This window comes from Pseudomonas sp. NY15364 (assembly GCF_048068235.1).
Lineage (GTDB): Bacteria > Pseudomonadota > Gammaproteobacteria > Pseudomonadales > Pseudomonadaceae > Aquipseudomonas > Aquipseudomonas mendocina_D.
Map to the genome: position 1 here is coordinate 1 of NZ_JBLUPX010000016.1, position 52309 is coordinate 52309.

The following is a 52309-nucleotide window of genomic DNA, read 5'->3' on the forward strand; positions in this document are numbered from 1 at the left end:
TGGGTAGCTGCCCGACAGCACGCCGCCGGCGCCGCCAGTCGGGGTGCGGGAGTCACTGAGCCGCGAGTCACCGTCGCGCACCACGTCTGCAATGTCGGCAGGCTGTACGGCAGAGTCGGCCAGGGCGCCCTGTACTGCCGTTGCGGCACCGATATCGCCCGGCAAAGCAGGGATAAACGGCTTGCCCGAAAGGTCGCCATACGCCCCAGAGGTGGCCACAGTTGCCAGGCTTGCGGCATCCGCCGGCGTATACGCAAGCGCAGTGGTTACATCGGAGCCGGTCAACGATACGACGCCAGTGCGCCCGTTGAAGCTGCTAACGCCACCGGTACCTGGCGCGCCACGCAGGCCTGCCATGATCACCGCGCGAGGCTGCCCCTGGCGAATGGCGATAACCCGGCTCATGCAGTCACCTCGTCGGTCACTTCCACGTCACTGATTGCTGTCAGGGCGTAGACTTCACCGCCAGGCGCGATCGCCTCCACGTCGTACTTGCCACGCTTCCATTCCAGCGCCGCAGCAGTGGCTGCATCCATCTTGAGCACGAAGGTGCTGCGCGCCAGGTCGACCTCGATCTCTCCATCCGGATCCTCGGCCGGGTCGCTGTGCCAGGTGAACAGCACCTCACCGCCGACGCGATCGCGCACCTGGGCGCGGCAGTGCCAGCCCGTCAGATCCATTGGCTTGTTCAGCACCAGCAGGCCGGAACCGCTGAACGCCTTCCAGCAGTGCGCGTTCAGAGCGTTGAGCTCGATGGTGTCGACGTCCACCAGCTTGGCGATCTGACTTTCGTCGTCAGGCGTATTGAGCTCGGCCGGCGACTTCACGCAAGTGACCTGCACCGGCCAGCCGTCCGGCACGCCGTGCCCCTCTACCGTCAACCGCACAGGCGCCTTGCTCGGCATGCCGGTGATTGGCAGATACAGCAGCTCGTCCTCGGCGTACAGAAAGCCGAACTCGAACGTCTTGCCGCGCTGGATGGTGATGGGGATTTCAGGCGCCGACATGCCAGTCTCCTTACTCGCCGCTCAGGCGTTCCTTGAGGGCGTAGCCCATCAGCGGCCACAGTTTGTCGATTGCGTTCTGGCGTGCAATCTTGCGGCCGATCTCAGCGTCGAAGTTCTCCGGGCTGGCACAGGCCGACTCACCGGTTACGGTGAAACCGTTGCGCAGCACCAGTACGCAGAAGGTCAGCAGGCCAAGTGCCTGGCTTTCATCGGCGCCAGGCGTGACTCCATGCGGATGCACGTCGCCGCCATTGCGGTAGGCGCCAAGCACGCCGTCCGCGGCAGTGAAATAGCGCTCACTGGCAATGTTCGCGTCGATATCGGCCGGCGTGACGCGCGGTGCGGCCAGACCCTTGGCTTGGATTTCCTGCTCGATGGCATCGCAGCCGACTTTGACCAGTTGATCGAACGCCTGAGTAGCAAGGCCAAGCGCACTCTCGGCTAGCTCAGTCTTAGCCGCCTGCCCCTTCTGATACGGCATCCATTGCGCGTAGAAACTGCCGACAATCACGTCGCAGCCTTCCTGCGCCAGGGGCACACTGCACACGCTGAACTGGTCACCGTTCTGGTCCCAGACGGTGAGGTTGACCATGGTGTCGCTGTGGACGTAGGCGATAACCGCCGCCAGCGGCTGCGCCGGATTACCAAAAGCCATTTTGCGGCTGGCCATATAGTCGGCGGTGGGAACGAAGTGCAGCACGCGGCCGACGGTGGGAGTGATACGGGTCATTGTGGTGCTCCGATGATCTTGCACTGCCTGTGCAGGGATACGAGCTGCTCCTGCAGCTTCAGGATTTGGTCGCGCTGGACTTCGAGGCCGGCAACGAGGGCTGGATAAGCTCGTCGAGCAGCGGCTGTAAGTTCTGGGGTTCCTGCATCAGGCTCGCCGGCAGCGGCGGTGGCTCCGTCCACTCGCACTGCGGGGCAGGTGGCAGCGACTCGCAGCCCGCAAGTACCGTCAGCGAGGCAGCGATGCAGAGAATCGGCACGGTCTTCAGCACGTTGTTTCCCCTTCAAGAAGGCGTCTTCGCGCGCGGTCTGGTCGTTGGCCAGTTCGCGCTGCAGGCGGTTGGTGTTGCGTAGCGACTGGACCGACGCAGCGTGTTGCTTGGCCAGAGTCACGGCGTTGTCACGCTCGAGCGCCACGGTGTCGAGACGCAGATATAGCAGCGCCAGGGCAATAGCCAGACCGGCGCAGGCGACAACCAGGGCGCGGATCACTGGACGCTCCAGCACTTGGCGTGACGCTCAAGCTGGCGAGTCCATACGCCCCAACAGCGCTGGTTGGGCTTGCCGTTCACCAGTGTCGAGCAGTCGTAACCAGCAGCCCGGCGCCACTTCAACAGCGCGTCACAGGCCTTCGGGTATTCGCCGGCCAGCAGATGGCGGCGCATCGAGGACGATCGCCAGTTTCCTATGCCGTACTGCCCGATGAAGTCGAGGTAGAGGTCGTATTCCTCCTGAAACAGCTTCACGCCAGGCAGCGAGGCCTGGAATCGGCGCTCTTCCTCGCTATGCAGCGCCCTGGCCAACTGCTCGGCGCGCTCGCGGGTGATGGGAGGATCTGCGAGGGTGACGCGCGTACCGTCCTCGTAGCGTGTCGAGCCGTGGCCGATGGTCGGCACGTCGCCTTTGGTGGGGATGTGCGGCGCAAGCAGCTCGACGCCGTTCTGCTGCACCACCGGGCTATCGCCTTCGCTGGCAATCCAGCCGGCGAACCCTGCAGCGCTCAGCACCAGGGAGGTGACCAGAACGCGAACCCGGCTCATTGCGAACGACCTTCGATGCTGCAGCGCTCGCGAAGCGCCTCGATCTTGGCCTGGCTCTCGGCCTGCTCGCGCTTATCGCGCCTGTGCTGGAAGTAGAAATTAACGGCCAGGCCGAGCAGCGCAATCAGCACACCAGACAGCCCGATCCAGTTGATCTGAGCCAGCCAGCCAAAGGCACCTGCAATGGCGCCACCGAGCATGCTCTTGTTTGTTACCGAAACAGCCACCGTGTCCACGGTGCTTTCGCTGATTTGAAGTGCCATGCTAGCTCCCGTGCTGGCTGGTCTGCGTTAACGGGATGCTATGAAGCGGAACGGACAGTGGCGAACCCTACAGGGGGTCAGACCCAGGCTTTGTTGTGGTGCTCAACATCCTGGCGGGTGATGCGGCGCAGGTCGCTGTCGGGGCGCTCGCCGAAATAGGCGGTGAATGCAGCCAGAGCGGCATCGGCGCGGCCGAGGTCCAGCGTCTCGCTGTCGGGCACACTGAAGGCGCGATGCAGCGCCCAGTGCACGAGATGCCGGTGATGGGCCGGGTTGATCTCTGGCTTCGACGACTTGTCGGCGGTGAGGCCGCGGACTGGGAGGCGGTAGCCCTCCAGTTTCAGCGTGGCACCGAGCCGCGGCGTCGGTACCAGGCGAATGCTGGTGTCGCTCTGGATGGCAAAGCGCGGAGTATCGGTACGGTCGCGCCAGCCTGGCAGGTTGTCATCCAGCCATTCGCGCGAAACGAGTTTCACCGGGCATCGATCGGTTGAACCTGCCTCAAGCAGACCCAGGTGATCGATCTCGTACAGCGCCTGGCTCAGCGGGTAAACGGATTCACCAGCAGCGATATCGATCTCGAAGCTCGCATCATGCAGCAGGCGCCCGCGAATGCAGGCCTCCTGCTCTGCCTCAATGAGCCAACGCGCAACGTCAGACTGATCGAACAGGAACGGCTGTACCGTGTCCTGTGCGGTGACTCTGAAATCCTTGCTCAGCTCGTCGAGAGTCATGGATCACACCACCCCGAACTGGTCGATCATACCGGTGACCACCTGGCGCAGTTCGGCGACAGACTTGCGCTTGTCGAGGCTCTGCTTGTAGTTGGTCATGGCGTACTCGGCCAGCGAGTCCTTGGTCATGATGTTGATCTGCTGCTTCAGGTCGAGAATGCGGTTTTCTTTGTCGCGAGCCTCGTCCTCGAGCTTCTTGGCTTCAGCCAACTGGCGAGTAGTGTCGTCGTCTTCATCCTTGTCCTCGACCTTGTCCGGCTGTGCAGGCGCATCGGCGACGGCCTTGGCGCTGCCTTCCTCGAACATGTCGGGGTGACGCAGGAACTTGCGGGCGATATCGGCCGGCATGGCGCGTTCCTGGCCTTGGGTGAAGCTCAGGCCGGTGCCATACAGGTGATCGCTGTAGGTCGGCTTGCGGCCGATGTAGACAACCACGATCTTGCCCGGGCCAGCCGGAGCGCTCGGTGCTGCCTGACCTGCGGGGACCTTGGCCAGCGCAGCAGCAACGGCAACGGCAGCCGCTTCATCAGCGTCCGGCAGATCCTTCAGCGCATGCACGGCGGCATGCAGGATGGTGGCTTTCACACGATGCTCTACAGGCAACTCAGCAAACGGCAACAGCAACGGGTGGGTTTTCGGCGTCGTATCGATCGCCTCACCATGCACCCAACCGTCAGCCTGCTTGGCTTCGACCCACTTCTGGTGCTCCAGCTCAGGAGTCAGGTCTGGATTCTCGAAGTACGCAGTGACGCCAGCAATGACCCCCTGCTGATAGCCCTCGCCGGCATCTTCCCAGGCGACAGCGGTATCGCCAAACACCTGGCTGATCGACGCAAGAAGCGCGTGAGCAGCACCAGCAATTACGATGACTTTCATGTTCGTGTCCTACCTTGCGGAAAAAGAAAGGGGCCGAAGCCCCTCCCAAGCTGCGTATCAGCGGGCGCCTTGCAGCTCGCCGATCACCAGCACCTCGATCTTGCTGGCCTTGGCGTTGTCAGCGACAGCCGTGGTCAGGATCAGGCGTGCCGGCTTGGCCAGCGTCTTCAGGGCTTTACCCGCGTTGGCACGCAGGCGCGCAGCAGTTGCCAGGGCGAAGCCGGTACCGAAGTACGCGGCATCCTGCGGCACGGCAGCGTCATCCACACCATCCTCGTAGGCGAAGCCCAGCGAGCCGGTGATGGTGGCGGTCATGCCGGTGCTGATCAGGATCGATGCATCGTCCAGGCGCATGCCTTCCGGCAGCGGGCCCAGGTCGACCACATCGCCAGTGGCGATCGCTGCAGTCGAATCAGCGTTCAGGGCGGCACCGTTGGCACCGGTTTCCAGGGCGAACTTCAGGGTGGTGGTGTTGCCGTAGGCACCGGCCGCACCGCCGAACTGGCGGTTGCCGTACTGCTTCAGGGTTACTTTGGCCATGATGGGCTCTCCTTCAATGGGGTTCAGTAAAGGCGGGCCGGTGTTACCCGGCCCAGCCCATCACTTGCGAGCGCCGATAATCGGCACGGCGGTGTCGATCGCGGTGGCACCGTAGTCAGTGAACTCGACGCCGTTGCCCGTCTCGATCGCAAAGCGGATCTTGCTAACGCCACGAATGGCACCCAGCAGCAGTTCCACCTTGTCGCCATGGTCGAGATCCTTCTCGCTCCAGAAGAACGGGATCTTCGACTTCTCGCTGGCAGCCATCGCCTCGGCAACGGCCTGGCCACCCAGCAGAATGGCGCGGTCGATGGCGAAGTTAGTGCCGAAGCTCGAAGGCACGATGCAGGCGCTTTCGGTTTCGCTGTTGCTGGCCGCGCAGTAGCGGATGGTGTCTCCGGCGTAGAAACGGATCGGCTTCGGCATCTTCACGATCAGCACGCCATTCCACAGACCGACCTCGCCCAGGAACAGCGGGTGGCCTTTGGCTTGCTGGGCACGCGCCATTGCACTGGCCTGCAACTGGCGGAAGTTGGGATCGGCTGCGAACAGGTTATACTGAGCAGCGGACACCAGCATCACGCGCAGCGGCGAGTCGTTGGCAGCGGCGTCACCCTCGAAGATCACCGGGGGCGGCGGCAGTGCCACCTGATCGAGATAGGTACGCACACCGTCCACGGTGTCCATCTTGAACAGGTCGGTGGTAGTCAGGTCGACCTCACCAGCGTTCACAGTGAACGGCTTAATGCCGTTGCCGCCGTCGGCGATGAAGTGGCGGTTCTTGGTCGGCGCTTTCACGCGGTTGACCATGATGTCGGCGAACTTCGGATGCTGCTCGGTAGGCACAGCCCACTCGATGTTGTCATGGAAGCCACGGGCACCAGCCATGTGCACCAGCAGGCTCTGGTCGACATAGGCATCCATCTTCGCCTGCGCGACAGGGCGACCCAAGCGACGGAAGTCGGCCGGGCTGCGGATAGTGGTCATGGTGTCGCCGAGGTCGATCGGGAAGCGCGCCTGGTTTACGCGCAGCTTGTCCTCGGACAGCTTCATGCCCACACCGCGACCTTCGGCGTACTCGCTACCCATGATCGGGTAGCCGCCTACTGGGTTCAGCAGGTGGAAGGTAACTTCATCGCCGCGGCTCTTACCCAGATCCTGGCAGCGCACGATCGGCATGTGTTGGGTGGTCTGCTTGCGCAGGGTAGCCTCGGCACCAGCGGTACCTTTCGGCATCTTGCCGGTGAGGCGGTTCATGGTGGTATTGCGCTGGGTGTGGGTAGCGAACAGGCCGACGGCCTGCTCGACCATCGCCTGCGGGTCGCCGTAGCGCATATGAGTCTTGTCGGTCACGGTGAATCTCCTTGATCACGGGACACGGAGCGTCAGACGCTCCGGTTCAGAAATGCCTCGATCTGTTCCGGGCTCTTGTCCATCAAGGACTCGGCCAGATCTACAGCGCCTAAGTTCGCCAGGGCTTCGTGGCCAGTGGCCGGGCCTGCTCGACCGCCCGGAATGTCCGAGAGGCTTACAGGTACCGCCGGCTTTGCCGCTTCCACGGCTTGCTTGGCTGCTGCCTGAACGCCTGCACTTGCGGGCGCCGCGGCTGCTGCCTGAGTTTTCCCAGTGGCTTCCTTGTACGTGTCGATGAACTCGATAACTTCGGCCGCAGTGCCCTTCTCCATCACCGAGCGATAAGCGCTGCGGGCGAAACCGGGCTGCGACTCGATCCACGCATCCAGCTCCGCGCTCTCGATAATCGAATCGAGGTCAGGGTGCTTGGCGTAGATCGCCTGCGCGTGAGCTTCCTGCTCAGTCATCTGCTGCTTCTGCTGCAGGGGGGCCACTTGCTGCTTCACCAGATCTGCCAGCAGTGCCGGGGCACTCTTGGCGATCAAGGCCTGCACGCCATTGGCCAGCGCTTCCGGGGAGAAATCCCCGAAAATATCCGGGTCGATACCGGCATCCATGGCTGCCTCAGCGGCTGCCAGGTTCTTGTCGGCGTCGGTCGGCGCAATCCCTGCATCCGCCCGTTGTTGCGCTTGATTCCTGAGCGCTTCCAGCTCCTGCTGGGCGCCCTGCAACTTCTGCAATAGCTCCTGCTCGCGGGCTTCCGCTGCCTGCCGTCCTTCTCGCGCTTCCTGCAGGCGCTGATACGGAATGGTGTGGACGTTGTCCTTCGCCATGATCACGGACTTGGCCGGATCTTCCGCCTCAACGCTTGCCGCGTTGTCATCGGTGTTCGATACGTCGTCAGTTGCCTGTGCGCCGTCAGTGGCTTGCTCGGCTTCCGCAGCAGCAGCGGCGGGCGTATCGCTGCCAGTTTCCGGGGTCGGTTCCCCGGTATCGCCCATATCCGCCAGCTCAAGAAGCTGGGCGGCCTGCTCTGCCGTCATCTCACCGTTCGGTGCGTGTTGCTGGATAAACTCGTTCGGATTCATGCCTGTCCCGCCACATATCGCCGTGGCCGCAATGGGTTCAGCAGTTACGAGGCGTCGCCGCCTCGCGCATCGCCAGGTCGCACCTGGCTTGCGAACGAGTGTCGCGAGGGGATCGGAAAAGAAAAAACCCTACAGGGGGTCAGCTCTGTAGGGCTTTCAGGTCAGGCGAGGTTGTCGGTGGTGCTGGCAGTCTCGATTCCCTGCATTCCGGTACCGGGCTCAGCGGGTACCGGCGGGAAGGCCGGGCTGGTGTTCTCGCGCACCGTAGGCATAGCATCAGGCCCGCCAGGCTGCACATACGGCGTCTTGATGTTCATCGCCGCAGTAGCATCGGCCTGCGGGAAGTTTGGATCGTCGCCCTGCTGCTGTTCGTAGCCGGCGCCCTTCATGATCTCGTCTGCCACCGGGGCGATCATCGGCATCTGCGCGACCTGGGCAGCCGCTTGCATAGCCGAGTACGCGGCCTGCACGCCGATCTGCACCGACTCGCGACGGATCTTCTCGATCTCGGCGTCTGTCTTGCCCTCCTTCATCGCCAGTTCGCGCATCTTCAGTTCTACGCCTGACTTGGCCAGGGCCTCGTCCACCGCCTGCTTGATGCGCTGCTCGACCTGCTCCGGCGATTCCTGCTCGCCAGCGGCGCGAATTGCCTCGACCACATCGCGCTTGAACGGCACATCCATGAGGCTGACCAAGAACGGGAGCACAGCGGCCTGGTACTGCGGCGGCAGGCTTTTGACGGCCTCGGAAAGCGCGGCCAACTGCTGCGCGCGATAGCTGTTGGTGCTCGGCACATCCTCCAGAGCTACTTTCAGGCGAGTCCGCTGCAAGTCGTTCGACAGATAGGTGTAGCCGGCCGGGTCCTGCTCCGGCTTGTTGATCACCACGGTACGATCCTCTCGCACCGCATCGCCCTCGATGATGATCGTCTGCTGCTTCGCGCCGAGATCCTTGATGATCATCGACAGGAGCATTTCGCCAACCAGCGTCCGGCCGGCGCGGAAGTTGTCCATCATCACGCCCAGCGCCTGGTTGCTCTGCTCGATCTGCATCGCCTCCTGCCGGCCACTGGTGGCAGTACCTTCCTTGCCCATGAAGCCAGTAGTCACCGCCGAGACGCGCTGAATCGCTGAGCGGTTGTCCTGCAGCATCTGGAATTGCTGCTGGTTAAGCTGGAAGTCACGGTGCACTTGAAACCTGGCACCCGGCTGATTCATGTGCTTTGGATCAAGAATTATATCGGCATCGACACGCGCCACCTGCTGGCGAAACTGGGCATCGCTCATATCCACGGCGCCCTTGGTGCGCTCGGTGCGTACGGAGGCCATACCCCAGCGCAGTTTGCTGATACCGCTGTTCAGGCTGTCCTGCGGGTAGATCATGTCGCGCACGTAACCGAATGGCACTCTGGTACCGTCCTCACGGAAGCCCCAGAACGGAGCATAGGGGTAATGCCGGTGGGTGTACGGGGTCGGTCCATCGTGCAAGCGGTGCGGGCCAAGCCAATAGCTACGACGCACGCGAGCCACTACGGCACGACTGTAGGTCGACATGCCGCTGGCAAGAGCCACCTGATGCGCCATGTTGCTCTCGTCGTACTCGACCACACGACCATCGGGCGCGGTGATGACGCCAACCTCAACCCAGCGCCGGTACCAGACTTCGGCCAGGCAGATCTCCTTCGAGGTCGGGTTGTACCAGCGTTCCTCTTGCACGGTCCATGCGCGCGCCTCGGCCCAGGCATTGTGCAAACCAGTCGAATCGCCGCCGTCATTTGCAGCGCTTGGCGTGTCCATCCACCACTTGGCACCATGCTTGCCGATCGCCAGGATCAGTTCCTTGTGCTCGGGGAACACGCGAGCGATACGGTCAGGCAGCAGCCAGCGCTGACGACGCAACCAGCGCGCATCGCTCAAGTCCTTCTCGATCGCGGCAAAATCCCAGTGGATTTCGTTACGGTGCACCACGCTGCAACGGTAGGGGTACTTGAAAGGGTCGCTCTCGCGCTTCACCTCAACCCATCCAAGGCCGACCGCAATCTGCGGCTGGAATGCATCGCTGCAGGCGTCGTCGGCCTTCGCATGCCGCTCAGCCTGGTTGAGCTTGTAGTTCAGCGCATCGGCCACGTCCTGGCCGCCCACTTCGCCATCCGGCGTCACGCGCCAATCAGTACGAGTTGCGCTCTCATAGCCACGGATCGACAGCAGTGCCGGGCCGATCAGGTTCTCGACTGCCGGCGGAATACCCAGCGCCCGCTGCCTGGCCAGCAGCTCGCCATCGAGTTGGTTGCCGTCCGCGTAGTCCATTTCCTTGTCGGCGGTGCCGCGCCACTTCGGCTGTTCCTCAATCTCATGCATGATCTCGGTGTACTCGTCGAGCGTCAGCGCGAGTTCGTCTTTCGCCTCTTCGGCCTGCTCGGGGTGCTTGAGTGCGGTAGCGTCCATCTGGTGGTTCCTCACGTGCGCCAGTCAGGTGCTGGGGCTTCTGTGTACGACTGCTGGCCCTGGTGACCGAGCATGTCCAGTTCTTTGGCCTGCGCCCACTGACGGAAGGCGTCTGCGCCCTCGCTGCAGCCGTTGGCCTTGTTCGGAGCGTTGTCGAGAAAGCGGTTTTCGGAGCGGCTGAACTTCTTGCGGTAGTTGTCCAGGCGATTGATGCCGTCGGCACACGCCACTTCGTCGATGAAGCAGCCCTTCATGTGCTTGCGGGTCTGCTGGATGCCGGTGATCAACTCGGTGATGCGCGGCACGATGACGAAGGTGTGTCCGGGCAGCAGATCCTCGAGCATTTCCAGCACGCTGCGGTTGTAATCGCCCAGGCGCTTGTGCGCGGCGTCATGCGGCAGGTAGTGGGTGCCGTACAGATATCCGCGGTCCTTCAGCTCCTGCGCGTAGTGGCGCAGATCCTTGCCGTGCTCTTCGTAGTAGTCGACGAATCGATCCTCGCCACGCAGTTCCTGCTGGAACCACACAGCGCAGCCGTCGCTGTTGCCGATATCCCAGAAGGTGTTCACCGGCACGTCGAGCACTGGCACGCGAGTGATGCCGCCGCGCTTGCGCATGGCCTGCATGTCCTCGGCGTAGTAGTTGCCTTCGGTACTGATCTGGAAGGCTTCATCGGGCGTGCCAGGATATTCCTGCCACATCCGCTCTTCCTTGCCGGCGAAGTCGGCCTGCTTCGTGGCCACGTACCAGGCGCGCTGGTCCGGGTCGATCTTGCAGTCCATCAGCGCTTCGATCTTGTCGAAGTAGGCGTGCTGGCCGCGGTCGACCGGTACCGTCTGCATCGGCAGGCGATAGTTGGGTTCCTGCCACCAGGCGTAGAAGTGGAAGCGGTAATCTTTCGGCGTGAGCGGCTTCTTGTCCCGGTAGTTCTTCTGGGCGATCTGCACCATGTTGAAGAACTCGCCTTCGCGCCCTTCTGCCGTGCTCTCGATCACCAGCACGCCATTGGTTGGCACGGCCGGTATCGAACCGGTGACCACTTCCTGCGCCTTGTCCGGGTACTTGGCGCAGATCTTCCCGAACTCGGATACGTGCAGGCGATGGATCGTGCCGGAGCGCATCGAGGTCGCCACACGCACAGAACTGTTGTTGTGCGCGAAAAGCAGCTCGACCGCGCTATCCCTGGCCAGCGGAAAGCGCTCACGGATCTCGTCAGGCAGGTTCTCGTAGGCGAACTTCACCTTATCGCGGAATATCGTCTCGGCCGCCTCGCGATCCTGGGCGATGATGCCGCAGCGCTGGTTGGCGTTGAACAGCGCGTGATCCAGCCACAGGATGGCGATCAGCGTCGTGAAGCCGAGCTGGCGAGCCTTCAGGATCAGGTTGCGGTGCCACAGCCGCTTCAGGAACCGCTTCTGCGCCCGGTTCGGCTTGAACGGCATCACGAACGACTCGCCTTCCTCGACGATGTTGCCCAGCTCGTCGACCTTGTCGTCGCCCTTGATCATGATTTTGTAGAGCGCGCCGCTGAACAGTCGCCACTCAGGGTCAGCCAGGCAGCGTGCCAGTTCCTCTGCATTGGTCGGCAGAGGCTGCAGCGGCGTGTCGTGCGTCACGCGCATGGCCATGGATCAGTCCTCGCCATGCTCTGGGTCGTGCGCCACCGGCTTGAACCCGTTCGAATTGCCGCTGGCGATCGAGTGCAACAGGCTGGCCAGCGGGTCGACGCGCTGCTGGTTGTCCTTCTCGTACAAGCCCAGGTGCTTGAACAGCTTCTCCATGGCCGCATCTTTCGAGTGCGTCATGATCTCGATGCCGAACTTCGTCTGCTTCACGCCGGCATACAGCGATGCAGCACCAGGCGACAGCTTGCGGGTGTCCTTCAGCACCACGCGCGGGTAGCCGTGACCACCGCATTCCGGGCAGCCAGGGAACGGCTCGCGGTTCGGATCGAAGCCAACGCCGCCGTCTTCTGGGAAATCCTCGGGATCCTCGCCCTCGTCCACCCACAGTTTGTACGCATAGTCGCGTTCGATCTGGGTGCGCTGGCGCATGTGCCCTTCGCCGTAGCAATGCCGGCAGCACACAACCACCAACTCGGTCAGCTCGCGAGCATCGGCAGTGACCTGATTCCACGCCTCGCGCAGCACACGATCAGCAGTGATCTCGGTGCGCTGCTGCTGTTTCAGCCGCGCTTCAGCAATTGCCGCCTGGATATTAGGTTTCGTTAGGTTCTCGCATCCAACGACTGCAGCCGTCTTCTCGCTGTATCCAGCACGTATCGCAGCCTGCTTGGCGTTCAGGTCGACCAGATACTCTTCAACGAATCGAACCTGCAGCGCAGTCAACGCTACCTCGGCGTTATGCACCTTCACGGTATTGCGCACACGCGCAGTCGAGCCGGCAGCCTTCTTCTTGGCTACCGGCTTCTTCACTGGCTTCTTGGGTGCGGGCTTGGCGCCCTTCTCTTTCGTGGTCATGCCCGGAGTCTTTCCGGGCGGGGGATAGGGTGTCGAACCCTACAGGGGGTGCTGTCTACGGCCTATCCAGCGTTTTTTGGCCAGGCGTTGCGCCTGTACTGCCATCTAGATATCACTGAGCTACCATGCCGAGCTTCTAGGGAAACCAGATACAAGGTTCATCATGGAATACATCACATCGGCACTAAACACGGTCTCGTCATTCTTCGGATCGCTCGACTACTCAATCCTTACGGGACTGATGGACCTGAACGATGCCAGAAACATCATGGCCATCATTGGCGGTGTATTCGTCATCAAGACAGCTATCAGCAAATGGGGGCATGCAGCAGTCTGTAGGGCGAAAATCTCGCACCGGCTCAATCGCGCCACAGGTGTAACCGACATTTCAATCGCAAACCTCAAAGACAAGCCGCTGATCGTTTACCAGATCATCGCAAGATTCGCTAAGTCGAAATCCTTCATCACGCTCAAAGAGTTCAGCCCGCCGCTAGTGGTGGATGGGCTAAAGGCCACCTCGGTAGTCATCGACGATTTTTCTTCCCTCAACTCGTCTCTTAATCCTTTTTCCGACCTATCGGACAGGATGGATATCCTGCTTTTGACGAATGACGCCATCTTCAAAGCAAAACGCGCAAAGGCTCCCGAGCAATTCATTGCCAAAGCAACGCGAGGCCACACAGAAATAACGAAATCGACCAAGATGCTGAACGGCAAAGTGTATACGGATGATGCGGCATACGCTCTCAGCTATGAACATGAAGGAAAGCTTTGTATCAGTTTCCTGCTCAAGCACGGGTTTATCGTGGATGACTGGCCTTTTCACATCAACGCAATTCCACGAGAGTCCATGCAGAGCAAGGAATCGCTCGAAGAAGCTTTGTCAGCGCTTTCCGAAGAGATCCGCACCCCCATACATGCCCACAAGCTTGGTAGCTGAATCACTAATCATCCAAAGACAAGAAAGCCCGCACTCGGCGGGCTTTCTCTGCATCGGTGGGTCAGGCGCTCGATCGTGCCCAGTGCAGCACCTGGTCATTCGTGCGATTGAACACCATGCCGGCACTGGCGATGCGCATGTCACTGCGTAATGCGGGGCTTCGCTTGCTCTCCAGGCTGCGAGGCTGCATCACCTCGGCCAGATTGCGCTTGGCCTCGGCCGCAATGTGCTGGTCAGCGTAGGCCTTGAAGGCCAGGTGGTCGGCCGGTACCGGTGCAGCGAACACCAGGCCGCTGGACAGATACAGGATCGCGATAACGCACAGCAGGACTTTCTTCATCTTCGGACGCCTCGACAGGTTGAGGTAGTTGGCAGTCCGAGTGTTTCGCTGGCATCCCTGCCAGTTCAAACCTTACAGGGGGTCGTTCGGCGTGAAGGTCACATCGAACTCGCCCATCAGCGGCACCGCCTGACCGGCAGCCTGCCCATTGCCATACTGCAAATGCCGGCGCTCGGTGCGCTCTTCCGCGCGATCATCACCAGGGAAGTGCTTGGCGTTCATGTGCATGTGGTTGCAGATGATGCCGGCCATCGAGCCAAGGGCAGCAGGATCTGCATCGGGTACCAGGCAGGCAGTGCTCAGACTGCCGCCATCGATCTCGACTGAGAACAAGGCGACCGGATCATCACCCTGCTCGGATGACTGCAGCGCGTAGTGGACGACCATGGGGGTCATCTTCGCCTGCTGCTGGGTGTCAATTTCTTGGATTGGATTGCTCACAGTGATTGCCTCCAGGGCATGTTCGTGAAATCTGAGCGGGCGATTTGCGCCCCTTCCCACCTAAAACCGACCGTCACACAAGCGTCACAGCCAAAGCGTCACATGTGACGCCTAAGTGACGCCTTTCTGCGCCGCCTCCAGTTTGCGCTCTCGCCAACGTGCAGTCCGCTTAGCGCCTGGGCTGCGCTGCTTTCCTTGAGCCGCTACAGGCATGCCTTGCAGTTGCTCATGCGTCACACCAGGCGTCACATGTGTGACGCCTCCAAGCGTCACAACTCCATCCAATGTGACGCCCTGTAATTCCCCTCCAGCCGCCTTTCCGATAGTCCTTTCGACCCGATTAAGGCGCCCCTGTATCTCCCCGTTGAGCAACGCGGCTTGATGCCCGACTTCGATAGTGGCGGCCTGCATCATTACCCCTGCCTGGATCTTGGCGAGCATGCGATCCTCGGCCGGCGTGAGGATCAGCACCTGATCGCCGATCTCCAGATTCACCGTTCCATCCGGCAGCAGCGTCTTGCTCATGGGGCGAGCAGGTGGATGCTGTTCTGCTGGAACGAACACTCCCCTGCCGACCCTGACAATCAACATTTCTTCAATGAGCGCCTTCAGCCGGTCGTCGATGATCGACAGCTTCAGGCCGGTCAACTCATGCAGCGTTTCACGGGTAACGATCTGCTCCTGCTGGTGCAGGTCGCGCAGTGCGTCGAGTACGACCTGTGTCGATGATTTCTTCGCTGTCATCGCTCGCTCTCCCCTGTGTCGCGGATAAGCCCCTGCTCACGCAGGATTCGCCATTGCTCGGCCAGCCAGGCCTGGAATACTGGGTCTTTCACTTGTCGCCGCCCTTCCACTCCAGCGCCCTGGCGTTATCCAGCGCTGACTTCACGCTGCAGGCTGCATCGTGCTGGTCGACATTGACGCAGTTGTCCTCGTCCTCGATCTCGTCGCGCATGTAGCCCTGCAGGTACACGCCAGTGGCGTCACGCAGAGTGCGAAGGGCTTCGAGTTCGGCGTATAGGCCGGCAGGGATGCGGCTCACCTGGGCGGCCAGCCTGGCGCAGGGATACGGATCGTCCCTGCTGTTGCGCTCAACACGAACAAACAGGTGCGCATTCCACGACACCGATATCTGCTGCCAACGTCGAAGCGCAGCAGGCCGAGCGCCGGCGCCGGAGAACATTTCGTTCGGGCGATCAGCGTCGTCGAATACGATGATGTGCGGGGTTTCCTCTGGTACCGCCTCCTGCCGCACTTCCGGCGCCGTGGTGGCGGCCAGCGCCTCGTCGACGATCAAGCAGACCTCTGCAGCAGATGAAGCCTTGGCGCACGAATGCAGCGCGGCACGCAGGCGCTCGATCTCTGCCAGAGCCGGAATGCCGTGCAACTGACTGTGGAACTTGTCCAGTTGCCGCTGAACTATCCCCATTTCCTCACGGTACTGACCGCAGGCTTGCGCCTGACTACGCAGGCAGTCGATGCTTTCTCGGATCTTGAGCAGTAGGCCATCGCCGAAAGTCTGTATGCCCAGTTGGCGTGCGATATCGCGGATGGGATCGCGCTCTTTGTTTGCTTCGGTCACTTCCAATTCTCCACTGGGGTGCGCTCTGCGCTGTTTGCCCACTCGCTGCCGAAGACTTCCATCGACTCGAAGCACGGCGGTTCGGATTTGCTCTTGAAGCCGGCCAGCCAGTAGTAACCACTGTGCTGGGTGGCGCCGCAGTGGTCGCACTGCATCCAGGCGCCGTAACCTGGGGCGCTCTGGCGCCGGTATAGGTGCTGCCTAGTATTCATGGTCGTATTCGCTCCAGCATGGCGAGCACAGCGGGCGCTGCTGGTGCTTGATGGCGTCGAAACTGTCCTTCTTCACCCAGCGCGACTTCTTCACGAACACACCGCAATCCCGGCAGCGCGTGTGGTAGTCGGCAGCCTTACGCGATGCAAAACCGGCTTCAAAACGTGCTTCTTCAGCCAGCCAGGCCGCTTGCCTTTCGGCATCGGTTCGACCGTCCGGCCCACGTTCCTCGGTCAGCGTCATAGATGGGCCTCCTGTTGCTTCTTCAGGTCGCGCAGCAGCGCCTTGTAATGGGCGGTGATCTGCTTGAGTTCGTCGATGGTGTATTTGCGTGGTCGGTGATCAGCTTCCAGCTCTTCAACTGCCTCCAGGCCGATGCGTTCGATCAAGCCCAGGCGAAAACCCTCGGCGACCGTATGCCCCTTGCGGGCGTGCATGTAGGAGCCCGAATTGCAGCTCTTGCACTGCAGCCAGATGTTCTGCTCGAGCAGACGCAGCTCCGGGCGCGCGCCCTTGCCGAGGAAATGCCCAGCGTCGAAAGCGCCGCCCGTTTTCCAGCCCTGGTCCGCAATGATTTCCTCCTGAGACTTTCCGCAACTCATGCAGCCGCTGCCGATGCTTATCTCGAAGGTTCGGCGGTAATCTCGAACCGATTTTTCAGCTTCTTGCACGTAGCTGCCGTAGCTGCGCAGGCTTTCCTTGCGCACCTTGATCTCGCGCCGCTCCCGCTGCTCGATGGCCATGCGCGCCTTCTTCTGGTTGGCAGGCTGATCAGCGATCGCAAGGCCGCACTGCCAGCAGCAGACCTTCTGGCCAATCTTGGGCGTGAATTTCACGTCACAGGCTGGGTTGGCGCACTTGCGCTGGCGTGGTGCGCGCTCGGCAATGCCGCTGGCCTTGGCCTTCAGTGGCGTCTTGCGCTTCAGCTCTGTTCGCCGCAGGGTCATTGGTACACGCTCCCCGGCTGGCCTGGCGCATTGCTTCCGGTGCACTTCAGAGCGTGATCGCTTGCATGCGGGCAGCGCTTATTGCCGCAGATCGGGCAGAGGATCATCTTGGTGCTCGAAAGTGGCATCCAGCCGAAAGCACTCCGGCTACCCAGCTTCTTTTCACGAATGCAGCGGTGGCACTCGCAGTTCCAGAGCTCGGTCATGCTGGTACCTCGCTGGACTTCTCGCGCTCAGGGGCGAAGTCGCCGCGCAGCGGGATCAGGTAGCGCTCGGCGACTATGGCGCGCATGTCGCCCCGCTCTACCGCCCACATGGGGGCGAGAAGACGATAGGTGACGCCGTACAAGGTGAACTCTTCGCCCCGATCACCACGGGCAATCAGTTCAACCTGGCCGCCAGCGTCAATGAATGGATCGCTGCCGATAAGCGTCGGGGTACGGCGAGTGACAATGGCGATATCGCCCGGGTTGAACTGGCTCATTGCTCACGCTCCCCAGGCATCAGGTCGGTCATGCGCTCTATGCCCTCTTCCGTCATGTCCGGCCAATAGACGGCAATCAGGTGCTGGCAGATGCCGCGCCAAAATTCCTTGAAGCGCTCTTCGGTCATGTAGTCGAAGGCGATCGACTCGGGGACCAGGCGCGTCACCCGGCCCAGGTCGGGAATGTCGAACGCCTCATAGGTGCAGCACACGCCGGCATCGAGCTGCAGTTTCTTGATGGTGGTGTGGGCGTCGAGGCCCTGGAACTTGTCGATCTGCTCAGCGACCACCCGACCGAGGCCGTGAACTAGCTTGTGAAACTTGTAATTACGCGGCTGTTTGATCTCGCAGCGCACCTGATCGTTGATGCGATACTCGCGCTCTTTGCACAGGTATCGGTCGATGCTGCCGTAGGCCACCAGGGCCTTTAGCACCTCACCGGTTTCCTGATCGACTACAGCACGCCAGCGCATATAGATCGGACGCTGGGCACGCGCCTGGCGCTTCTTCTTGGCCTCTGGTGTATCGGCCTTGGGTGTTGTGGCTGTCGCTGCCTTACCCATGGCGCACCCCCTGCTGATCTGTGTTCAGAGCAGGCTGGTCCCACCCATAGGCGCGGTTGAAGCACAGGGCGCACATGCGCAGGTACTGGGCGCCAACGGCGCTCACCGGCTCGACTTCACCGCGGATATCGAAGAAGCGATCGCCGATCTTGGTGATGACGTGATCGCTGTCGTACCAGGGTTCGGCATCGGGGAATGCCTGCTTCAGCAGCAGATAGACCCTGAAACAGCCTCCATTCAGGCCGTACCGGGCCATATCCGGGTGCACGTCGCGCAGGGCGGCAAGGAATGCGAGGACGTCAGCCATTGGCCACCTCCAGCGAGGCAGCTATGGCGGCATCTATATTGGCGTCCAGACCATCTGCCGTTAGCGGCGACAGCATCGGCAAATACCAAACAAGGCTGTGTTTTCGGTTGCGCACAAAGCTGGAACGCATCCACAGATACCGCTCAGAGTTCGCACGCAACCGGCCGTTCTCTTCCAGCAGCGAAAGGATCTCCTGCGGCTCGGTCAGGCGCCGGTACTCTTCGATCTGCGCCGGCAGCAAGGCGGCCTGTTCGTCGGTGAAGTCTTCGCCGTGCGCGTCACGGAGCATGATCAGGGCAAGTTCGTGCAGGCGCTTTTGCTGTTCTGCGTTCACTGCACCACCTCCTGCTGCACCAGGGCAATGATGCTTTCCACGCCCTTGGCGAAGCTGGCAGGCTTGCTCTGCATGCACTGACGTAAACGGTCGGCAAGTTGCGAGCGGCCATCCTGCAGTTCGAGCAGCAGCCGGCCATCGCGGACGATATCGAGCGCGTGCTTTCGGCCTTCGAGGTAGCCAATGCGGTCGAAGTGGCCTTTCTGGGGGATTGGCAGATGGGTGAGCATGTTCACTTGGCACCAGCCTTGCCGATCTCAGCAGCAGCTCGGACGCTTGCCATGCGACGAGCCTTATCCCGATCGCCGCTGTGCTTGCTGAATGCCTCAAAACACGCGATACCATCGACGCGCTCGCTAAGCACACCAAACTCGGTAACGTCGATGCTGAGCCTGCACGCCACTTCAAGTCGCGCGCATTGCCCGTCGTCAGTCAGCGGAGTCCACGCGGATGCACCGTCAATGCTCGGCACATACCCCAACCCGCCATTAAGCCAACGCAGCCGGTATCCAGCACCGCGCGCGGCCTGTTCCGTCAGTTCAGTCACATTCATCACCGCACACCTCCCCGGCCGATCACGGCCAAAATCACGAAATCAGCCATTGATCACACAGCCCCCTTTGACGAGAAGGACACGGCGGCCAAGCTCAAGGCGCAGCGGTTCGCGTCCGGTTATGCTCCAGCCCTCGGCCAGCAGTTCTTCGATGCGCACGCGGCAGGCGTGCCAGCGGCGGCGTTCAAGGTTGTTCATGGTTGTCACCTCGACGGATACGGAGCTTGGCCAGCAACTGCTGACGGGCCTGTTCTCCGGTGAGTTTGTCCAAGCCCTGCACGCGCATGACGCGCTGGGCGAACTGTTCGCTATGGCGTTCAGCCTGAGCTGGAGTCAGCTCGCGGCCTTCGCTCTGGTCTTCGATGCCTTGGCGCGGCTGCTCCAGCGGCAGGCCTAGCGAGGCACGGCGGCGAAGCTGGTAGTACGCATGATCGAAGCGCTTGCGCAGCGTCTCTTCGGGAATGCTGCTGCAGCGCAGGTTGAACCAGCCGACGGCATCGCCAGCCAGGCGCACCGCCTCATGGCTCCAGTTGTGCCGGCCAGGGTTCGCGCAGTGACGCACCACCTCACGCCAGGCCGAGTCATCAGCGGGAAAGCCCAGTTCCTCGGCGCTCGGCGTGCACAGCTTCACGAACTTACCGACGCTGGGCGCGAAGTCGGTTTCGAGCGTGCGGCAGGCCTCGATGCCGTAGCGCAGCTGCTCGATGGTGAAGATTCCGGACTTCATGAAGCCCTTCACCCAGGTGCGCTTCGCACGCTTCTCGGCAGCATCGTTCGGCCAGGCCTGGCGCCATGCGGGAAAGATCGACTTCAGCTCGTCGAACAGCGTGTTCACGATCATCGCCGTCTCCGCGCTCGGCGTCCGCGCGCGGTTGTCCTGCACCTGCTCTGCAGGCAGGTTCGGCAGCGTCTTCAGCACATCGGTCGCGGTCTTCATAGCCCGTCGTCCTCGTCGATCCAGCGTGTATCGTTCGGGTCACTCTTCGCCGCGCCGCCTTGGCCGCGCCGCTCCAAATCGTCTTGCGCTCGGCGCATCCAGTTGCGCCAGGTCGACGGCCAGTCAGCCATCGCCTTACCGGTACCGGTCCAGTAGTCGCAGAACCGTTCCGTCTCGCGATCGAGGTTCACCGCCGGGGCTTTGTCCTTCGCCCAATCCAACATGTCTGCCGTCATCAGGAACGGCATCGCCAGCGGCTTCTTCGGCTTGGCCCGAGAGCCTTCCGGCTTCGCCTTCGCCGCCGGCTTCTTCGCCGGCTGTCCCTGTGACGGGTCACCAGGGGGGCTAAAGGGGGTATTACTCTTGTCTTCTCTAGTCTTATCTGGTGTGACTTCGGCGTGACTCTCGTCGCGCGTCACGTCGCTACCGTCGCGCGTCACGCTCTCGTCACGCTCATTTTGTGACGACTGTTGCGCTGCTTTTTTGCGAGCCCGATACGCTGCACTCCGCGCAGCACTAGAGCTCTGGCGCCTTCCAGCCGAGTCGCGAAGTAGCGGCTGCCGCTCGTCCCAACTGGCCAACCTGCCGCCAACGATCAACCCGCGATCAGTCAGCGCAGCGACAACAGCAGCAGTCTTTCCGTCGCCAAAACCGAGCAAAACATCGTGATCGTCACAGTCGAAACTGGTCACGTCACCGCGCGACACTCGAACCGTTTTCGTCACGCCTTCGTCACGCCCGTCACGCACAGTCACGCTCGCGTCACACTCTGGAACCGCACTCGCGCACTCAAGCAGGCATGCCCACACCGCCAGCACTTCGCCAACGGAAGCACCTGACATGCGCGCAACGCGCTGAAACTTCGGGTCAGTAACTGTCCCGTGCCACCACCGGAGCCAATCCATCGTTAACGCGACGCCTCGGCAGCTAGGAACTCGGTAACGATCTGCGTCACCGCCTGTTCGGTTGTGATGCCCTTGCTGCGCGCGTAGTGCTCAAGCCGAGTGCGCTGGGTAGCGGACATTTCGGCGAGGTAGCGCGCGCTTTCTTCAGCAATCTGCTGTGGTTGCGGCTGCCCAAACTCTTGGCTGCTCATGCTCACGCAACCTGAAAAATGTCTGGGCGTAGATCAAAGGCTGAGACTGCGCCGCCGCACGCATCGACAACCGCGCGAACCCTGTGAGCAGGAACGCCACGTGTTTTCCACTGGGTAATTGCCATGGGTGTCACGCCAACCTTTTCGGCCAGCGCCTTGGCTGACCCAACCGCCTCGATAGCGGTTTCAAGAGGTGTCTTTTTCATAAACGGATCGCCAGCTCTCTCATAAACACAAATCAACGATACGTTTATTTATGTCTTTGCACAAGCGGCGTAAACTCTTTGTTTATGGAAAAAGAACATTCAGGCATACGCCTACGCTCCCTACTCGAAGAGAGGGGGATCACGTTTGTAGACTTTGCGAGCACCCTCGGCCTGCCCGCCCCGCAGAACATCCACAACTGGTGGACTCGCGGCGTGCCGAAAGGGAAGGTGCGACAGGTCTGCGCACTCTTAAACGTCAGCCAGGAATGGCTGGAGGATGGCGTGCTGCCAGTTGAAAGCAGCTCTCCAGTTCGCCAGATAACCGCAGAAGCGGTCATGAATGGCCCGATAGAGGCCTGGGACGACGATACCCCACTGCCGGATGACGAAGTCCTAGTGCCGTTTCTCAAGGAAGTAGAACTTGCCGCAGGGAGCGGGCGCATGTCCGTTGAAGTCAACACGAAGAGAAGGCTGCGCTTTGGAAAGTACAGCCTGAAAAACCAAGGCGTCGATCCAGCAAATGCGCGCTGCGTCACCATCACCGGCAACAGCATGGAGCCTGTGCTACGCAACGGGGCGACCGTCGGCGTGGACGTTGGCAATACCCGCATCATCGATGGCGACCTATACGCCATCAACCACGGCGGTCAACTACGCGTTAAACAGGCCTACCGGCTCCCCGGTGGCGGCCTGCGCCTTCGTAGTTTCAATCGTGACGAACACCCGGACGAGGAGTACTCCCTCGCCGACATAGAGCGACATGAAATTACCGTGATCGGGCGCGTTTTCTGGGGGGCGATGTTCTTCTAGCAACCTAATGCACCATGGAAATTAGGCATATTCAGAGGTAGGCCAATGGCAGGGAATAAGATGCTGGAAGAGCGTATGCGCCTGGTAACACCGCATACGTACAACGCGCTGACGCAATTGGTTATGGCCCTTGCCGGAGCAGCAAAAAATCTTGGCAAGAAAACATGGTTTGGCCGTGACAAAGGCGTAATTGCCTACGAAAAGCTAATTGATAAGCTCCGCCACACTGTAACCGCCATGACACTAGATGGAGTGGTCAAGCCTGCGACACCTGCACCAGAACTGGTAGACAAGATCGTCGAAGGCTTGGAATTTTTCAGCCAGGCACACCCCAACTGGCAAGACGCCTACCAGTTCGCCAGCTACTTCTTCATAGAAGAACGTGACAACGCAATTGCCATCCTTGATCGCATGAGATAAGCGAGATCACCACAAGCCATGAAATGGCTTCGGTTCTTCGATGCACTCGCCAGGGGCGACAAAGGGGCGATCAGGTGGCTGCTACTGTGGATCGCTATCGTGGTCACTCTTGCCCTGGTGCTGAACCTTGGGCTTTAGCATCCAGATTGATCGGCAGGTGAAAAATGTTGCTACCCCACTGCGCCACAGGGGGTAGCAACCAAGTTGGATCGCAAGCAGGAGGCCGCCTCCGATAAGGCACACGCGTGAGCGTGTCTGCTTGTAACCAACCGTCGCGTGGCCACGCGGCGGATGGTCGGGCAATTGTTTGGGTTAACGGCAGCCCAGCGATACGGGCACCCTCTCAACTGCACCGATCCGAACCCCATCCGACCTGTCGGTTGGTGGAGCGCTCTGCCAGCGACACCATGAGGCAACAACTCATGATTACGCTGACACTGAAGGTAAGCGTGAAGCTGACGCATCAGCAGCTCATTGCCCTTGGGCGCTGGGCTGTCATCGTCACCTGCATGCTCACCTAGCAGCAAAAGCCGGGGCCGATACATGGCCCCGGCACTTTCCTGCATTCCCTCACAACTTCCCTCCCCCAAAGCCCGGCTGGGCTTTTTCGTTTCTGCCGATCAGATCGGCCGGCCTTGATCATGCCACAAATAAACAAAATAAACATTCGGTGTTGACGCACAAATAAACACGATGTTTAATTGCCTCCAAGCAAAGCCGAAAGGCCACCACACGGAGGCGACTCATGTACCTGCATCCAGAACTGATCAACAGCGCCAACCCGCTGCCGTATCCGGGCCTTCCGGAGCGTGAGGAAACCCGCAAGCGTTCGATGACTGCCATGCAGTGCCTGGTGCTCAACGAACTGCAGCAGGGTGAACCGAAGCTATGCAACGCCTTCGCCCAGTTCTGCGCTGATCGCTTCGACGAAGACACCCGCTATGCCCTGTGCGTCTCCCGCATCGTTGGCGAGAAGGCCGAGCAAAAGCAGGCCGACAAGCTGATCACCGAGCACGTCGAGAAGTGCCGCCCGCTGTTCGTGGTCGAGGAAGTCGAGCGCCGCATCATCGGCGCGAAGTACGAAGCACTGGGGCTGCCGCAATGATCCGCGCCAACAACTGGCGCCGGAACCTCGACCCGCGCGATCCCGACTACCTCGACCCGCTCACCGATGAAGAGTTGGCCGAGCAAGAGGATGACGAAACCTGGCTGGCCGAGTGCCGCGAGCAGGATGCAGAGGTGGCTTATGTCTGATTGGCAGAAGACCAAGGCTCAGCTCCTGATCTCCCAGGCCATCGGCAAGCTGGTGTTGGCCGCCGATCAACCGATCCTGATTCAGGCCATGGCCAAAGAGCACGCCGACGGCATGAACCAGTTGGCCTATGCCACTGGCCTGATCACTGATGCCGAGTTCGACGACTACCAGGCTCACATCGTCGCCATCGGCAAGCGTAACGGCCTGCTGCCGACCACGCCGAGCGATTCGGGCAACGCCCAGGCGGTGCCAAGTGTTTAAGACATTCACAGGCCGCTGTTTTGGCGAAGCCATGCGTCACGCCATTGCGGATGGCCTCACCCATCCCGACCAGATCAAACGATCCATACGCCAAGAAGGCCTCTGGTTCATTACTCGCAAGGTGCCGTCATGAGCCGTTTCACGAAAGACACCCTGCGCGCCGCCGCTGTGTGGCTCGCCATCTGGGGCGCCTGCATGGCAGCAGCCCTGATCAAGTACGGAGTACCGCCCGCATGACAACAACAGCCACAGCACAGGACAGCCTGATCCGCCTGCCCGAAGTGCTGAAGAGAACCGGCCTCTCGCGCAGCTCGGTGTACCGACTGCTCGACGCCGGCGACTTCCCGGCCAAGCGGAAGCTGATGGGCACCGGCCGCAGCTCTCCCGTCTGCTTCTCGGCAAACGAGGTGCAGGCCTGGATCGATCAACGCAAGAACCCCGCCAACGACGGCGAAGAACAGTAGGACGGCAACCATGGAACAAACCAACAAGATGGCGATGCTGTACGCCGCCCTCGCAAGCGCTCAGGCCGAGTACTCGCCGCTGGCCAAGAACCGCACCGTCAAGATTCGCACCCGCACCAACGGCGAGTATGAGTTTCGCTACGCCGATCTTGAAGCGGTGTTCAGCAGCACCAGGCCTGCGCTTACCAAGCACGGCATCAGCTTCATCCAGACCATTCAGCCTGCAAACGGCCGCAGTTCGCTGATCACCATGCTCGCCCACAAAGACGGCGGCGTCCTGACCTCTGAGATTGAGTTCAGCATGCCCCAAAGCGGCGATATCAAGGATTTCGGCGCGCACCTCACCTACCTGCGCCGCTACGCAGCGACTGCCCTTCTCGGCGTTGCAGCTGATGACGACCTTGATCAGAACGGCGAAGGCGCCGGCGAAGGCGATCGGAAGCCAGCAACCCAGCAACCGCAGAACGAGCCTGCGCCGGAGCAAACCCCAACCGGCAAGCCCGCCTATTCCGACAAAAAGCTGCAGGAAATGCTGCCGAAATGGCGCGACCTGATCGCTTCCGGACAGAAGACCGCTGCCCGAATCATTTCCACCGTCAGCAGCGGCAACACCCTCTCTGAAGACCAGATCGCACAGATCCGTGCGCTCGAAACCGAGGAAGCACAAGCATGAAAATCCATGACGTAACCCAAGGCTCGCTCGAGTGGCACGTACTGCGCAGCAGCCATTTCACCGCCAGTGAGGCGCCGGCCATGATGGGCGCCTCTAAGTACATGACCCGCGCCGAACTGCTGCGCCAGAAGAAAACCGGCCTGGCCCCTGACGTGAGCGCCGCCAAGCAGGAACTGTTCGACCGTGGCCACGCAGCCGAAGAAGCGGCACGCGAGATCCTGGCAGCCCGCATCGGCGAAGACCTCTACCCGGTCACCTGCTCCCGTGACAACCTGCTGGCCAGCCTCGACGGCATAGACATGGCAGAGAAAGTGCTCTTCGAGCACAAGCTGTGGAACGAGAAGCTGGCCGCCAAGGTGCGCGCCGAGCAGCTCGAAGCGCACTACTACTGGCAATTGGAACAGCAACTGCTGGTCACCGGCGCCGAGAAAGTCATTTTCGTCTGCTCCGACGGTACCGAAAACCACTTCGTGTCCATGGAGTACTACCCGGTACCAGGGCGCGTCGAGGCTCTGGCCGCTGGGTGGAAACAGTTCGCCGCTGACCTCGAAGAGCAGGATGCCCCTGTCGCCAAGCCGGTCGAGAAGATCGGTCGTGCACCGGAAATGCTGCCAGCGATCCACGTCGAAGTCACCGGCATGGTCAAGCACTCCAACCTTGACCAGTTCCGCGCCATGGCCATGGAAGCGATCAGCAACATCAACACCGACCTGCAGGACGATCAGGACTTCGCCGACGCCGAGAAGACCGTGAAGTGGTGCACCGACGTTGAAACTCGCCTGTCTGCCACTAAGAGCCACATCATGGGCCAGGCTCAGGATATCGACGCGGTGATCCGCACCCTGGACGAGGTGAACGAGGAAGCGCGCCAGGTTCGCCTGCGCCTCGAAAAGCTGGTCAAGAACCGCAAGCAAGAGATCCGCGACAAGATCGTGCTGGATGCCAACGATGCATTCCGCAAACACATCGCCGACCTCGAAGCCAGCTTCGGCGGCAAGATCCGCATGCCTGCCGTAGGCATTGACGTGGCCGGCGCCATCAAGGGCAAGAAGACCATCACCAGCCTGCGCGACTCGGCCGATGCCGAACTGGCACGCGCCAAGGTCGACGCCAGCACCATTGCCACCGGCATCAACCAGAACCTGGCCACCCTGCGCGATCAGGCCGCGGGCTTCGAGTTCCTGTTCCACGACGCTCAGCAGTTGGTGCTCAAGGCCAGCGAAGACCTGCAGGCGGTGATCAGCAATCGCATCAACGAACACAAGCAGGCGGAGCAGCTTCGCCAGGATCAGGAGCGCGAGCGCATCCGCCAGGAAGAGCTGAAGAAGATCGAGGACGCGAAACTGGCCGAGCAGCACGCAGCGGCCCAGCCCGCCGAGCCAGCGCCGATCGCTGCAGTCGCAGAGCCAGCAGCAGTTCAGCCAGTGAAGCAACAGGCCCCTGCAGACGACGGCCAGCGCATCAAGCTTGGCGATATCAACAGCACCCTCGGTTTCACCGTAACTGCCGAGTTCCTGCGCTCGCTCGGGTTCGATGCCGTTGATCGCAAAGGCAGTGCGGTGCTGTACCGCTCCAGCGACTGGCCGCGCATCTGTGCCGCCCTGGTGCAACACATCAACAGCGTAGCGACCCAGAAAGCCGCCGCCTAACTCAATCCCTGAATAACCGACCGCGCCGGCCCATCCGGCGTGGGTTGGGGTTCCTACACCCTGGAGTCACTGAAATGTCCAATTTGATCAACGTGTTCGATTTCGAGACCACTGGAATTCCGGACTGGAAACAGCCTAGCGAAGCCGGCCACCAACCTCACATCGTCGAGGTTGCCGCCCTGCTGTGCGACGCCGAAGGCAAGATCCTCGAACGCTACCAGGCCATCGTCCGCCCCAACGGCTGGGAAATCTCGCCGGACATGACCGCCATCCATGGCATCAGCCAGGAGCAGGCCATGGACGAAGGCATTCCGGAAACCGAAGCCCTCGAAGGCTTCCTGGCCATCCACGCCCGCGCCAGCATCCGCGCCGCCCACAACGCCACCTTCGACGACCGTATCGCGCGCATCGCCATAGCCCGCTACCACGGCAAAGACCTGGCCGATTCCTTCAAGGAATCCACCACCAAGTTCTGCACGTGCTACGAGTCGCGCCCAGTGCTGAACCTGCCAGGCAAGAAGCTGCCCAGCCTGGCCGAGGCCTACCGGCACTTCACTGGCGAAGACCTGGTGGAAGCCCACCGCGCCATGCCCGACGCCCTTGCCTGCGCACAAATTTACTTCGCCTTGAAAGGCATCCGCATGCCGGATGCCGCGTAACGGCCCGGATGGGCAGGGCGCGGCAAGGCTAGGCACGGCCGGGCGCGGCAAGGGCTACTCGATAGCGGTCTGGCGATTCACTGAGTCGCCTTTCCGGTGCCGAGAGGCATCAAGCAAGCCAAGGCAAGGCGCGGAGAGGCCAGGCCAGGCGCGGCAGGCTCCGGCAATGGCTGTAACCAGCGGTCTACCGATTCTTCGAGTCGGTTTTCCGGTGGCGATAGCCACCCATTGAGGCGGGCAACGGCACGTCCGGGCAGGGCAAGGCCCGGCTTGGCTAGGCAAGGGCGCATAGCGCACACATTCATTGGAGAAGTCAGATGCAAACGATCAAGGTAAAAATCATCGGCACCCGTCCTCTGCTCATGCACAGCGACATTTTCGCCGATCCGCTGAACCCGCTGACCAAGGCGCACAAGGCGCTGACCAGCAAGCGGAAGAAAACCGACGAAGACCATGAAGCGATCGCCCAGTCCGAATGGCGCGGCGGCATGTACTTCGATGAAGAGCTCGGCCCGTATGTCCCTGGCGTGAACATCGAATCAGCGATGGTCGCCGGCGGCAAGCTCTCCAAGATGGGCACCCAACTGAAGCGCTCCGTCGAGGTAATGGATGAGCGCTGCAAGCTTGAATACACCGGCCCGCGCACCGTTTCCGGCTTGTGGGAACAGCGTTTCTACGACGCTCGCAGCGTGAAGGTACAGACCGCACGCCTCACCCGCTACCGCCCGCTTTTCCGCAACTGGTCACTGACCTGCGAGATCGCTTTCGACTCCGAAACCATCAACCGCGAGCAGGTCATCAAGTGCCTTGAAGATGCTGGCCAATACTGCGGCATCGGCGACTACCGCCCGAAGTTCGGCCGTTTCTCGGTGGAGGTGCTGGCATGACCTCTTCCACTTGGAGCCTGGCCGGCGCCGTCGAGAAGTTCATTGCTGAAAACTTCAACGATGGCGACCTGATCAGCCATGACTGGCTGTCCTGGGCGCTCGAACTTCCCACCCCGAAAACGGTTGATCAGGCGCGCGAAGCTCAGTTCGTCGCCATGAGCCGTATCGAGGACTTCAAGCAAGCGCTGCTTGAAGACCACTGCATCTACATCGTGTCCGTCCGTGGCCAGGGTTACCGCATCGTGCCGCCGCGCGACCAGGCGCGCCTGGCAGCAGCGCGCGCCCTTCAGGCAACCCGGCGCGAAGTGGCGGCCTGCCAGAAGGTCATGACCAAAACGCGCACAACACTGCTCAGCACAGACGAAATGCGCCGCCACACCGACACCCAACTCAAGGTCTCCGCCTTGGCCGGGATGCTCGACAAGCGCGGCCGCAACATCTTCGCCCTCTTCGACGGCAACAAAGCCCCAAACCAGGGAGCGTGATCATGCACCACGAAACAACACTCAACCTGCCGACCCTGTCATCCAAGGATGCAGCTCGTCAGTGGCTCGCTGACAAGCTGGCTGAGCACCAAGCCGGGGCCGAGCAGGTAACCGAGTCGCCGATCGAGAAGCGCCCACTGGTCAGTGGCCAGTGGCGCTCTCCCGACATGACGATCATCACAGGGTCCCGCCGCCATGAGCAGGCCGCCAAGGCCCATCGCAAGGCAGGCGGTCGCCCCATCGGAACCGTCGTCGAGGACAGCCCCGCGCTGATCCGGCGCGCCCGTGCACTGGCAGGCCTTGGCATCGCCAAGTCCACCGCAGCCAAACGCCTGCAGATCGGCGTCACGCGCCTTGAGCGCATGGCCGAGAAGCACGGTTTCGAGTTCGCCACCAAATCCCCTAAAGCCGACTGAGGACACAGCCATGTGGTTCCGTAGCCTACTGATTTACCGCCTCACACAAGCCATCGACCTGGCCGCCGAAGCGCTGGAAGTCGCGCTGGGCAGCAAGCCTGCCCGCCCCTGCGAGAGCCAGGAGCTGACCACCTACGGCTTTGCCGCACCGCTCGGCAAAGGCCCCAATGCACCCCTGGTGCACGCCGTCGAAGGCATGCTGCTGATCCGCGCTCGCAAGGAAGAGCGCATCCTGCCCGGCTCCGTGGTGCGCGACGCTCTGAAGGAGAAGGTCGACGAGATCGAAGAGACTCAGATGCGCAAGGTCTTCAAGAAGGAGCGCGACCAGCTGAAGGACGAGATCGTGCAGGCCTTCCTGCCTCGCGCCTTCACCCGTAACGCCAGCACCTACGCAGCGATCGACCCTGCCGCCGGCCTGATCTACGTCGACGCCACGTCGCCCAAGCGCGCCGAGGATCTGCTGTCGACCCTGCGCGAATGCCTCGGCTCCCTGCCGATTCGCCCGGTGTCCGTGAAGATCGCCCCCACCGCCACCCTCACCGACTGGCTCAAGCAGCAGAGCGCGGCCGAAGGCTTCTTCGTACTGGATGAATGCGACCTGCGCGACACCCACGAAGACGGCGGCAGCATCGCCGCCAAGCATCAGGACCTGACCAGCGAAGAGATCCAGTTGCACCTGTCCACCGGCAAGCAGGCCACCAAGCTCTCTCTGGCCTGGCAGGACAAGCTGTCGTTTGTCCTCGACGACAAGCTGCAGATCAAGCGCCTGCGCTTCGAAGACCTGCTGACCGACCAGGCCGAGCAGGACGGCGGCGATGACGCCCTATCCCAGCAGTCCGCCAGCTTCTTCCTGATGATGCGCACCTTCCGCGAGTTCGTGCCCGAACTGCTCACCGCCCTGGGCGGCGAAGAAGTGCCCACCGGTATCTGACCAGCCAGCAACGAACAGGAAAATCATCATGCCTATCCGTCACAGCATCATCCACCTGATCGACAAAAAGCCCGACGGCAGCCCTTCCGTGCTGCATGCCGTCGCCCACGCACTGCCTGACTCGCAGGCACGCGACAACCTGCTGACCGATCTGAACGAGGCCTACAACGCCAAACCGGGCAAGGCCTGGGGCCTGTTCCACGAGGAGTCAGGCGCCTACCCGCTCAGCGGCTGGCTGCGCGATTACCTCGATGGCAAGCAGGACTTCGTCGCCTTCAGCCGTGTGGCCGTCGAGCACCTGCAGAAACTGATGGAGGAATCCAACCTAACCGTGGGCGGTCACGCCATGTTCACCCACTACCAGCAAGGCATGACCGACTACCTGGCCATCGCCCTGCTGCACCACAGCGAAGGCGTGACGATCACCGAAGACCTCGAGGTTGTGCCGGCCAAGCACCTCGACCTGACTCAACTGCACCTGGCCGCACGCATCAACCTGAGCGAATGGCGCAACAACCCTAACTCGCGCCAGTACATTTCGTTCATCAAGGGCAAAGGCGGTCGCCGCGTCTACGACTACTTCCGCGACTTCATCGGGTGCCAGGAAGGCATCGACGCTCCCGGCGAAACCCGCACCCTGCTCAAGGCGTTCAGCGACTTTGTCGAGAGCGAAGATCTGCCAGAAGAGTCCGCCCGCAAGAAAACCAACACCCTGGTGGGCTACGCCGCCAGCCAGGCCAAGCTGGGCGAGCCGATCAGCCTGGAAGAACTGGCCGCACTGATCGACGAAGAACGCCCGGCCGCCTTCTATGAGTTCATCCGCAACAAGGACTATGGCCTGTCGCCAGAAATCCCCGCGGATAAGCGCACGCTCAATCAGTTCCGCCGTTTCACTGGCCGCACCGATGGCCTGTCGATCAGCTTCGACGCGGGCCTGTTGGGCAACAAGGTCGAGTTTGACCAGGCGCGCAATCAACTGGTGATCCATCAGGTACCACAGCAACTGGCCGACCAGATCAAGCGCGCAGGTGCTTCGTCATGAGCCTGACCAGCGAAGCCAAGACCTTCCACGTCTGCGTTGCCGTCAGCTACGTGATCGCCCGGGCGCGCCGACCGCGCGCCCTGGATGACCTGCTGAGCGAGCGCGGTACCGGTCGCCCGATTCCTGGCGAAGAGGCGCTGGCCATCGCCCGTGACTGCGCAGAACGCGGGTTCACCATGATCCCGAGCTGTGACCACCACGGCGAGCATGGCCAGTGCCTGGGCCACCCTGTGGAGGCCTCGGCATGACCCGTGAAGAGGCATACGAGCAAATCGCCAAGCTCGCCGCTGACCATGCACTGATCTCCCAGGCTTTCGCTGGGGTGATCACCGTTGTTCATCCTGAAACCCAGCGCAAGCACGGAATTGAGGCCAACTGCCTCTACATGGCAGGCCAGGGCCCTCACCCCGCAGGGGACCAGCAACCGAAAGCCGTCAGTAAGGAAGAACAGACAGACCTCTTCGCCCTGCTCGATGCCGAGCAGCAGGAAGGTGCGGAATGACGGGTATCGTCCTGCCAGATTCGCGCATCGTCGTGCAGTTCAGCTGCGGCGCTGCTTCGGCAGTGGCAGGCAAGCTGGCTTTGGCGCAGTACGGCGCGACCCATGATGTTCAGTTCATCAATGCCTTCCTGGCAAATGAGCACATCGACAATCGCCGCTTCCTGGCTGACTGCCAGGTGTGGCTCGGTCGCGATATCACCGTACTGGCTGACGAGAAGTACGGTGCTGACATCATCCAAGTGTTCCGCCGCGAGCGGTACATGAAAGGGCCGCACGGCGCCCCCTGCACCAAGCACCTAAAGCGCCGCCTGCTGGATGCCTGGAAACAGCCTGGCGACGTGATGGTGCTCGGCTACACAGCCGAAGAAGCCGATCGCCTCGACGACTTTCGCGAGCGCAACCCCGACCGCCCAGCCATCGCTCCGCTGATCGACCTCGGATTGGGTAAAGACGACTGCAAAGCCCTGATCATCAGAGCAGGCATCGCCCTGCCCATCACCTACCAGATGGGCTACGAGAACGCCAACTGCATCGGCTGTGTGAAAGGTGGCGAAGGCTACTGGCGCGCCATCCGCGCCGACTTCCCCGAGCAGTTCGAGGCGCTCTGCCAAGTGCAGGACGAGCTAGGCGCTGGCTCATGGTTCCTGCGCTATCGCTCAGGCCCGCGCAATGGCGAGCGCTTCCCCCTGCGCGACCTGCCAGACGGCCCAATCCGCCGCAATGAAGCAATCCCGGCCTGCAGCTTCTTCTGCGAAATGGCCGAGGCAGACATAAACCAAAAGGAATCAGCCGAATGATCACCTACGGCTCCGTCTGCAGCGGCATCGAGGCCGCCACCGTCGCCTGGCACCCGCTGGGCTGGCGGGCGGAATGGTTCGCAGAGATCGAGCCGTTTCCATCCGCGGTGCTCGCCTACCGCTGGCCCGACGTATCCAACCTGGGCGACATGACCAAGCTGGCCCGCCAGGTGCTGGCCGGCAGTATCGCTGCGCCGGATGTGCTGGTGGGCGGCACGCCCTGCCAGGCCTTCTCTGTCGCCGGCATGCGCGCCGGCCTCGATGACCCACGCGGCCAACTCACCATCAAATATGTGGAGCTTGCAGATGCAGTTGACCATGTTCGAACCGCCAGAGGCGAGCCAGAGTGCATCGTCGTCTGGGAAAACGTCCCCGGCGTCCTCACCGACAAAGGCAACGCGTTCGGTTGTTTCCTCGCTGCCTTGGTGGGCGAATCCATTGAACTCGTCCCGCCAAGGGGAAAATGGACGAAGTCTGGTTGTGTGTATGGCCCCCGAAGAACAGCAGCATGGCGGGTTCTGGATGCCCAATATTTCGGACTGGCCCAACGACGCAAGCGTGTGTTCGTTGTCGCAAGTGCTCGAGCAGGGTTCGATCCCGAAGCGGTACTTTTTGAGCGCGAAGGCATGCGCCGGGATACTCCGCCGCGCAGAGGCCAGGGGCAAGACCTTACCGGGCAAGCTCCTTTCCGCCCTGCGCTCCAGTGCGGATGCGGCTGCACCTTCGAGGAACAGTTAGGCAACTACGGCTGCCCGAACTGCGAGGGCGACGAAGGCCCGGCCGTCAGCGTGATTGCTGGCGTGCCTGCTTTCGGCGGGCACAGCCTTGGCGGATCGGTTGATCAAGCTGCGACCCTCACGGCGAAAGACACCCGCATGGACGTTGAGAGCGAAACGTTCTTCGTGGCGCCAACCATTGCAGGTGGCGCCAGGAAGGCAGGCGGATACTCGCTCGATGACATACCCCTCACCGCAGGGACCCTGACGCGCGAAGCGTTCAGCGGCGGCGCAGGCGGCCGCCCAGAAGGCGCAGCGGCTGGGCACTTCATCGTGGCTGCGACCCTGGATGCCAGCTATGGGCGTTTACAAGGGTGCTCAGGGCAAGACGCAAACCACGGCCATAGCCATCTTGTAGTGCATGGCACCCAAGACCCTGACGTTCTCAACGACCAGGCGCACCCATTGGGCCGGAACCATGGCCAGGAAAACGCCGTGATCGTCTTCGACCCCACCCAGATCACATGCCCGACTTGTCGCAGCAATCCTCAACCCGGTGATCCGTGCCACACCCTTACAAGAGGGATGCAGCCTCCAACGCTGGCGGGCTCTCAGGTTCGCCGCTTGACTCCGCGCGAGTGCGAGCGCCTGCAGGGCTTCCCTGACGACTACACCCTGATTCCCTGGCGCGGCAAGCCTGCTCAGGAATGTCCGGACGGACCGCGCTACAAAGCCATCGGAAACAGCAAGGCGGTGCCGGTTGTTCGCTGGATCGGTCGGCGCATTCAGCGCGAGCTGGAGCGTGCCCAATGAGCCGCCGCAAGCCCAACAACCCGCGCGCCCGGTTGGAGCGATCCTGCCGGGCCATCCTGAGCAGCAACCACGTTGCCGTGGTGAGCATCAGCCCGAGCGGCTGGCAGGGCATGGTCAACTGGAAGTTGGCCAAGCGCATTCCGCCCGGGCGCCAGGTGGCCAATGCCCTTTGCGATATCCCGCATCGCTGGACGATCTACGTCGCCGGCCTGTGCGTGGATTGGTCTGGCAATCGGTACATGAAGAGCATCGAGGCCATGCCCGATGGCAACTACCTGGCCGCGCACCTGACGGACGTGATCGAAACCTGCGTGCTCGACCAGCGCGCTAACTGCAACCCGCGCGACCTGATCGGCTCTGGCTGGATCGCCATTCCCGCCCAGGTGTCCCTGACCGAAGAACAGGCCTACCGGATCTTCGATCTGGTTGGCGCCTGGAATCAGGTTCAGCAGGTGAGCGCATGAGCCTAATCGTCTGCGCCCCGGTTGCGCTCTTCGCTCAAGAGAATCTTGAAGCGGTGAAACGCCACCAGATGCCCGCCGCCTTTAGCGCTCCAGGCTTCGCGGGCGCTCTGGTAAAGGCTATCCACCTCACCCAGCACGCGCCGGTATCGCTCGACTTCGAGCACCAGCCGGCGCATTTCCGGGTTATCGGACCAGATCTGTCGCAGTTCGCCCTTCGTGACCGGGCGGAAGTCTGGGAGGCGGTAGTTGTTCATGGCAGAATACTGGATATAAAAACAGTATTCTTGCACGCACCTGGCAACCCGTCATCGCCTCCCGATGCACGGCACGCACTCAACACCCCTACCTACTGCCGCGAAACCGGCCTGCGCATCGGCGTATGCCCGTGCCCGCGCTGCAGCAAAAGATCAGCCGATCGGTATCAGATCGCCAAAGCCCCATATACCAGCACCAACCAAAGCCAACAGGATGGCGAACCGTATAGAGCACTTGATCTCGCCCATATAGGTGAGCCTGGTCTGATGAAAGGTGATATCGACCATACCACTAGGCTTAAGAACGTCCGCCATCGCCGTAGCGTTGCGCTCTGCCAGGTAAGCGAAGCCAGCCATAACGGCACCGAATCTACTGATCCATACACTCGGTTGATCAAACGCGACGCAGTAAAGATACACAGCAACAGGCGTGATCACGGCCAACAACGCGTAAACGCGAAACCAAGCGCGGGCTTTAAGAATGTCCCGCTCGTACAAGCATCCCTCTTTCATTCCGCCCTCCCCAATACCTACCCGTCACTGGAATCAGCCCGGCCGAACTTCCCTGCCCGATGCCGCCGGCCAGGCCAGACAACGATTATCCCACACCACGCGAGGTGAGCCATGAACAAGCAATGCGTTAACTGCCCTGGTGCGACTGATCACACCACTGCTGAATGCCCGGTGATGTGCGAACAGATGAAGATGGATGCGGATCCAGTGCGAGAGATTGCTCGCCAGCTTGGCATACACGTCTATGGCGATGGCCTGCTGGCGAAAATCCGAGACACGATAGCGCTGCTCAAAGACGAAGCCCACAACTGCAAGCAATTTCGGGAACTGATTGAAGAGCAAGCCCGCGCCAGCCTGCCGGTGGGTGTGCCGGGTGCCGAGCATGTATTGATTCAGGCAGTTGCCGTGACCCGCGATGACGAGGAAGAAGGCCTGCGTCTTGAATGGCTGCTGGAAGGCGGAATCGCGGAAATGGAGTTCGCCGGACAGGTGCTGTTCGCCATGCCAGAGGCAAATAGCCTGTGCGACGAGGACGGTAGCGCTCATGTGTACATTGCGCCTCCTCCCGACCCAACCGCCAAGGAATCCTTGTCAGTTGCCGCCAGCGACGTTCTGGCCGAGCGCCAGCGGCAGATCACCGCCGAGGGCTACGACTCCGGCCACGACGACATGGCAACTCGCGGCCAATTGGCGATTGCTGCTGGCTGCTACGCCATCTGGTCGGGGCATCCTGCCCTTATGGGCGCCTTCTCTTGGAAGTCATTCTTCCCATGGGACTGGAAGTATTGGAAGCCCAGCACCCCACGCCACAACCTGATCAAGGCCGGCGCCCTGATCCTGGCAGAGATCGAGCGCCTGGATCGTGCCGAACAAGCCAAGCATCAGGAGAAGCAGCCATGAATGCCCCAGCCCACCACACCTGCTGCACCTGCGGTTACACCTGGCTGCATGGCCAGAACGGAAGCCACAGTTGCACCGCCAACCTAGTCACCCAGTTGCAGGCGCTCAGCAAGATCACGCTCGCCACCGAGCGCGCCGGCCGCGTGTACGTAGCCGGCCCCATGACGGGCATCGAAGATTTCAACTTCCCAGCCTTCAATGCAGAGGCCGATCGCCTGCGCGCCGCAGGCTGGCGCGTCGAGAACCCGGCAGACCATGGCCATGTCGACGGTGCCGAATGGGGCGACTACCTGCGCTATGACATTTGGCGTCTGGCCACCTGCGAAGCCATCCACCTCCTGCCTGGCTGGAAGAAAAGTAGGGGCGCCAAGCTCGAAGTGCACATCGCCAAAGCGCTGGGCATGAAGATCCGCTACGCCCACGGTGCCGAGTCAGCCGCTGACCTGATGATCGACCAGGGCGCCGACTTCCTCATGATGCAACTGGCGGCCGAGCCGAAGCCAGATCCTGTCGAGGTATTCCTTGACGAGATCCGCGCAGAGCTGAAGCGCGCCAGGGCCAAGTTCCCCGGCGATCGCATCATGGGGCTGGCCCTGGCCGAAGAGTTTGGCGAGCTGATCAAGGCGATGCTCGACGAACCGGCGGCGAACGTCCGCAAGGAAGCCATCCAGACCGCAGTTATGGCCGCCCGTGTGGTGCTCGACGGCGACGGCTCGGTGAAAGAGTGGCGCGCCCAGCAAGGCCTTGACCAGATTGTCGATCAGACGCCAGCAGGCAACTTCAAAGCTGGCGATATCGTTCGATATTCAGACGGCTGCACCGCACTTGCCAAGCTCGACACACCACATGCCGGCGGTTGGCATGCAATCCATTGCCTGGGCGGGACGATCTTCGTCAGCGAAGCCTATCCCCCAATGAAACACGCCACTGAAAGCGAAAAAGCCACATACGAGCACCGCCGAGCAGAAACGCTAAAGCTGCAGCATCGCTCTGACAGGCAGGAGCAGCAGTCATGACCAAGAAACTGCGCTGCTACTTCGCCGGCCACCGCTACCCGGACGAATACCCCTATGTAGAGGCCTGCTTTGCGTATAGCCACAAAGAGGCCAAGCCCCTGCTGTGGCGCGATGGTTCGGAAATCAAAGGCGTCTGCGACGGCGAATACTTCGATATGTCGGTGAAACACCAACCCGAGCACGACTGCCTCGCTGAAAAGCACGGAATCACCAGCCCCCAAGTCATCACCGACTACAAACTGCTGCGCGAAATGGGGTGGAGCATCGAGGGTGATTCTCGCTGCGCCAACTGCAACCTTGCCGAGTATGACGGCGAGTACCCACTGTGCGAGCACTGCGACCAGTGCGAAGCATGCGGCCATCCCCACGACTGCCCGGAGCACGGCAAGGTGGCAGCATGAATCCGCGCATCATGAAGAAGCTGAGCAAGCGCATAGCAGTGCATGCCGAGGCGCTGGGATACAGCATCGATCTCGATGGGCCTTGCGCTGTAGAACTCACCGAGAAAGGCACCAGCAGGAAAATATCGCATCGCAATCGTCGGCGCTGGGACGGATCGGCACGCCTCGGGCCAATGCTAACCCTGCAGCGGACGCCGTTCTTCTGCTGGACAGACTACGGCCCGGATGGTGGCGAGGGTGATGGTGCGATTGCCTGGGAGCACATGCGCCATCGGGTTCGCAGCCAGATCGACGACCTTGCCAGGGACTGGTCGCACCCGGCCGCGGAACGCGGCGAGTGGCCTCCATACATCGACGGTAAAGCGCCAAGGCTTCCCCGGTCGACCCCCGAGGTTCTGCGAGCCATTGAGCATTACGCGCTCGTCGAACTGGAACGAAAGGCCATCAGACGCCTGGCCGCTCAGCAGAGGCGCGCTGCATTCATGGCAGGTGCCAAGCCATGAACTACCAACCCAAAGCCGGCCGCTGCCGTGCCTGCACCAAGCTCTGGGAGGACTGCAGCGCGCTGCCCTTCCACACCATGCCGGTTCACAGCCAGGACGGTACCGACGCGGTGGTGATCTGCAGAGAGTTCGTCAAGGCATCCAATGTGATGCCTTCGAAGTCACCCGCAACTGCACCGCAGCGGATCTACCTGAGCGGGCCGATGACCGGGCTGCCGGACTGCAACTATCCCGCTTTCAACGCCGAGTCAGCACGCCTGCGCGCCCTCGGCTACCACGTCGAGAACCCCGCCGAGAACCCGCCCCAGGATAGCTGGGAGGCGTACATGGCCGTGTGCATCCCACAGATGGCCACCTGCGACACGATCGCCCAATTGCCAGGCTGGTCGGAGTCTCGCGGGGCGCTGCGCGAACGGCAGGAGGCGGTACGCCTCGGCATGACCATCACGCCGGCTGCAAAAATCACCGAGCCGACGAACGGTAAAGCCAGCAAAAAGGCAAATGGTATGCCTATTGGTATGCCAGATTTTCTGGAAACCGCACAAGCCCAATAAATAAGGGCATCACAGACGATTGTTAGAATCCTGTCTCTCGACCAAATCAAAAACCCGCCTTAATCGGCGGGTTTTTTATTGGCTGCGTTTTGTCGAACTGACTCTCTCAACTCAGAAAGGCCACCACCTGCTCGGCATCGAATGGCCAGTTCAGCTCGCTGCCATTATCGCAACGGCGCAATACCGGAATACGCAATCCGTATTGCTCGACCATACCCTCATGCTCAGCAATGTCGATCAACTCGACCAACAGGCCATTCTCGACGAATGGCATGAGCAACGCCTCGGCCACCTCGCAAAGATGGCAGCCCAGGGTTCCGAAAAGTTGGCATTCAGGCGTCATCAGCGCACCTCACTGTCAGCAAGGTGCGCAGTTTAACACCGGCGATAATCAGCTCACGTTAGCGTCCTTGCCAGGCTGACCAGCGATCAGCGACTGCAGGCCATCGAGCAGACTGCGGTTGAGGCTGTCAGCCTTCTCCAGGCGCGGCAAATCGAAGCGCTCATCGAGCGAGAAGCCGCCCTTGAGCAGTTCCTTGAGCATGCCGCCGGCGTCCTGCGCCAGATCACCGGCACTGCGCAGCGCATCGAGCAGACCCTGAGCATATTCCTGCAACCCGGCATTGACTGCACTGGCGCCCTGCCCAGCCACCGCGCCATAGGCATCGGTGGCCTGACGCACAGCGGTCTGGGCCAGACGCATCGACATCGAAGCCAATTGCTCACCATCCATATCCAGCGCCATGGCGCGATCGAAGGCGCCTGCCAGGTCACCGGCGTAGAACTTGTCGGAGAGATCCTGAACCTGGCTGAAGAGCTTCTCCAACGCCTTGATCTCGTCGTCGTCCAACTCACCTTCGACATCCACCTGCCAGCCGCCGATACGCATGCTGCCAGACTGGCTGCTGCCCACCACACTGGTGGACTTACCATCGCTGGAGGCAGCAAAACTGCTCTGCGACCAGCTGGCGGAAGCCTGCGCCACGGAAATGCGCAGGCGGTCACCATCGCGAGTAGTGACGGACAAATCGAAGGTCTCCGCCAGCGCGCTGAAGCGCTCACTGTAACCCGCCATCGCCACCTGGCCCGAGGCGCCAGGGGCGGCGCTGCCGAAACGCTTGTCGAGATCGCCGAAGCCATCCTGAATACGCTTGTAGGTATCGTCGATATCGCTAGCCACCTGTCCCTTGAGCACGCCCATGCCATCGAGAATCTTGCGTGCCTCGGCAAAACCCTTCTCGACGCCATCACGCGCCTGGGACAACAGCTTGTCCAGCTTGGCCGGGTCAGCGCCTGCCGCGGCCTCGCTTTGCAGGCGCTGCTCGATAAAACCCAGAATCCGCCCAGCCACTTTCTCCGGGGTGTAGTCATCACGCGTTCCGGACAACGAGCCGGCCGGCACGCCGAGCTTCTCGGCGAGGCGATTGGCCAAGGTGGCTTGGGCATCGGCGCTATTGCTGCGCGCCGCCATGGACCGGCTGGCCTGCGCAGCGCGGGAAGCGGCGGAGTTGAGTGAGTTCAGAGGATTCATGGCCGGGTACCTGAATAGGTTATCTGCCGACCTTAGCGGCCGCACACAGGCAAGCTTTAACCTTTATCGACCAACGGTTATCGATTTTTCTCAGCTCGATTGTGCTCCAGCGAAATTTTCCCGATCAATGGCCAGCCGCCGAAAATCCCTGATAAGCACGACCTAGAGCCCATGGCTGTTTACGCTCCGGCTCCACCCAAGGCTCGACAGACTAAAGTCTTACAGTCGACTCGCAGGCGAAATGCTTTATTTCGTCGCGCCGTAACTGGCTGGTCACTTCGTGGCCAACCTGCTTATAACAACGAGGAGACAACAATAATGAGTAAAACTCCCCTCGCCCGTGCCGTGGCCCTCGCCACGCTGGGCGCCAGCCTGACCCTGCCAAGCCTGGCACAGGCTGACTTCATCGCTGACAGCAAAGCCTCTCTGGAGCTGCGCAACTTCTATATGAATCGGGACCTGCGCGACCCGGGCGTAGCCCAGTCCAAGCGCGAGGAGTGGGCACAGGGCTTCATCCTTAAAGCCGAGTCCGGCTTTACCGAAGGCACCGTCGGCTTTGGCCTGGACGCCTATGCGGGCCTGGGCCTGAAGCTCGACTCGTCTGACGATCGCGCCGGCACCGCTCTGCTACCCAACGGCTTCGGCAACGAGGGACCGGACGAATATTCCGAGTTCAGCGGCGCGGTCAAGGCACGCATCTCCAAGACTGTCGGCAAGGTCGGCGGACTGATGCCCAAGCTACCCATCGTCTCCTCCGGTGACTCGCGCCTGCTGCCACAGGTGTTCACCGGCGGCATGATCACCTCGCAGGAAATCGACGGTCTGACCCTCAACGGCGGCCAACTGCGTGAAGTGAACCAGCGCGCCTCCACCGACCGGGTCGACATCACCGCCACCAACGTGGCCGGTGAGAGCGACCGCTACAATTTCGCCGGCGGCGACTACAAGTTCAACGGCGGCAACACCACCGTTGGCGTGTGGTATGGCGAGCTGGAGGATATCTACGACCAGAAGCTGTACAACCTGATCCATGTACAGCCGATCGGTGACTGGAAGCTGGGCGCCAACCTGGCCTACTTCGACTCTCAGGACAACGGTCGCAAACTCGGCGGCAAGCTGGACAACGACCTGACCTCGGTCAATCTCTGGGCCGGCATCGGCGCGCACACTTTCCGCGTGGGTTACCAGAAGGTCGGCGGCGACAACGCCTTCCCCTTCCTGACCGAAACCGATCCGTACATCGTCAACTACATCCAGATTCTCGACTTCACCCGTAAGGACGAGAAATCCTGGCAAGCTCGTTATGACGTCAACTTCGCCAGCTACGGCATTCCGGGTCTGACCGCCTTCGTCCGCTACGTCACCGGTGACGGCTTCGACGGTGTGGGTGGGGCGAGTGGCAAGGAATGGGAACGCGACGTCGATATCAGCTACATCATTCAGCAGGGCCCGCTGAAGAACCTCGGCGTGCGCTGGCGTAACGCAATGGTGCGTTCCAACGCGAGCATCGGCGACCTGGACGAGAACCGTCTGATCGTCAGCTACACCATTCCGTTGATGTAAGGCGCGTCCGCGAAACGAAAACGCCGCAACACCGGTATCGGGTTGCGGCGTTTTTTTATCGAAACTGGAAAAGCGCAAGCTGCCTGAATCTTTCTCGACTAGGGAAACGCTCAAAGCTCTACACCGTCACTCCCGCGAAGGCGGGAGTCCAGGTACTGCGGGGTTCTGGTTTCCCGCCTGCGCGGGAATGACGACTATTTCATTCCAGGTAGGCCTGACCACGGAGGACGTCCTCGATGGACAACTACCACCCCTTGGCCTGTGATCTCTACGACTATCTGGAGATCGCCTGCATGCATCGCTATCAACTGGATATCGAACTGGTCGACGGCTCGACCCTACTGGGCCAGGCCCTGACCACGGAAACCACAGCGAGCAAGGAAGAGTTTCTGCTGGTACGTACAGCCGACGGCGAGCAACGCCTGCGCATGGATCGCCTACTGGCGATCACCCCGCAGGATGCAGGCGCCAGCTTTGGTCGAGTACTGTTGAGCGGCAATCGCTGCTAATCGCAGGGCGTCGCGGTGCGCACCGCGTACCCTACGGCGTCCTGCGATGCGGCATTACCACATCAGATCATCAGGAATCTGATAGGCCGCGTAAGGATCGTCGGCATCCGGCTCTTCGACATGGGTATTGAGCAGGACGATGCGCGAGGCATCGCGCTCCTGAATCTTCAGTGCGGCCTCGCGCGGGATGATCTCGTAACCACCGCCATGACGGACGATGGCCAGCCAGCCGTTGGACAGCTTGTTGCGCACCATGGTGTTGACCGGCAGGCGCTTGACCTTCTTGTCATCGACGAAGTTGTAGTAGTCCTCGCCGTCGAGCTTAGGCAGGCGTGAACGCTCGATCAGTTGCTTGACCTGCGCCGCGCAGGCTTTCTGCTCGGCTTTTTCCTGCTGCTGACGATTCAGCTCCTGATCACGTGCGGCCTTTTCGGCTTGCGCCTGCAGTGCGGCCTGGCGTGTGCTGTCATCCAGTTCGGCCTGGCCTTTTTGCACCAGACGCTTTTGCTTTTGCTGTTGCTTGCCAGCCTGCTTGGCCTGTTTTTCATTGACCAGGCCGGCTTTGAGCAGCTGGTCGCGCAGGGAAAGACCCATGACTAAAGATCCCGAACATGATTCAGTTGCGGCAGCGACGCAAATTCGCGCTGCCAGTCCAAGGCGCCCAGCATAAGGGCTAAGCAGCGGCGGCTCCAGCCTTTAGGAGCGACCGGGCGGCGAACCGCTTCAGTCGCGAAAGGCGGACAGCAGAGGCTTCGCGGATAAATCGGAACGCCGCCGTGCCTATAGGGTTCAACAGCCTGGCGACTGCTTCTCCAACTTCTTCGCCTCGCCCCAGAGGGCATCCAGTTCCTCCAGCGAGCAACCGTCCATGCTGCGCCCGGCCTCCCGCACGCTCTGTTCGATAAAGCGAAAGCGCCGCTCGAACTTGCCATTGGCTGCCCGTAGCGCAGCCTCAGGATCAACCTTCAGGTGCCGTGCCAGGTTGCTGACGACGAACAGCAGATCGCCGATCTCCTCGGCCACCGCCTCGGCATCGTTTTCACTCATGGCTTCGAGCACTTCATCCAGCTCTTCGCGCACCTTGTCCACCACCGGCAAAGCATCGGGCCAGTCGAAGCCAACCTGGGCCGCACGCTTCTGCAGTTTGGCCGCACGCGACAGTGCAGGCAGCGCGCTTGGCACATCATCGAGCAGGGAGAGCAGCTCGGGTTCGGCGGCCTTTTCGGCGCGTTCCTGCGCCTTGAGCTCTTCCCAACGCTGCTTGACCGCTGCTTCTTCCAACTTGGCGGCGTCCGGCGCCCCGTACAGATCACCGTCGGGGAATACATGCGGATGGCGACGAATCAGCTTGCTGGTGATGCCATCGACCACGCGGGCAAAATCGAAACGCCCCTCCTCCTGCGCCAGCTGGCTGTAATAGACCACCTGGAACAGCAGGTCGCCCAGCTCACCCGGCAGATGCTCGAAGTCGCCACGCTCGATGGCGTCGGCGACCTCGTAAGCCTCCTCCAGGGTGTAGGGCGCGATGCTCGCGTAGCTTTGCTTGAGATCCCACGGGCAGCCGTGTTGCGGGTCACGCAGACGGGCCATCAGATGCAGCAGATCGTCGAGTTGGTACATAAAAAACTCCTGGGCTGCACGCTACAAGCGGCAAGCCACAAGAAAAGGCGCAGCGGCGCCTTTGACTTGCTGCTTGTCACCTGAAGCGTGCCGCTTAATTGGCCCGCTGGCGACGCGCCTCGATGATGTTGGGTAACTGGCCGATGCGCGCCAGCAGACGACCCAGGGCATCGAGCCCTGGAATCTCCACGGTGATCGACATGGAGGCGGTGTTGTCCTCCTTGTTCGAGCGGGTGTTGACCGCCAGCACGTTGAGTTTTTCGTTGAGCAGTACCTGGGTGACGTCACGCAGCAGACCGGAACGGTCGTAGGCCTTGATGACGATTTCCACCGGGTAGGTCTGCACCGGCACCGGCCCCCAGCTCACCTGGATCATCCGCTCCGGCTCGCGCGCAGTTTGCTGCAACGCCGTCGGACAATCCTGACGATGGATGGTGACGCCACGGCCAAGAGTGATGTAACCGACGATCGGGTCGCCCGGCAGCGGCTGGCAACAGCCGGCCATCTGTGTCAGCAGGTTGCCGACGCCCTGGATCTGAATGTCGCCGCGCTTGCCCGGCTTGAACCCCTGCGCCTTGCGCGGGATCAGTTCCAGCTGCTCGTTGCCGCGCTCCGGCTCGAGCAGTTGCTGCGCCAGGTTGACCGCATGAGCCAGACGCACGTCGCCGGCCCCCAAGGCGGCGAACAGGTCCTCGGCGGTTTTCAGGTTGGCCTTCTCGGCCAGCTTGTCGAAGTCCGCACCGACCAGGGCCAGGCGCGCCAGCTCGCGCTCAAGCAACTGCTTGCCAGCGGCGACGTTCTGGTCGCGATCCTGCAGCTTGAACCAGTGGACGATCTTCGCCCGCGCGCGGCTGGTGGTGACATAGCCCAGGTTGGGGTTGAGCCAGTCGCGGCTCGGCGAGCCCTGCTTGCTGGTGATGATTTCCACCTGCTCGCCGGTTTGCAGGCTGTAGGTCAGCGGCACGATACGGCCGTTGATCTTGGCGCCGCGGCAGTTGTGGCCGATCTCGGTGTGCACGCGGTAGGCGAAGTCCAGCGGTGTGGCGCCCTTGGGCAGGTCGATGGCGTGGCCGTCGGGGGTGAACACGTAGACTCGATCCGGCTCGATATCCACGCGCAACTGCTCGGCCAGGCCGCCGATATCGCCCAGTTCTTCGTGCCACTCGATGACCTGACGCAGCCAGGAAATCTTCTCTTCGTAGTGGTTGGAGCCGGACTTGACGTCGGTGCCCTTGTAGCGCCAGTGCGCGCACACACCCAGCTCGGCCTCTTCGTGCATGGCGTGGGTGCGTATCTGCACCTCCAGCACTTTGCCTTCCGGGCCGAGCACGGCGGTGTGCAGCGAGCGGTAGCCGTTCTCCTTGGGGTTGGCGATGTAGTCGTCGAACTCCTTGGGAATGTGCCGCCACAGGGTATGCACGATGCCCAGGGTGGTGTAGCAATCACGCACCTCTGGCACCAGCACACGTACCGCACGCACGTCGTAGATCTGGCTGAATTGCAGGCCCTTGCGCTGCATCTTGCGCCAGATCGAATAGATATGTTTCGCCCGGCCGCTGATATCGGCCTTGATACCGGTGGCTTCCAGCTCCTGACGCAGATTCGCCATAGCGTCGTTGATGTACTGCTCGCGATCGAGGCGACGCTCGTGCAGTAGCTTGGCGATCTGCTTGTACTGCTCCGGCTCCAGGTAGCGGAAGGACAGATCCTCCAGCTCCCACTTGATATGGCCGATGCCCAGGCGATGCGCCAGCGGTGCGTAGATGTCGAACACCTCGCGCGCCACGCGCTGGCGCTTCTCTTCGTCGGCTTCCTTGACCGCGCGGATGGCGCAGGTGCGTTCGGCCAGCTTGATCAGCGCCACACGCACGTCGTCGACCATGGCCACCAGCATCTTGCGCAGGTTCTCCACCTGCGTCTGCGAGCCGAGCACCACGGATTCACGCGGGTTGATACTGGCGCTGATCGCCGCCATGCGCAGCACGCCTTCGATCAGCTTGGCCACCACCGGGCCGAAACGCTGGTGCACGGCAGCCAGGGTTATCTTGCCCTCGCGCACACCGCGATAGATGATCGCCGCGACCAGCGAATCCTGATCGAGCTTGAGATCGGCGAGGATTTCCGCGATGTCGAGACCGGCGCGGAATGTCGACGCGCCCTCGCTCCAGTGATGCTGGGTGGTGTTGGCCTGCTGCTCCAGATCGCGGGCGAACTCGCAGGCCTCTTGCAGCGCCTGGCGATCCAGTGCCGGATCGACGCGAGTGACATGCTCCAACCAGGCCTCGAGATTGATGCTGCCGTCATCGTTGACTGGCTGATGCGCTCTCACCTGAACCATCGTCTTACCTTCCCTACGGTGCGCATGAGTCGCACCGAACAGTCGCCGGCCTTCTCTGAGCCGGTCGGATTAACTGAAAGGATGCGCGTCCTGCACACCCCTGCGGTACCGAACGTACCGCCTTGGCCCGAGCCCTAGGGCTCGGGTTTCTCGAATAGAGCCATGGCCTCGACATGCGCGGTTTGCGCAAACATGTCGAGAATCCCGGCGCGACGCAGGCGATAGCCTTGCTGCACCAACTCGGCGGCGTCGCGCGCCAGCGTGGTCGGGTTGCAGGATACATAGACCAGGCGCTGCGCGCCCAACTCACTCATCCCACGTACCACTTCCAGCGCCCCGTCGCGCGGCGGATCGAGCAGTACCGCGGTAAAACCGCCGCGCGCCCAGGCCTCATTGGCCAGCGGGTTGGACAGGTCAGCACGATAAAAGTGCGCATTGCCCAAGCCGTTGTTGCGCGCGTTGTCAGATGCCCGCTGCACCATCGCCTCGACGCCCTCCACAGCCACCACCTCGGCCGCCTGACGCGCCAGCGGCAGGGCGAAATTGCCCAGGCCGCAGAATAGATCCAGGACCCGCTCAGCAGGTTGTACTGCCAACCAGTCTAGCGCCTGAGCGACCATCGCCTCGTTGACCAGACCATTGACCTGTACGAAATCACCCGGGCGATAGGCCAATTGCAACTGCCAGCGCGGCAACTCGAACCCCAGCGCCGCGGACGGATCGTCCGGCTGTGGCTGCCCGTCGCCCTGCAGCCACAGCTGTGCGCGATGCTCGTCACAGAAGGCGCGCAGGCGCTCGAGGTCAGTTTCTGTCAGCGCAGCGGTATGGCGTAGCAGTACGGCTTCGGCGGTACCGCTGAACAACTCGACGTGCCCGACTGCCTGCGGCTTTTCCAGACTGCGCAGCAAGGCCGGCAAGGCGCTGAAAATGGACTGCAAGGGCTGTACCAGTACCGGACATTGGTCGATGGCGACGATGTCCTGGCTGGCTTCGGCACGGAACCCGACCTGCAGTTGCCGGCCCTTTGCATCCCAGCGCACGGCAATGCGCGCGCGGCGGCGGTAGCCGAACTCCGGCCCTATCAGGGGCGCAGCCCACTCATCCGGCTGCACGCCGCCCAGACGCGACAACTGCTCGGTGAGCGTGCGCTGTTTCAGGGCGAGCTGGTCGGCATGCGGCATGTGCTGCAGGTTGCAACCGCCACAGCGGTCGGCATGAATGCAGGGTGCCTGACGGCGCTCGCTGCTGGCGGTGATGATGCGTTCGACGCGCGCCTCGACGGTCTGGCTGCGGGCGCTGAGTACCCGCGCCTCGACCTCTTCACCGGCCAGTGCGCCGCTGACGAACCAGGTGCGCCCGCCTTCGAAGGCGATGCCGCGACCGTCGCCGGCCAGACGCTCGATGGCGAGTTTCTGCTTCTTGCCGACCGGCACCTGCGCTGCACGGCTGCCGCCGCTGGGCTGAAAGCGCAGGTTGGAGCTGCGTCTGGCCATCAGTGCGCCGGTTCTTGGTAAACGCCGGTGGACAGGTAACGGTCGCCTCGATCACAGATGATCGCCACCAGCACCGCGTTCTCCACCTGCTGCGACAGACGCAACATGCCGGCCACCGAGCCGCCGGAAGACACACCGCAGAAGATGCCCTCTTCACGCGCCAGACGACGCATGACGTGCTCGGCCTCGGCCTGGCCCATGTCCATCACCTGGTCGACCCGTTCGGCCTGATAGATCTTCGGCAAGTATTCCTCGGGCCAGCGACGGATGCCCGGAATGGCCGAGCCTTCCTGCGGCTGCAGACCAACGATCTGGATCGCCGGGTTCTGCTCCTTGAGGTAGCGCGAGGTGCCCATGATGGTGCCGGTGGTGCCCATGGAGCTGATGAAGTGGGTGATGGTCCCACCGGTCTGGCGCCAGATTTCCGGGCCGGTACCGCTGTAGTGCGCCTCGGGGTTGTCGCCATTGGCGAACTGATCGAGCACCTTGCCGCGCCCTTCGGCCTGCAGCTTCTCGGCCAGATCACGCGCGCCCTCCATGCCCTCTTCCTTGCTGACCAGGATCAGCTCGGCACCGTAGGCGGTCATCGCCCACTTGCGCTCGGCGGTGGAATTGTCCGGCATGATCAGGATCATCTTGTAGCCCTTGATCGCCGCCGCCATGGCCAGGGCGATGCCGGTGTTGCCGCTGGTGGCTTCGATCAGGGTGTCGCCAGGCTGGATATCGCCACGCAGCTCGGCGCGATTGATCATCGACAGCGCCGGGCGGTCCTTGACCGAGCCGGCCGGGTTGTTGCCTTCCAGCTTGACCAGCAGGGTGTTGCTGGTGTCGCCGCCCAGGCGCTGCAGGCGCACCAGGGGCGTGTTGCCGATGCAGTCGGCGATGGTGGGGAATTGCAGGGTCATGGGTCGCTCGAATCCAGACTGACGCGAAGGGGCGTCATGATACGCCGAACCCGTCGGTTCATCACGCCATGATCGGTTGCAGAGCATGATCGAGACATGACCCGGACTGCATCCGGGTCATGTCACATCTTATTGCGCAGCGGCGAAATCCTTCAGGGTACTCATCAACCCCTGATAGCCACCAGTGGCGATGTACCAGGTCGCCGGCTCGAGATAGAACACCTTGCCATCGATCCAGGCCTTGCTGGCTGCTATGCCGGCATGCTTGCCCAGGGTTTCGTCGGCCTTGCCCTCGCCACCGGTCGCCGCACCACGATCGAGGATCACCAGCCACTGCGGCTGTTCTTGCAACGCTGCCTCCAGGCGCACCTTCTGCCGCTCGCGCAGTTGTCTGGCCTCCGGTGAATCCGGCGCCGGGCGCCCCTGCGCAGCACTCGCCGGGTCCACCGACTCGACCACCGAGCGAGTACCCAGCACTTCGTTGAGCATGCCGAAACGCTCGCCCGGCGCATGCAGCATCAGCGCGTCATTAACTGTGAACAGCGTCAGCGCGCTCTGGCCGGTAGTCTTTGCATGAACGGCAGCCAGTTCCTTATCCAGCTGTGTCTGGAGCTGTGCGGCCTGCGCCTGCTTTTCGAAGATCTCGCCCAGCACTTTCAGATTACCCTGCACGCCTGCCAGGAAGTGGGCTGGGGCGATGCTCAGGTCGATAGTCGGCGCCAGCGCCGAAAGCGCCTTGAACTGATTGCTGGAACGACCGCCGATGATGATCAGGTCCGGCTTGAGACGCTCCAAAGCCGCCTGATCCGGCTCGAACAGGGTGCCAACATTGACGGCCTTGCGCCCTTCGTATTTCGCCTTCAGGTAGGCCGGCCCTGACATCTGCGGCACGCCTTCGGCGGCGATGCCAAGGGCGTCGAGCGTGTCGAGCACGCCCAGATCGAAAACGGCGACGCGCTTGGGCGTCTCGCTCAGTGTCAGCTTGCCCTGGCCATGTTCGATGGCCAGCGGGTAGGCGGCCTGGGCGGCCGACACTGCGCACATCAGCGCGCCAAGGTACAGCAGGTTCGTCAGGGTACGCTTGAACAGCGTCATATCGCTTTCCTCGCTTTTTGAGTATTCGTGGATGCCGTAGCGGCGCGCCAGGAGCTGGCGCCAAAGGCCACCCGGAGGGGCTCCAGGGCGGCCTGATTAAGGCGCTGCGGATCAGAAGTTCTGCGTCAGGCCGAACACGTATCGCCTGCCATCGAGGTTGTAGGCGTAGTCATCGTCGGTGGTGACTTCCTTGTTGGTGACGTTGTACACGCCGAACTTCAGACTGAGATCCCTGGTCGGCCTGTACACCAGACCGACGTCGGCAAAGGTATAGGACGGGTAGGTCACGCCGTTGGTGGACGCGCCGCTGGTACCGGTCTGCCAGCGGCCGGATGTCTCGCCCCGGTAGTTGAGTTGGGTCCAGAGGTTCAATTTCTCCGTGGCCTGCCAGTCCAACGAGACGTTGAACATGTGCTTGGCCATGTCGTTGAGCGGCTCGCCCTTGTACTGACCGGTCTTCTGCTCCGTGCTGGTATAGGTGTAGCTGTGGCGGTACATCAGGTTGTCGAGCAGCTGGTAATCCAGGGTGAACTCCACACCCTTCAGCTCCGCCTCGTCCACGTTCTCGTAGGCGGTGTAGCCGTACTGATGCGCCGGGTAGGTAGTGCCGTTGTATACGCAGGGCACGTTCGGCTGGCAGACGCGGCCAGTACGGTTGATCTTGTCCTTGTAGTCGGTCTGATAGACAGCCAGGGTCGTGTTGAGGCCCAGATCGAAGTTTTCGTAACCGATGCCGATCTCGCGGTTGAGGCTGGTCTCCGGCGTCAGCTCGGGGTTACCGATGATTACGCCGCCCCTTGAGCTGGAGCCAAAATCGGTGGCGGCCTGGCGCAGGCTGGGCGCCTTGTAACCGGAGGTCACGCCGCCCTTGAGGGTGAAGTTCTCGGTCAGGTGATACACGGCATAGACCTTGGGACTGACTTCGCTGCCGAACGCCTCGTTGTCGTCGTAGCGGGCACTGAGGGTCAGCGACAGGTCGTCGGTCAGGCTCCAGTTGTCTTCCAGGAAGATCGAATTCTGGTAGCGCTCCATCTCCACGACGGCATCGGCAACCGCAACGACCGGCGGGCGCAGGCCGCTGCTGGCACCGTCCTTGAGCTCTTCGTACTTGTGGGTCAGGCCACCTGTCAGTGCGTGGGAGCCAAGGAAATAGGTCGCCTGGGTATTGGCCGTCAGTACGCTGTACTCGATGCCATTGCCGGTATTGGCGTTGACTCGCGTCGGGTTCTCCGAGGTGTCGTAGTTGACGTAGGTATCCAGCAGCAGGTTGTCGTAACGCCCTTCGTGGGTGATGGCGTAGGTCTTGAGGATCGACTCGTTGTAGCTCGGCTCGTCGGCCACGTCGATGCTCTTGCCCGGATTGGCCCAACGGCGTTGCAGCGCTTCGTTGTAGTTGAAGGTGACCAGGTTCTGCTCGTTGATGTTCCAGCCCAGCTTGCCGCCCAGGTTGCTTCTTCTGTACCTGGGATCGGAGGCAGCGCTGTCGTCACCGCCGAGGAAATGGCTTTCGTCCTGATGCAGGAATGAACCGTTGACCTGCAGGGCCAGCACATCCTCGATCAGCGGCGCATTCAGATAGGCACTGGTCTGATAGCCGTCCTCGTTCACCTTGTTGGCGCTATCGGCCAGGCTGTACTCGGTGGTGACGCTACCGGCGAACTCGTTGCGAATTTTCTTGGTGATGATGTTGATCACCCCGCCCATGGCATCGGAGCCATACAAGGACGAAGCCGGGCCACGAATGACTTCGATGCGCTCGATCGCCTCGATGGGTGGCAGGAAATTGATCGGCGTACCGTTCTGGGTACCGTTGAGGCCGAAGGAGTCGTTGCCCTGCATCGGCCGCCCATCGATCAGAAACAGCGTATAGCCCGAGGTCATACCGCGGATCTGGATCGAGCGCTCCACCCCGCCACCCGCGATCTGTACCCCGGCCACATTCTTCAGCGCGTCGGTCACATCGGTATAGGAGCGCTTCTTCAACTCCTCGGCGGAAATGACCGTGATGGCTGCGGGAGCATCCTTGACGCTTTGCTCGAAGCCCGTTGCAGTGACCACTACCGCACCAAGCTCCAGCTGCTTGGGTTGCTCTTCGGCAGCCACCGAGCAGGCCAACGAAGCCAACGTGATCGCCAGAAGGGTTTTCGTGCTTGCGGGACGCGCCGGTGCATCGAGACGTCGCGTATTGAATGGCATGTGAATGGCTCCCTGTGATCGAAGTGAATCGAGTTGTCGGCTGACTGCCAGCGACCGTCCCGCACAGAAGCCCTCCTCCTGCACACCCCGGACATCGCCTGGCTGGCGACTTCATCTCGGCACATCAGCAACGCTCGCCTGGCTCAGCCGACCGAGCGGTGACGAAGGCCGAAAGCC

At 61.7% G+C, this 52309-nt stretch carries 70 protein-coding genes; 27 read left to right on the forward strand and 43 right to left on the reverse strand.

The features are described 5' to 3' along the window. The 14 genes from ACNFCJ_RS14460 to ACNFCJ_RS14525 all read right to left on the reverse strand — a co-directional run. The coding region (locus ACNFCJ_RS14460; protein WP_416772011.1) for a hypothetical protein at nt 1-405 on the reverse strand (405 nt) is incomplete at its 3' end. Further along, entirely contained in the window at nt 402-1007 is a 606-nt protein-coding gene (locus tag ACNFCJ_RS14465) for a hypothetical protein (RefSeq protein ID WP_416772013.1), read from the reverse strand. The genes ACNFCJ_RS14460 and ACNFCJ_RS14465, both read right to left, overlap by 4 nt. Nucleotides 1008-1017: 10 nt before the next feature. Continuing rightward, nucleotides 1018-1407 (reverse strand): Gp49 family protein, encoded by a 390-nt coding sequence (locus tag ACNFCJ_RS14470; protein ID WP_416772160.1) that lies wholly within the window; start codon nt 1405-1407, stop codon nt 1018-1020. Nucleotides 1408-1733: 326 nt separating this feature from the next. After that, nucleotides 1734-2228 (reverse strand): lysis system i-spanin subunit Rz, encoded by a 495-nt coding sequence (locus ACNFCJ_RS14475; RefSeq protein WP_416772015.1) that lies wholly within the window; start codon nt 2226-2228, stop codon nt 1734-1736. Further along, entirely contained in the window at nt 2225-2776 is a 552-nt protein-coding gene (locus ACNFCJ_RS14480; RefSeq protein WP_416772016.1) for a glycoside hydrolase family protein, read from the reverse strand. The genes ACNFCJ_RS14475 and ACNFCJ_RS14480 overlap by 4 nt, the downstream gene beginning before the upstream one ends. Then, entirely contained in the window at nt 2773-3039 is a 267-nt protein-coding gene (locus ACNFCJ_RS14485) for a holin (protein ID WP_416772017.1), read from the reverse strand. Before ACNFCJ_RS14485 ends, ACNFCJ_RS14480 begins: the two co-directional genes overlap by 4 nt. A gap of 77 nt (nt 3040-3116) precedes the next feature. Continuing rightward, nucleotides 3117-3773 carry a DUF6682 family protein gene (locus tag ACNFCJ_RS14490; RefSeq protein WP_416772018.1) on the reverse strand — a complete coding sequence of 219 codons (657 nt, stop codon included), beginning with the start codon at nt 3771-3773 and terminating at the stop codon, nt 3117-3119. Nucleotides 3774-3776: 3 nt separating this feature from the next. Continuing rightward, nucleotides 3777-4649 (reverse strand): RyR domain-containing protein, encoded by an 873-nt coding sequence (locus ACNFCJ_RS14495; protein ID WP_416772019.1) that lies wholly within the window; start codon nt 4647-4649, stop codon nt 3777-3779. Between the two features lie 57 nt (nt 4650-4706). Further along, nucleotides 4707-5189, reverse strand: a complete 483-nt coding sequence (locus ACNFCJ_RS14500; protein ID WP_416772020.1) for a hypothetical protein — start codon at nt 5187-5189, stop codon at nt 4707-4709. A 60-nt stretch (nt 5190-5249) separates the two neighbouring features. Continuing rightward, nucleotides 5250-6542 (reverse strand): N4-gp56 family major capsid protein, encoded by a 1293-nt coding sequence (locus tag ACNFCJ_RS14505; protein ID WP_416772021.1) that lies wholly within the window; start codon nt 6540-6542, stop codon nt 5250-5252. Between the two features lie 32 nt (nt 6543-6574). Next, nucleotides 6575-7630, reverse strand: coding sequence for a hypothetical protein (locus tag ACNFCJ_RS14510; protein ID WP_416772023.1), 1056 nt, complete (start codon nt 7628-7630; stop codon nt 6575-6577). A gap of 161 nt (nt 7631-7791) precedes the next feature. Continuing rightward, on the reverse strand, nt 7792-10074 hold the full coding sequence (locus ACNFCJ_RS14515) for a hypothetical protein (RefSeq protein WP_416772024.1): 2283 nt from the start codon (nt 10072-10074) through the stop codon (nt 7792-7794). A gap of 11 nt (nt 10075-10085) precedes the next feature. Beyond that, on the reverse strand, nt 10086-11702 hold the full coding sequence (locus ACNFCJ_RS14520; RefSeq protein ID WP_416772025.1) for a terminase: 1617 nt from the start codon (nt 11700-11702) through the stop codon (nt 10086-10088). Nucleotides 11703-11705: 3 nt separating this feature from the next. Next, complete coding sequence (locus ACNFCJ_RS14525; RefSeq protein WP_416772026.1) at nt 11706-12554, reverse strand: terminase small subunit; 849 nt, start codon at nt 12552-12554, stop codon at nt 11706-11708. 163 nt (nt 12555-12717) lie between these two features. Here ACNFCJ_RS14525 and ACNFCJ_RS14530 point away from each other — a divergent pair, with 163 nt between their 5' ends. After that, nucleotides 12718-13494, forward strand: coding sequence for a hypothetical protein (locus ACNFCJ_RS14530; RefSeq protein WP_416772028.1), 777 nt, complete (start codon nt 12718-12720; stop codon nt 13492-13494). A gap of 61 nt (nt 13495-13555) precedes the next feature. Here ACNFCJ_RS14530 and ACNFCJ_RS14535 read toward each other — a convergent pair whose 3' ends face one another. The 18 genes from ACNFCJ_RS14535 to ACNFCJ_RS14620 all read right to left on the reverse strand — a co-directional run bounded on the left by ACNFCJ_RS14535 (nt 13556) and on the right by ACNFCJ_RS14620 (nt 21497). Next, entirely contained in the window at nt 13556-13834 is a 279-nt protein-coding gene (locus ACNFCJ_RS14535; protein ID WP_416772029.1) for a hypothetical protein, read from the reverse strand. Between the two features lie 72 nt (nt 13835-13906). Further along, nucleotides 13907-14275: a hypothetical protein gene (locus ACNFCJ_RS14540; RefSeq protein WP_416772031.1), complete on the reverse strand. Its 369-nt coding sequence runs from the start codon at nt 14273-14275 to the stop codon at nt 13907-13909. A 111-nt stretch (nt 14276-14386) separates the two neighbouring features. Then, entirely contained in the window at nt 14387-15019 is a 633-nt protein-coding gene (locus ACNFCJ_RS14545) for a hypothetical protein (protein ID WP_416772032.1), read from the reverse strand. Between the two features lie 88 nt (nt 15020-15107). Beyond that, nucleotides 15108-15857: a hypothetical protein gene (locus tag ACNFCJ_RS14550; RefSeq protein WP_416772033.1), complete on the reverse strand. Its 750-nt coding sequence runs from the start codon at nt 15855-15857 to the stop codon at nt 15108-15110. Next, a complete protein-coding gene (locus tag ACNFCJ_RS14555) occupies nt 15854-16069 on the reverse strand; it encodes a hypothetical protein (protein ID WP_416772034.1) in 216 nt (71 codons plus the stop codon). Before ACNFCJ_RS14555 ends, ACNFCJ_RS14550 begins: the two co-directional genes overlap by 4 nt. Continuing rightward, nucleotides 16059-16313 (reverse strand): hypothetical protein, encoded by a 255-nt coding sequence (locus ACNFCJ_RS14560; protein ID WP_416772035.1) that lies wholly within the window; start codon nt 16311-16313, stop codon nt 16059-16061. Before ACNFCJ_RS14560 ends, ACNFCJ_RS14555 begins: the two co-directional genes overlap by 11 nt. Then, the gene (locus ACNFCJ_RS14565) at nt 16310-17017 is read right to left on the reverse strand and encodes a recombination protein NinG (RefSeq protein ID WP_416772037.1); all 708 of its coding nucleotides are present in this window, start codon (nt 17015-17017) and stop codon (nt 16310-16312) included. Before ACNFCJ_RS14565 ends, ACNFCJ_RS14560 begins: the two co-directional genes overlap by 4 nt. A gap of 202 nt (nt 17018-17219) precedes the next feature. After that, nucleotides 17220-17501 carry a hypothetical protein gene (locus ACNFCJ_RS14570; RefSeq protein ID WP_416772038.1) on the reverse strand — a complete coding sequence of 94 codons (282 nt, stop codon included), beginning with the start codon at nt 17499-17501 and terminating at the stop codon, nt 17220-17222. After that, nucleotides 17498-18064, reverse strand: coding sequence for a hypothetical protein (locus ACNFCJ_RS14575; protein ID WP_416772039.1), 567 nt, complete (start codon nt 18062-18064; stop codon nt 17498-17500). Before ACNFCJ_RS14575 ends, ACNFCJ_RS14570 begins: the two co-directional genes overlap by 4 nt. Further along, a complete protein-coding gene (locus tag ACNFCJ_RS14580) occupies nt 18057-18371 on the reverse strand; it encodes a hypothetical protein (protein ID WP_416772041.1) in 315 nt (104 codons plus the stop codon). Before ACNFCJ_RS14580 ends, ACNFCJ_RS14575 begins: the two co-directional genes overlap by 8 nt. Beyond that, entirely contained in the window at nt 18364-18705 is a 342-nt protein-coding gene (locus ACNFCJ_RS14585; RefSeq protein ID WP_416772042.1) for a hypothetical protein, read from the reverse strand. The genes ACNFCJ_RS14580 and ACNFCJ_RS14585 overlap by 8 nt, the downstream gene beginning before the upstream one ends. After that, nucleotides 18702-18935, reverse strand: coding sequence for a hypothetical protein (locus tag ACNFCJ_RS14590; RefSeq protein ID WP_416772044.1), 234 nt, complete (start codon nt 18933-18935; stop codon nt 18702-18704). Before ACNFCJ_RS14590 ends, ACNFCJ_RS14585 begins: the two co-directional genes overlap by 4 nt. Nucleotides 18936-18937: 2 nt before the next feature. Beyond that, entirely contained in the window at nt 18938-19258 is a 321-nt protein-coding gene (locus tag ACNFCJ_RS14595; RefSeq protein WP_349653390.1) for a hypothetical protein, read from the reverse strand. Between the two features lie 42 nt (nt 19259-19300). Next, nucleotides 19301-19456 (reverse strand): hypothetical protein, encoded by a 156-nt coding sequence (locus ACNFCJ_RS14600; protein WP_185966114.1) that lies wholly within the window; start codon nt 19454-19456, stop codon nt 19301-19303. Next, on the reverse strand, nt 19443-20195 hold the full coding sequence (locus ACNFCJ_RS14605; RefSeq protein WP_416772045.1) for a replication protein P: 753 nt from the start codon (nt 20193-20195) through the stop codon (nt 19443-19445). Before ACNFCJ_RS14605 ends, ACNFCJ_RS14600 begins: the two co-directional genes overlap by 14 nt. Next, on the reverse strand, nt 20192-20950 hold the full coding sequence (locus ACNFCJ_RS14610; RefSeq protein ID WP_416772046.1) for a hypothetical protein: 759 nt from the start codon (nt 20948-20950) through the stop codon (nt 20192-20194). Before ACNFCJ_RS14610 ends, ACNFCJ_RS14605 begins: the two co-directional genes overlap by 4 nt. Before the next feature lie 152 nt (nt 20951-21102). After that, complete coding sequence (locus tag ACNFCJ_RS14615) at nt 21103-21291, reverse strand: hypothetical protein (RefSeq protein WP_416772048.1); 189 nt, start codon at nt 21289-21291, stop codon at nt 21103-21105. A 2-nt stretch (nt 21292-21293) separates the two neighbouring features. After that, the gene (locus ACNFCJ_RS14620; RefSeq protein ID WP_322979150.1) at nt 21294-21497 is read right to left on the reverse strand and encodes a transcriptional regulator; all 204 of its coding nucleotides are present in this window, start codon (nt 21495-21497) and stop codon (nt 21294-21296) included. A gap of 84 nt (nt 21498-21581) precedes the next feature. Here ACNFCJ_RS14620 and ACNFCJ_RS14625 point away from each other — a divergent pair, with 84 nt between their 5' ends. From ACNFCJ_RS14625 to ACNFCJ_RS14715, 19 genes are all read left to right on the forward strand, one after another. After that, a complete protein-coding gene (locus tag ACNFCJ_RS14625; RefSeq protein ID WP_416772049.1) occupies nt 21582-22307 on the forward strand; it encodes a S24 family peptidase in 726 nt (241 codons plus the stop codon). Between the two features lie 45 nt (nt 22308-22352). Beyond that, nucleotides 22353-22727, forward strand: coding sequence for a hypothetical protein (locus ACNFCJ_RS14630; RefSeq protein WP_416772051.1), 375 nt, complete (start codon nt 22353-22355; stop codon nt 22725-22727). A gap of 745 nt (nt 22728-23472) precedes the next feature. Beyond that, on the forward strand, nt 23473-23832 hold the full coding sequence (locus ACNFCJ_RS14635) for a hypothetical protein (protein WP_416772052.1): 360 nt from the start codon (nt 23473-23475) through the stop codon (nt 23830-23832). Continuing rightward, a complete protein-coding gene (locus ACNFCJ_RS14640; RefSeq protein ID WP_416772054.1) occupies nt 23829-23981 on the forward strand; it encodes a hypothetical protein in 153 nt (50 codons plus the stop codon). Before ACNFCJ_RS14635 ends, ACNFCJ_RS14640 begins: the two co-directional genes overlap by 4 nt. Continuing rightward, nucleotides 23974-24243: a hypothetical protein gene (locus ACNFCJ_RS14645; RefSeq protein WP_416772055.1), complete on the forward strand. Its 270-nt coding sequence runs from the start codon at nt 23974-23976 to the stop codon at nt 24241-24243. The genes ACNFCJ_RS14640 and ACNFCJ_RS14645 overlap by 8 nt, the downstream gene beginning before the upstream one ends. A 233-nt stretch (nt 24244-24476) precedes the next feature. Further along, nucleotides 24477-24707 (forward strand): helix-turn-helix transcriptional regulator, encoded by a 231-nt coding sequence (locus ACNFCJ_RS14650; protein WP_125878804.1) that lies wholly within the window; start codon nt 24477-24479, stop codon nt 24705-24707. Between the two features lie 10 nt (nt 24708-24717). Next, on the forward strand, nt 24718-25380 hold the full coding sequence (locus ACNFCJ_RS14655) for an ERF family protein (RefSeq protein WP_416772058.1): 663 nt from the start codon (nt 24718-24720) through the stop codon (nt 25378-25380). After that, a complete protein-coding gene (locus tag ACNFCJ_RS14660) occupies nt 25377-27029 on the forward strand; it encodes a YqaJ viral recombinase family protein (protein WP_416772060.1) in 1653 nt (550 codons plus the stop codon). The genes ACNFCJ_RS14655 and ACNFCJ_RS14660 overlap by 4 nt, the downstream gene beginning before the upstream one ends. Before the next feature lie 74 nt (nt 27030-27103). Beyond that, complete coding sequence (locus ACNFCJ_RS14665; protein WP_416772062.1) at nt 27104-27688, forward strand: 3'-5' exonuclease; 585 nt, start codon at nt 27104-27106, stop codon at nt 27686-27688. Nucleotides 27689-28005: 317 nt separating this feature from the next. Then, complete coding sequence (locus ACNFCJ_RS14670) at nt 28006-28575, forward strand: hypothetical protein (RefSeq protein ID WP_416772064.1); 570 nt, start codon at nt 28006-28008, stop codon at nt 28573-28575. Beyond that, nucleotides 28572-29060, forward strand: a complete 489-nt coding sequence (locus tag ACNFCJ_RS14675; protein ID WP_416772065.1) for a hypothetical protein — start codon at nt 28572-28574, stop codon at nt 29058-29060. Before ACNFCJ_RS14670 ends, ACNFCJ_RS14675 begins: the two co-directional genes overlap by 4 nt. A gap of 2 nt (nt 29061-29062) precedes the next feature. Further along, on the forward strand, nt 29063-29476 hold the full coding sequence (locus ACNFCJ_RS14680; protein WP_416772067.1) for a hypothetical protein: 414 nt from the start codon (nt 29063-29065) through the stop codon (nt 29474-29476). Nucleotides 29477-29486: 10 nt separating this feature from the next. Next, the gene (rdgC, locus tag ACNFCJ_RS14685) at nt 29487-30407 is read left to right on the forward strand and encodes a recombination-associated protein RdgC (RefSeq protein WP_416772068.1); all 921 of its coding nucleotides are present in this window, start codon (nt 29487-29489) and stop codon (nt 30405-30407) included. A 28-nt stretch (nt 30408-30435) separates the two neighbouring features. Continuing rightward, entirely contained in the window at nt 30436-31449 is a 1014-nt protein-coding gene (gene yejK / locus ACNFCJ_RS14690) for a nucleoid-associated protein YejK (RefSeq protein WP_416772070.1), read from the forward strand. Further along, nucleotides 31446-31697, forward strand: coding sequence for a hypothetical protein (locus tag ACNFCJ_RS14695; protein ID WP_278326506.1), 252 nt, complete (start codon nt 31446-31448; stop codon nt 31695-31697). Before yejK ends, ACNFCJ_RS14695 begins: the two co-directional genes overlap by 4 nt. Then, complete coding sequence (locus ACNFCJ_RS14700) at nt 31694-31951, forward strand: hypothetical protein (RefSeq protein ID WP_416772072.1); 258 nt, start codon at nt 31694-31696, stop codon at nt 31949-31951. The genes ACNFCJ_RS14695 and ACNFCJ_RS14700 overlap by 4 nt, the downstream gene beginning before the upstream one ends. Continuing rightward, the gene (locus ACNFCJ_RS14705) at nt 31948-32748 is read left to right on the forward strand and encodes a hypothetical protein (protein WP_416772074.1); all 801 of its coding nucleotides are present in this window, start codon (nt 31948-31950) and stop codon (nt 32746-32748) included. The genes ACNFCJ_RS14700 and ACNFCJ_RS14705 overlap by 4 nt, the downstream gene beginning before the upstream one ends. Further along, on the forward strand, nt 32745-34277 hold the full coding sequence (locus tag ACNFCJ_RS14710; protein WP_416772075.1) for a DNA cytosine methyltransferase: 1533 nt from the start codon (nt 32745-32747) through the stop codon (nt 34275-34277). Before ACNFCJ_RS14705 ends, ACNFCJ_RS14710 begins: the two co-directional genes overlap by 4 nt. Continuing rightward, a complete protein-coding gene (locus tag ACNFCJ_RS14715) occupies nt 34274-34741 on the forward strand; it encodes a hypothetical protein (protein WP_416772076.1) in 468 nt (155 codons plus the stop codon). The genes ACNFCJ_RS14710 and ACNFCJ_RS14715 overlap by 4 nt, the downstream gene beginning before the upstream one ends. 2 nt (nt 34742-34743) lie before the next feature. On the opposite strand, the gene ACNFCJ_RS14720 is transcribed toward ACNFCJ_RS14715, so the two are convergent. Together ACNFCJ_RS14720 and ACNFCJ_RS14725 are read right to left on the reverse strand one after the other, a co-directional pair. After that, on the reverse strand, nt 34744-34995 hold the full coding sequence (locus ACNFCJ_RS14720) for a hypothetical protein (RefSeq protein WP_416772078.1): 252 nt from the start codon (nt 34993-34995) through the stop codon (nt 34744-34746). Nucleotides 34996-35148: 153 nt separating this feature from the next. Continuing rightward, a complete protein-coding gene (locus tag ACNFCJ_RS14725; protein WP_416772080.1) occupies nt 35149-35493 on the reverse strand; it encodes a hypothetical protein in 345 nt (114 codons plus the stop codon). Nucleotides 35494-35619: 126 nt separating this feature from the next. Here ACNFCJ_RS14725 and ACNFCJ_RS14730 point away from each other — a divergent pair, with 126 nt between their 5' ends. From ACNFCJ_RS14730 to ACNFCJ_RS14750, 5 genes are all read left to right on the forward strand, one after another. Next, nucleotides 35620-36408, forward strand: a complete 789-nt coding sequence (locus tag ACNFCJ_RS14730) for a hypothetical protein (protein WP_416772082.1) — start codon at nt 35620-35622, stop codon at nt 36406-36408. A 95-nt stretch (nt 36409-36503) separates the two neighbouring features. Beyond that, nucleotides 36504-37424 carry a DUF4406 domain-containing protein gene (locus ACNFCJ_RS14735; protein WP_416772083.1) on the forward strand — a complete coding sequence of 307 codons (921 nt, stop codon included), beginning with the start codon at nt 36504-36506 and terminating at the stop codon, nt 37422-37424. Continuing rightward, nucleotides 37421-37825, forward strand: a complete 405-nt coding sequence (locus ACNFCJ_RS14740) for a hypothetical protein (protein WP_416772085.1) — start codon at nt 37421-37423, stop codon at nt 37823-37825. The genes ACNFCJ_RS14735 and ACNFCJ_RS14740 overlap by 4 nt, the downstream gene beginning before the upstream one ends. Continuing rightward, on the forward strand, nt 37822-38328 hold the full coding sequence (locus ACNFCJ_RS14745; RefSeq protein ID WP_416772087.1) for a hypothetical protein: 507 nt from the start codon (nt 37822-37824) through the stop codon (nt 38326-38328). Before ACNFCJ_RS14740 ends, ACNFCJ_RS14745 begins: the two co-directional genes overlap by 4 nt. Beyond that, a complete protein-coding gene (locus ACNFCJ_RS14750) occupies nt 38325-38882 on the forward strand; it encodes a DUF4406 domain-containing protein (RefSeq protein WP_416772089.1) in 558 nt (185 codons plus the stop codon). The genes ACNFCJ_RS14745 and ACNFCJ_RS14750 overlap by 4 nt, the downstream gene beginning before the upstream one ends. A 106-nt stretch (nt 38883-38988) precedes the next feature. Here the strand turns inward: ACNFCJ_RS14750 and ACNFCJ_RS14755 are convergent, their stop codons facing one another. Both ACNFCJ_RS14755 and ACNFCJ_RS14760 read right to left on the reverse strand, forming a co-directional pair. Continuing rightward, the gene (locus ACNFCJ_RS14755; protein WP_099525268.1) at nt 38989-39225 is read right to left on the reverse strand and encodes a glutaredoxin family protein; all 237 of its coding nucleotides are present in this window, start codon (nt 39223-39225) and stop codon (nt 38989-38991) included. 48 nt (nt 39226-39273) lie between these two features. After that, complete coding sequence (locus ACNFCJ_RS14760) at nt 39274-40413, reverse strand: DUF5610 domain-containing protein (protein ID WP_416772091.1); 1140 nt, start codon at nt 40411-40413, stop codon at nt 39274-39276. Nucleotides 40414-40731: 318 nt separating this feature from the next. Here ACNFCJ_RS14760 and ACNFCJ_RS14765 point away from each other — a divergent pair, with 318 nt between their 5' ends. Both ACNFCJ_RS14765 and ACNFCJ_RS14770 read left to right on the forward strand, forming a co-directional pair. After that, on the forward strand, nt 40732-41976 hold the full coding sequence (locus tag ACNFCJ_RS14765; RefSeq protein ID WP_416772092.1) for an OprD family porin: 1245 nt from the start codon (nt 40732-40734) through the stop codon (nt 41974-41976). Nucleotides 41977-42212: 236 nt separating this feature from the next. After that, nucleotides 42213-42485, forward strand: coding sequence for a Rho-binding antiterminator (locus ACNFCJ_RS14770; RefSeq protein WP_416772094.1), 273 nt, complete (start codon nt 42213-42215; stop codon nt 42483-42485). 54 nt (nt 42486-42539) lie between these two features. Here the strand turns inward: ACNFCJ_RS14770 and ACNFCJ_RS14775 are convergent, their stop codons facing one another. The 7 genes from ACNFCJ_RS14775 to ACNFCJ_RS14805 all read right to left on the reverse strand — a co-directional run bounded on the left by ACNFCJ_RS14775 (nt 42540) and on the right by ACNFCJ_RS14805 (nt 52132). Next, a complete protein-coding gene (locus ACNFCJ_RS14775) occupies nt 42540-43079 on the reverse strand; it encodes a DUF2058 domain-containing protein (protein WP_416772096.1) in 540 nt (179 codons plus the stop codon). Between the two features lie 195 nt (nt 43080-43274). Then, a complete protein-coding gene (gene mazG, locus ACNFCJ_RS14780; protein ID WP_416772098.1) occupies nt 43275-44105 on the reverse strand; it encodes a nucleoside triphosphate pyrophosphohydrolase in 831 nt (276 codons plus the stop codon). 94 nt (nt 44106-44199) lie between these two features. Beyond that, nucleotides 44200-46443, reverse strand: a complete 2244-nt coding sequence (gene relA, locus ACNFCJ_RS14785; protein ID WP_416772099.1) for a GTP diphosphokinase — start codon at nt 46441-46443, stop codon at nt 44200-44202. Between the two features lie 134 nt (nt 46444-46577). Then, the gene (gene rlmD, locus ACNFCJ_RS14790; RefSeq protein ID WP_416772101.1) at nt 46578-47936 is read right to left on the reverse strand and encodes a 23S rRNA (uracil(1939)-C(5))-methyltransferase RlmD; all 1359 of its coding nucleotides are present in this window, start codon (nt 47934-47936) and stop codon (nt 46578-46580) included. Beyond that, nucleotides 47936-48841: a cysteine synthase CysM gene (cysM, locus tag ACNFCJ_RS14795; RefSeq protein ID WP_416772102.1), complete on the reverse strand. Its 906-nt coding sequence runs from the start codon at nt 48839-48841 to the stop codon at nt 47936-47938. The genes rlmD and cysM overlap by 1 nt, the downstream gene beginning before the upstream one ends. A gap of 129 nt (nt 48842-48970) precedes the next feature. Then, nucleotides 48971-49936 carry a siderophore ABC transporter substrate-binding protein gene (locus ACNFCJ_RS14800; RefSeq protein ID WP_416772104.1) on the reverse strand — a complete coding sequence of 322 codons (966 nt, stop codon included), beginning with the start codon at nt 49934-49936 and terminating at the stop codon, nt 48971-48973. 111 nt (nt 49937-50047) lie between these two features. Further along, nucleotides 50048-52132, reverse strand: a complete 2085-nt coding sequence (locus tag ACNFCJ_RS14805; protein WP_416772106.1) for a TonB-dependent receptor domain-containing protein — start codon at nt 52130-52132, stop codon at nt 50048-50050. Nucleotides 52133-52309 lie beyond the last annotated feature (177 nt).

Excerpts from the sequence above, each read along its gene's own strand:
- ACNFCJ_RS14590 (WP_416772044.1), bottom strand. The coding sequence starts at position 18,935 with ATGCTCACCCATCTGCCAATCCCCCAGAAAGGCCACTTCGACCGCATT.
- ACNFCJ_RS14465 (WP_416772013.1), bottom strand. The coding sequence starts at position 1,007 with ATGTCGGCGCCTGAAATCCCCATCACCATCCAGCGCGGCAAGACGTTC.
- ACNFCJ_RS14745 (WP_416772087.1), top strand. The coding sequence starts at position 37,822 with ATGAATCCGCGCATCATGAAGAAGCTGAGCAAGCGCATAGCAGTGCAT.
- ACNFCJ_RS14605 (WP_416772045.1), bottom strand. The coding sequence starts at position 20,195 with ATGAAGACCGCGACCGATGTGCTGAAGACGCTGCCGAACCTGCCTGCA.
- ACNFCJ_RS14580 (WP_416772041.1), bottom strand. The coding sequence starts at position 18,371 with ATGGCTGACGTCCTCGCATTCCTTGCCGCCCTGCGCGACGTGCACCCG.
- yejK (WP_416772070.1), top strand. The coding sequence starts at position 30,436 with ATGCCTATCCGTCACAGCATCATCCACCTGATCGACAAAAAGCCCGAC.
- ACNFCJ_RS14710 (WP_416772075.1), top strand. The coding sequence starts at position 32,745 with ATGATCACCTACGGCTCCGTCTGCAGCGGCATCGAGGCCGCCACCGTC.
- ACNFCJ_RS14560 (WP_416772035.1), bottom strand. The coding sequence starts at position 16,313 with ATGACGCTGACCGAGGAACGTGGGCCGGACGGTCGAACCGATGCCGAA.
- ACNFCJ_RS14730 (WP_416772082.1), top strand. The coding sequence starts at position 35,620 with ATGAACAAGCAATGCGTTAACTGCCCTGGTGCGACTGATCACACCACT.
- ACNFCJ_RS14740 (WP_416772085.1), top strand. The coding sequence starts at position 37,421 with ATGACCAAGAAACTGCGCTGCTACTTCGCCGGCCACCGCTACCCGGAC.
- ACNFCJ_RS14490 (WP_416772018.1), bottom strand. The coding sequence starts at position 3,773 with ATGACTCTCGACGAGCTGAGCAAGGATTTCAGAGTCACCGCACAGGAC.
- ACNFCJ_RS14630 (WP_416772051.1), top strand. The coding sequence starts at position 22,353 with ATGGCAGGGAATAAGATGCTGGAAGAGCGTATGCGCCTGGTAACACCG.
- ACNFCJ_RS14660 (WP_416772060.1), top strand. The coding sequence starts at position 25,377 with ATGAAAATCCATGACGTAACCCAAGGCTCGCTCGAGTGGCACGTACTG.
- ACNFCJ_RS14545 (WP_416772032.1), bottom strand. The coding sequence starts at position 15,019 with ATGACAGCGAAGAAATCATCGACACAGGTCGTACTCGACGCACTGCGC.
- cysM (WP_416772102.1), bottom strand. The coding sequence starts at position 48,841 with ATGACCCTGCAATTCCCCACCATCGCCGACTGCATCGGCAACACGCCC.
- ACNFCJ_RS14775 (WP_416772096.1), bottom strand. The coding sequence starts at position 43,079 with ATGGGTCTTTCCCTGCGCGACCAGCTGCTCAAAGCCGGCCTGGTCAAT.
- ACNFCJ_RS14635 (WP_416772052.1), top strand. The coding sequence starts at position 23,473 with ATGTACCTGCATCCAGAACTGATCAACAGCGCCAACCCGCTGCCGTAT.
- ACNFCJ_RS14670 (WP_416772064.1), top strand. The coding sequence starts at position 28,006 with ATGCAAACGATCAAGGTAAAAATCATCGGCACCCGTCCTCTGCTCATG.
- ACNFCJ_RS14525 (WP_416772026.1), bottom strand. The coding sequence starts at position 12,554 with ATGACCACGAAAGAGAAGGGCGCCAAGCCCGCACCCAAGAAGCCAGTG.
- ACNFCJ_RS14595 (WP_349653390.1), bottom strand. The coding sequence starts at position 19,258 with ATGAATGTGACTGAACTGACGGAACAGGCCGCGCGCGGTGCTGGATAC.
- ACNFCJ_RS14715 (WP_416772076.1), top strand. The coding sequence starts at position 34,274 with ATGAGCCGCCGCAAGCCCAACAACCCGCGCGCCCGGTTGGAGCGATCC.
- ACNFCJ_RS14805 (WP_416772106.1), bottom strand. The coding sequence starts at position 52,132 with ATGCCATTCAATACGCGACGTCTCGATGCACCGGCGCGTCCCGCAAGC.
- ACNFCJ_RS14760 (WP_416772091.1), bottom strand. The coding sequence starts at position 40,413 with ATGAATCCTCTGAACTCACTCAACTCCGCCGCTTCCCGCGCTGCGCAG.
- ACNFCJ_RS14480 (WP_416772016.1), bottom strand. The coding sequence starts at position 2,776 with ATGAGCCGGGTTCGCGTTCTGGTCACCTCCCTGGTGCTGAGCGCTGCA.
- ACNFCJ_RS14800 (WP_416772104.1), bottom strand. The coding sequence starts at position 49,936 with ATGACGCTGTTCAAGCGTACCCTGACGAACCTGCTGTACCTTGGCGCG.
- ACNFCJ_RS14485 (WP_416772017.1), bottom strand. The coding sequence starts at position 3,039 with ATGGCACTTCAAATCAGCGAAAGCACCGTGGACACGGTGGCTGTTTCG.
- ACNFCJ_RS14700 (WP_416772072.1), top strand. The coding sequence starts at position 31,694 with ATGACCCGTGAAGAGGCATACGAGCAAATCGCCAAGCTCGCCGCTGAC.
- ACNFCJ_RS14695 (WP_278326506.1), top strand. The coding sequence starts at position 31,446 with ATGAGCCTGACCAGCGAAGCCAAGACCTTCCACGTCTGCGTTGCCGTC.
- ACNFCJ_RS14675 (WP_416772065.1), top strand. The coding sequence starts at position 28,572 with ATGACCTCTTCCACTTGGAGCCTGGCCGGCGCCGTCGAGAAGTTCATT.
- rdgC (WP_416772068.1), top strand. The coding sequence starts at position 29,487 with ATGTGGTTCCGTAGCCTACTGATTTACCGCCTCACACAAGCCATCGAC.
- ACNFCJ_RS14615 (WP_416772048.1), bottom strand. The coding sequence starts at position 21,291 with ATGAGCAGCCAAGAGTTTGGGCAGCCGCAACCACAGCAGATTGCTGAA.
- ACNFCJ_RS14750 (WP_416772089.1), top strand. The coding sequence starts at position 38,325 with ATGAACTACCAACCCAAAGCCGGCCGCTGCCGTGCCTGCACCAAGCTC.
- ACNFCJ_RS14555 (WP_416772034.1), bottom strand. The coding sequence starts at position 16,069 with ATGAATACTAGGCAGCACCTATACCGGCGCCAGAGCGCCCCAGGTTAC.
- ACNFCJ_RS14575 (WP_416772039.1), bottom strand. The coding sequence starts at position 18,064 with ATGGGTAAGGCAGCGACAGCCACAACACCCAAGGCCGATACACCAGAG.
- ACNFCJ_RS14600 (WP_185966114.1), bottom strand. The coding sequence starts at position 19,456 with ATGAACAACCTTGAACGCCGCCGCTGGCACGCCTGCCGCGTGCGCATC.
- ACNFCJ_RS14500 (WP_416772020.1), bottom strand. The coding sequence starts at position 5,189 with ATGGCCAAAGTAACCCTGAAGCAGTACGGCAACCGCCAGTTCGGCGGT.
- relA (WP_416772099.1), bottom strand. The coding sequence starts at position 46,443 with ATGGTTCAGGTGAGAGCGCATCAGCCAGTCAACGATGACGGCAGCATC.
- ACNFCJ_RS14655 (WP_416772058.1), top strand. The coding sequence starts at position 24,718 with ATGGAACAAACCAACAAGATGGCGATGCTGTACGCCGCCCTCGCAAGC.
- ACNFCJ_RS14510 (WP_416772023.1), bottom strand. The coding sequence starts at position 7,630 with ATGAATCCGAACGAGTTTATCCAGCAACACGCACCGAACGGTGAGATG.
- ACNFCJ_RS14705 (WP_416772074.1), top strand. The coding sequence starts at position 31,948 with ATGACGGGTATCGTCCTGCCAGATTCGCGCATCGTCGTGCAGTTCAGC.
- ACNFCJ_RS14495 (WP_416772019.1), bottom strand. The coding sequence starts at position 4,649 with ATGAAAGTCATCGTAATTGCTGGTGCTGCTCACGCGCTTCTTGCGTCG.
- ACNFCJ_RS14640 (WP_416772054.1), top strand. The coding sequence starts at position 23,829 with ATGATCCGCGCCAACAACTGGCGCCGGAACCTCGACCCGCGCGATCCC.
- rlmD (WP_416772101.1), bottom strand. The coding sequence starts at position 47,936 with ATGGCCAGACGCAGCTCCAACCTGCGCTTTCAGCCCAGCGGCGGCAGC.
- ACNFCJ_RS14535 (WP_416772029.1), bottom strand. The coding sequence starts at position 13,834 with ATGAAGAAAGTCCTGCTGTGCGTTATCGCGATCCTGTATCTGTCCAGC.
- ACNFCJ_RS14620 (WP_322979150.1), bottom strand. The coding sequence starts at position 21,497 with ATGAAAAAGACACCTCTTGAAACCGCTATCGAGGCGGTTGGGTCAGCC.
- ACNFCJ_RS14770 (WP_416772094.1), top strand. The coding sequence starts at position 42,213 with ATGGACAACTACCACCCCTTGGCCTGTGATCTCTACGACTATCTGGAG.
- ACNFCJ_RS14515 (WP_416772024.1), bottom strand. The coding sequence starts at position 10,074 with ATGGACGCTACCGCACTCAAGCACCCCGAGCAGGCCGAAGAGGCGAAA.
- mazG (WP_416772098.1), bottom strand. The coding sequence starts at position 44,105 with ATGTACCAACTCGACGATCTGCTGCATCTGATGGCCCGTCTGCGTGAC.
- ACNFCJ_RS14765 (WP_416772092.1), top strand. The coding sequence starts at position 40,732 with ATGAGTAAAACTCCCCTCGCCCGTGCCGTGGCCCTCGCCACGCTGGGC.
- ACNFCJ_RS14680 (WP_416772067.1), top strand. The coding sequence starts at position 29,063 with ATGCACCACGAAACAACACTCAACCTGCCGACCCTGTCATCCAAGGAT.
- ACNFCJ_RS14625 (WP_416772049.1), top strand. The coding sequence starts at position 21,582 with ATGGAAAAAGAACATTCAGGCATACGCCTACGCTCCCTACTCGAAGAG.
- ACNFCJ_RS14755 (WP_099525268.1), bottom strand. The coding sequence starts at position 39,225 with ATGACGCCTGAATGCCAACTTTTCGGAACCCTGGGCTGCCATCTTTGC.
- ACNFCJ_RS14530 (WP_416772028.1), top strand. The coding sequence starts at position 12,718 with ATGGAATACATCACATCGGCACTAAACACGGTCTCGTCATTCTTCGGA.
- ACNFCJ_RS14570 (WP_416772038.1), bottom strand. The coding sequence starts at position 17,501 with ATGAGCCAGTTCAACCCGGGCGATATCGCCATTGTCACTCGCCGTACC.
- ACNFCJ_RS14565 (WP_416772037.1), bottom strand. The coding sequence starts at position 17,017 with ATGACCCTGCGGCGAACAGAGCTGAAGCGCAAGACGCCACTGAAGGCC.
- ACNFCJ_RS14645 (WP_416772055.1), top strand. The coding sequence starts at position 23,974 with ATGTCTGATTGGCAGAAGACCAAGGCTCAGCTCCTGATCTCCCAGGCC.
- ACNFCJ_RS14665 (WP_416772062.1), top strand. The coding sequence starts at position 27,104 with ATGTCCAATTTGATCAACGTGTTCGATTTCGAGACCACTGGAATTCCG.
- ACNFCJ_RS14720 (WP_416772078.1), bottom strand. The coding sequence starts at position 34,995 with ATGAACAACTACCGCCTCCCAGACTTCCGCCCGGTCACGAAGGGCGAA.
- ACNFCJ_RS14520 (WP_416772025.1), bottom strand. The coding sequence starts at position 11,702 with ATGGCCATGCGCGTGACGCACGACACGCCGCTGCAGCCTCTGCCGACC.
- ACNFCJ_RS14650 (WP_125878804.1), top strand. The coding sequence starts at position 24,477 with ATGACAACAACAGCCACAGCACAGGACAGCCTGATCCGCCTGCCCGAA.